Origin of the sequence: Candidatus Kaistella beijingensis, from assembly GCF_020084865.1 — a bacterium.
Taxonomy (GTDB): Bacteria; Bacteroidota; Bacteroidia; order Flavobacteriales; family Weeksellaceae; genus Kaistella; species Kaistella beijingensis.
Genome location: NZ_CP071953.1, coordinates 2537543 through 2595213, shown reverse-complemented (window position 1 = coordinate 2595213; position 57671 = coordinate 2537543). Strand labels below are relative to the sequence as shown.

The 57671-nt window shown below is 37.2% G+C and carries 54 protein-coding genes, 1 pseudogene and 1 riboswitch (2 of these 56 running past the window's edge); of the genes and pseudogenes, 25 read left to right on the top strand and 30 right to left on the bottom strand.

From position 1 onward, the window contains the following. The 12 genes from J4771_RS12095 to J4771_RS12040 all read left to right on the top strand — a co-directional run. Positions 1–463, top strand: the 3' portion of a protein-coding gene (locus tag J4771_RS12095) for an NUDIX hydrolase (protein ID WP_224135250.1). The gene continues 167 nt to the left of window position 1, outside the view; only the last 463 of its 630 coding nucleotides appear in the window; its start codon lies beyond the left edge, outside the window; it ends in the stop codon at positions 461–463. Positions 464–489: 26 nt separating this feature from the next. Continuing rightward, a complete protein-coding gene (locus J4771_RS12090; RefSeq protein WP_224135249.1) occupies positions 490–1290 on the top strand; it encodes a lysophospholipid acyltransferase family protein in 801 nt (266 codons plus the stop codon). A 19-nt stretch (positions 1291–1309) separates the two neighbouring features. Continuing rightward, a complete protein-coding gene (locus J4771_RS12085; protein WP_224135248.1) occupies positions 1310–1747 on the top strand; it encodes a hypothetical protein in 438 nt (145 codons plus the stop codon). Between the two features lie 4 nt (positions 1748–1751). Further along, entirely contained in the window at positions 1752–2294 is a 543-nt protein-coding gene (locus J4771_RS12080; protein ID WP_224135247.1) for a hypothetical protein, read from the top strand. Between the two features lie 100 nt (positions 2295–2394). Next, positions 2395–3582 (top strand): homogentisate 1,2-dioxygenase, encoded by a 1188-nt coding sequence (locus tag J4771_RS12075; protein ID WP_224135246.1) that lies wholly within the window; start codon positions 2395–2397, stop codon positions 3580–3582. 287 nt (positions 3583–3869) lie between these two features. Beyond that, a complete protein-coding gene (locus J4771_RS12070; RefSeq protein ID WP_224135245.1) occupies positions 3870–5150 on the top strand; it encodes an acetyl-CoA hydrolase/transferase family protein in 1281 nt (426 codons plus the stop codon). A gap of 108 nt (positions 5151–5258) precedes the next feature. Then, complete coding sequence (locus tag J4771_RS12065) at positions 5259–5840, top strand: Crp/Fnr family transcriptional regulator (protein ID WP_224135244.1); 582 nt, start codon at positions 5259–5261, stop codon at positions 5838–5840. A gap of 224 nt (positions 5841–6064) precedes the next feature. Beyond that, the gene (gene hppD / locus J4771_RS12060) at positions 6065–7195 is read left to right on the top strand and encodes a 4-hydroxyphenylpyruvate dioxygenase (protein ID WP_224135243.1); all 1131 of its coding nucleotides are present in this window, start codon (positions 6065–6067) and stop codon (positions 7193–7195) included. Between the two features lie 78 nt (positions 7196–7273). Then, the gene (locus tag J4771_RS12055) at positions 7274–7735 is read left to right on the top strand and encodes a hypothetical protein (RefSeq protein ID WP_224135242.1); all 462 of its coding nucleotides are present in this window, start codon (positions 7274–7276) and stop codon (positions 7733–7735) included. A gap of 80 nt (positions 7736–7815) precedes the next feature. After that, positions 7816–9063, top strand: coding sequence for a fumarylacetoacetase (gene fahA, locus J4771_RS12050; protein ID WP_224135241.1), 1248 nt, complete (start codon positions 7816–7818; stop codon positions 9061–9063). 142 nt (positions 9064–9205) lie between these two features. Next, complete coding sequence (locus J4771_RS12045) at positions 9206–10030, top strand: flavin reductase family protein (RefSeq protein ID WP_224135240.1); 825 nt, start codon at positions 9206–9208, stop codon at positions 10028–10030. 2 nt (positions 10031–10032) lie between these two features. Further along, positions 10033–10689, top strand: coding sequence for a hypothetical protein (locus J4771_RS12040; RefSeq protein WP_224135239.1), 657 nt, complete (start codon positions 10033–10035; stop codon positions 10687–10689). Positions 10690–10722: 33 nt separating this feature from the next. Here J4771_RS12040 and J4771_RS12035 read toward each other — a convergent pair whose 3' ends face one another. Both J4771_RS12035 and J4771_RS12030 read right to left on the bottom strand, forming a co-directional pair. Continuing rightward, positions 10723–11574 (bottom strand): alpha/beta hydrolase family protein, encoded by an 852-nt coding sequence (locus J4771_RS12035; protein ID WP_224135238.1) that lies wholly within the window; start codon positions 11572–11574, stop codon positions 10723–10725. 36 nt (positions 11575–11610) lie between these two features. Then, positions 11611–12642 (bottom strand): TlpA disulfide reductase family protein, encoded by a 1032-nt coding sequence (locus tag J4771_RS12030; protein WP_224135237.1) that lies wholly within the window; start codon positions 12640–12642, stop codon positions 11611–11613. Between the two features lie 129 nt (positions 12643–12771). On the opposite strand from J4771_RS12030, the pseudogene J4771_RS13335 reads away from it, so the two are divergent. Continuing rightward, positions 12772–14123: pseudogene (locus J4771_RS13335) on the top strand (IS3 family transposase). Between the two features lie 47 nt (positions 14124–14170). On the opposite strand, the gene J4771_RS12015 reads toward J4771_RS13335, so the two are convergent. From J4771_RS12015 to J4771_RS11970, 10 genes are all read right to left on the bottom strand, one after another. Then, positions 14171–16249, bottom strand: coding sequence for a M13 family metallopeptidase (locus J4771_RS12015; RefSeq protein ID WP_224135236.1), 2079 nt, complete (start codon positions 16247–16249; stop codon positions 14171–14173). 110 nt (positions 16250–16359) lie between these two features. Then, a complete protein-coding gene (locus J4771_RS12010; RefSeq protein ID WP_224135235.1) occupies positions 16360–18450 on the bottom strand; it encodes a M13 family metallopeptidase in 2091 nt (696 codons plus the stop codon). 92 nt (positions 18451–18542) lie between these two features. Then, entirely contained in the window at positions 18543–19205 is a 663-nt protein-coding gene (locus tag J4771_RS12005; RefSeq protein WP_224135234.1) for a head GIN domain-containing protein, read from the bottom strand. 54 nt (positions 19206–19259) lie between these two features. Beyond that, positions 19260–20510 carry a CinA family nicotinamide mononucleotide deamidase-related protein gene (locus J4771_RS12000; protein ID WP_224135233.1) on the bottom strand — a complete coding sequence of 417 codons (1251 nt, stop codon included), beginning with the start codon at positions 20508–20510 and terminating at the stop codon, positions 19260–19262. Positions 20511–20676: 166 nt separating this feature from the next. After that, positions 20677–21216 carry a lipocalin family protein gene (locus J4771_RS11995; protein ID WP_224135232.1) on the bottom strand — a complete coding sequence of 180 codons (540 nt, stop codon included), beginning with the start codon at positions 21214–21216 and terminating at the stop codon, positions 20677–20679. Between the two features lie 15 nt (positions 21217–21231). Further along, entirely contained in the window at positions 21232–21876 is a 645-nt protein-coding gene (gene pdeM / locus J4771_RS11990) for a ligase-associated DNA damage response endonuclease PdeM (protein ID WP_224135231.1), read from the bottom strand. A gap of 575 nt (positions 21877–22451) precedes the next feature. After that, positions 22452–24908, bottom strand: coding sequence for a ligase-associated DNA damage response DEXH box helicase (locus tag J4771_RS11985; protein WP_224135230.1), 2457 nt, complete (start codon positions 24906–24908; stop codon positions 22452–22454). Positions 24909–25034: 126 nt separating this feature from the next. Next, the gene (locus tag J4771_RS11980; RefSeq protein WP_224135229.1) at positions 25035–26615 is read right to left on the bottom strand and encodes an ATP-dependent DNA ligase; all 1581 of its coding nucleotides are present in this window, start codon (positions 26613–26615) and stop codon (positions 25035–25037) included. Positions 26616–26683: 68 nt separating this feature from the next. Continuing rightward, the gene (locus J4771_RS11975) at positions 26684–27700 is read right to left on the bottom strand and encodes a ligase-associated DNA damage response exonuclease (RefSeq protein WP_224135228.1); all 1017 of its coding nucleotides are present in this window, start codon (positions 27698–27700) and stop codon (positions 26684–26686) included. A 2-nt stretch (positions 27701–27702) separates the two neighbouring features. Beyond that, positions 27703–28908 (bottom strand): NAD(P)/FAD-dependent oxidoreductase, encoded by a 1206-nt coding sequence (locus J4771_RS11970; RefSeq protein WP_224135227.1) that lies wholly within the window; start codon positions 28906–28908, stop codon positions 27703–27705. A gap of 330 nt (positions 28909–29238) precedes the next feature. Between J4771_RS11970 and J4771_RS11965 the strand changes: the two genes are divergently transcribed. Further along, positions 29239–29748, top strand: a complete 510-nt coding sequence (locus J4771_RS11965) for a pyridoxamine 5'-phosphate oxidase family protein (protein ID WP_224135226.1) — start codon at positions 29239–29241, stop codon at positions 29746–29748. Between the two features lie 100 nt (positions 29749–29848). After that, positions 29849–30328: a Dps family protein gene (locus J4771_RS11960; RefSeq protein WP_224135225.1), complete on the top strand. Its 480-nt coding sequence runs from the start codon at positions 29849–29851 to the stop codon at positions 30326–30328. A gap of 94 nt (positions 30329–30422) precedes the next feature. On the opposite strand, the gene J4771_RS11955 is transcribed toward J4771_RS11960, so the two are convergent. Beyond that, entirely contained in the window at positions 30423–31253 is an 831-nt protein-coding gene (locus J4771_RS11955) for a dienelactone hydrolase family protein (protein WP_224135224.1), read from the bottom strand. Between the two features lie 58 nt (positions 31254–31311). Here J4771_RS11955 and J4771_RS11950 point away from each other — a divergent pair, with 58 nt between their 5' ends. Further along, a complete protein-coding gene (locus tag J4771_RS11950; RefSeq protein WP_224135223.1) occupies positions 31312–31506 on the top strand; it encodes a hypothetical protein in 195 nt (64 codons plus the stop codon). Between the two features lie 21 nt (positions 31507–31527). Here J4771_RS11950 and lipA read toward each other — a convergent pair whose 3' ends face one another. After that, positions 31528–32394, bottom strand: coding sequence for a lipoyl synthase (gene lipA / locus J4771_RS11945; RefSeq protein WP_224135222.1), 867 nt, complete (start codon positions 32392–32394; stop codon positions 31528–31530). 132 nt (positions 32395–32526) lie between these two features. After that, complete coding sequence (locus J4771_RS11940; protein ID WP_224135221.1) at positions 32527–33084, bottom strand: RNA polymerase sigma factor; 558 nt, start codon at positions 33082–33084, stop codon at positions 32527–32529. A gap of 127 nt (positions 33085–33211) precedes the next feature. Here J4771_RS11940 and J4771_RS11935 point away from each other — a divergent pair, with 127 nt between their 5' ends. Further along, positions 33212–33508, top strand: coding sequence for a hypothetical protein (locus tag J4771_RS11935; RefSeq protein WP_224135220.1), 297 nt, complete (start codon positions 33212–33214; stop codon positions 33506–33508). Between the two features lie 78 nt (positions 33509–33586). Here the strand turns inward: J4771_RS11935 and J4771_RS11930 are convergent, their stop codons facing one another. The 11 genes from J4771_RS11930 to J4771_RS11885 all read right to left on the bottom strand — a co-directional run bounded on the left by J4771_RS11930 (position 33587) and on the right by J4771_RS11885 (position 43212). Beyond that, complete coding sequence (locus J4771_RS11930) at positions 33587–34000, bottom strand: cytochrome C (protein ID WP_224135219.1); 414 nt, start codon at positions 33998–34000, stop codon at positions 33587–33589. Positions 34001–34018: 18 nt separating this feature from the next. After that, positions 34019–34360 (bottom strand): hypothetical protein, encoded by a 342-nt coding sequence (locus J4771_RS11925; protein WP_224135218.1) that lies wholly within the window; start codon positions 34358–34360, stop codon positions 34019–34021. Positions 34361–34441: 81 nt separating this feature from the next. Further along, positions 34442–35431: a cytochrome c gene (locus J4771_RS11920; protein ID WP_224135217.1), complete on the bottom strand. Its 990-nt coding sequence runs from the start codon at positions 35429–35431 to the stop codon at positions 34442–34444. Between the two features lie 8 nt (positions 35432–35439). Then, entirely contained in the window at positions 35440–37191 is a 1752-nt protein-coding gene (locus J4771_RS11915; protein ID WP_224135216.1) for a cbb3-type cytochrome c oxidase subunit I, read from the bottom strand. A 50-nt stretch (positions 37192–37241) separates the two neighbouring features. Next, positions 37242–37676, bottom strand: coding sequence for an RrF2 family transcriptional regulator (locus J4771_RS11910; protein WP_224135215.1), 435 nt, complete (start codon positions 37674–37676; stop codon positions 37242–37244). 115 nt (positions 37677–37791) lie between these two features. Then, positions 37792–38676: a DUF72 domain-containing protein gene (locus tag J4771_RS11905; RefSeq protein ID WP_224135214.1), complete on the bottom strand. Its 885-nt coding sequence runs from the start codon at positions 38674–38676 to the stop codon at positions 37792–37794. A gap of 78 nt (positions 38677–38754) precedes the next feature. Next, positions 38755–39438 carry a hypothetical protein gene (locus tag J4771_RS11900; RefSeq protein ID WP_224135213.1) on the bottom strand — a complete coding sequence of 228 codons (684 nt, stop codon included), beginning with the start codon at positions 39436–39438 and terminating at the stop codon, positions 38755–38757. Between the two features lie 128 nt (positions 39439–39566). Continuing rightward, positions 39567–41222 carry a ribonucleoside-diphosphate reductase subunit alpha gene (locus J4771_RS11895; protein ID WP_224135212.1) on the bottom strand — a complete coding sequence of 552 codons (1656 nt, stop codon included), beginning with the start codon at positions 41220–41222 and terminating at the stop codon, positions 39567–39569. A gap of 476 nt (positions 41223–41698) precedes the next feature. After that, positions 41699–41830 carry a hypothetical protein gene (locus tag J4771_RS13220; RefSeq protein ID WP_262900174.1) on the bottom strand — a complete coding sequence of 44 codons (132 nt, stop codon included), beginning with the start codon at positions 41828–41830 and terminating at the stop codon, positions 41699–41701. A gap of 47 nt (positions 41831–41877) precedes the next feature. Next, positions 41878–42228 (bottom strand): hypothetical protein, encoded by a 351-nt coding sequence (locus J4771_RS11890; protein WP_224135211.1) that lies wholly within the window; start codon positions 42226–42228, stop codon positions 41878–41880. Between the two features lie 9 nt (positions 42229–42237). Then, on the bottom strand, positions 42238–43212 hold the full coding sequence (locus J4771_RS11885; protein WP_224135210.1) for a ribonucleotide-diphosphate reductase subunit beta: 975 nt from the start codon (positions 43210–43212) through the stop codon (positions 42238–42240). Positions 43213–43636: 424 nt separating this feature from the next. Between J4771_RS11885 and J4771_RS11880 the strand changes: the two genes are divergently transcribed. The 4 genes from J4771_RS11880 (at position 43637) to J4771_RS11865 (ending at position 48358) form a co-directional block, all read left to right on the top strand. Continuing rightward, positions 43637–44329, top strand: coding sequence for an ABC transporter ATP-binding protein (locus J4771_RS11880; protein WP_224135209.1), 693 nt, complete (start codon positions 43637–43639; stop codon positions 44327–44329). A gap of 140 nt (positions 44330–44469) precedes the next feature. Beyond that, the gene (locus J4771_RS11875) at positions 44470–45699 is read left to right on the top strand and encodes an ABC transporter permease (RefSeq protein ID WP_224135208.1); all 1230 of its coding nucleotides are present in this window, start codon (positions 44470–44472) and stop codon (positions 45697–45699) included. 120 nt (positions 45700–45819) lie between these two features. Then, positions 45820–47088, top strand: a complete 1269-nt coding sequence (locus J4771_RS11870) for an ABC transporter permease (RefSeq protein ID WP_224135207.1) — start codon at positions 45820–45822, stop codon at positions 47086–47088. A 76-nt stretch (positions 47089–47164) separates the two neighbouring features. Further along, positions 47165–48358, top strand: a complete 1194-nt coding sequence (locus J4771_RS11865) for an efflux RND transporter periplasmic adaptor subunit (RefSeq protein WP_224135206.1) — start codon at positions 47165–47167, stop codon at positions 48356–48358. Positions 48359–48423: 65 nt separating this feature from the next. On the opposite strand, the gene J4771_RS11860 is transcribed toward J4771_RS11865, so the two are convergent. Together J4771_RS11860 and J4771_RS11855 are read right to left on the bottom strand one after the other, a co-directional pair. Beyond that, positions 48424–49098 carry a hypothetical protein gene (locus J4771_RS11860; RefSeq protein WP_224135205.1) on the bottom strand — a complete coding sequence of 225 codons (675 nt, stop codon included), beginning with the start codon at positions 49096–49098 and terminating at the stop codon, positions 48424–48426. Between the two features lie 40 nt (positions 49099–49138). After that, the gene (locus J4771_RS11855) at positions 49139–49783 is read right to left on the bottom strand and encodes an HD domain-containing protein (RefSeq protein ID WP_224135204.1); all 645 of its coding nucleotides are present in this window, start codon (positions 49781–49783) and stop codon (positions 49139–49141) included. Between the two features lie 217 nt (positions 49784–50000). On the opposite strand from J4771_RS11855, the gene J4771_RS11850 reads away from it, so the two are divergent. Next, positions 50001–50555, top strand: a complete 555-nt coding sequence (locus J4771_RS11850; protein ID WP_224135203.1) for a fasciclin domain-containing protein — start codon at positions 50001–50003, stop codon at positions 50553–50555. Positions 50556–50637: 82 nt separating this feature from the next. Here J4771_RS11850 and J4771_RS11845 read toward each other — a convergent pair whose 3' ends face one another. Together J4771_RS11845 and J4771_RS11840 are read right to left on the bottom strand one after the other, a co-directional pair. Next, the gene (locus J4771_RS11845; protein ID WP_224135202.1) at positions 50638–51852 is read right to left on the bottom strand and encodes a hypothetical protein; all 1215 of its coding nucleotides are present in this window, start codon (positions 51850–51852) and stop codon (positions 50638–50640) included. Beyond that, positions 51852–52448, bottom strand: a complete 597-nt coding sequence (locus tag J4771_RS11840) for a Crp/Fnr family transcriptional regulator (RefSeq protein ID WP_224135201.1) — start codon at positions 52446–52448, stop codon at positions 51852–51854. Before J4771_RS11840 ends, J4771_RS11845 begins: the two co-directional genes overlap by 1 nt. Positions 52449–52651: 203 nt before the next feature. Between J4771_RS11840 and ppk1 the strand changes: the two genes are divergently transcribed. The 3 genes from ppk1 to J4771_RS11825 form a co-directional block, all read left to right on the top strand. After that, positions 52652–54715 carry a polyphosphate kinase 1 gene (gene ppk1 / locus J4771_RS11835; RefSeq protein ID WP_224135200.1) on the top strand — a complete coding sequence of 688 codons (2064 nt, stop codon included), beginning with the start codon at positions 52652–52654 and terminating at the stop codon, positions 54713–54715. A 257-nt stretch (positions 54716–54972) separates the two neighbouring features. Next, positions 54973–55175, top strand: a riboswitch (cobalamin riboswitch). A gap of 32 nt (positions 55176–55207) precedes the next feature. Next, a complete protein-coding gene (locus J4771_RS11830) occupies positions 55208–57034 on the top strand; it encodes a TonB-dependent receptor plug domain-containing protein (protein WP_224135199.1) in 1827 nt (608 codons plus the stop codon). 10 nt (positions 57035–57044) lie between these two features. Continuing rightward, a protein-coding gene (locus tag J4771_RS11825; protein WP_224135198.1) for an NHL repeat-containing protein crosses the window boundary here: on the top strand, positions 57045–57671 show its 5' portion. The gene runs 423 nt beyond the window's last position; 627 of the gene's 1050 nt are visible here — the first part of the coding sequence; the start codon lies at positions 57045–57047; its stop codon lies beyond the right edge, outside the window.

The window sequence follows — 57671 nt, the reverse complement described above, 5'->3', positions numbered from 1 at the left end:
GGAAGATCAATGGTGGTTTCCGCTGATAGTGAGAAGTACCAACGAAAACGACCGACACAGCGGACAAATTTCGCTTCCGGGCGGAAAGAAAGAAGAATCCGACCAAGACTTTGCGCAAACCGCAAAACGCGAAACTTCCGAAGAAATGGGAGTTGACGAACATTACGTGAGAATCATCCGTGAAATGTCGCCGATTTATATTCCGCCAAGTAATTTTTATGTTCGTCCGTTCATTTCCTATACGAAGAAAAATCCAAAATTCATTTTACAGGAAACCGAAGCAGTGGAATTAATTGAATTCCCCGTTTCCTCACTTCTGAATATCATTGAAAAACCTGAAATGATGGCACTTCCAAGTTCGAGAGGAGTTGAAGTTCCTGTGATAAATTTCAACAATTATTTAATTTGGGGCGCCACTTCAATGATTTTAAGTGAATTTAGTCAGTTACTGAAAAATTTGTAAATTCGCAGATTATGTTTAATTGATACATGGCGAAGAAAAACATATTTACCGACGCGTTTGGCAATCTTTATTTCCTTAAGAGACTCATTATCTTTATTTTAGGAATTGTTTCTTACCGCAGATTCAACGGTTTTAACAAACTGAAAATCACGGGCTCTGAAAATTTGGTAGATCTTCCCGATTCCAATGTGCTTTTCGTGTCGAATCATCAAACGTATTTTGCAGATGTTGCGGCAATGTATCATGCTTTTTGTGCGATCAACAATGGTTATTTGAACACCATTAAAAATCCAATTTATCTACTGAATCCAAAAGTCGATTTCTATTATGTAGCTGCTGAAGAAACGATGAACAAAGGAATCATGACTAAAATTTTTAAATTGGCAGGAGCAGTTACTGTAAAAAGAACTTGGCGTGCCGAAGGTCAAAACGTGAACAGAATGGTCGATTTAACCGAGGTTGAAAACATCATGAAAGCGCTCGACAATGGTTGGGTAATAACTTTTCCACAGGGAACAACTTCTGCTTTCGCACAGGGACGAAAAGGAACCGCAAAATTGGTGAAAAATCAAAGACCAATTGTTGTTCCTATAAAAATAAACGGTTTTCGAAGAGCTTTCGACAAAAAAGGTTTAAGGGTAAAAGTGACCGGAGTAAAACCAACCATGCACTTCAAAAAACCTTTAGACATTGATTATGACGAAGATAATCCACAAGTGATTTTAGAGAAAATCATGTACGCCATTGAACAAACAGAAGATTTCAACATTCTTCACGAATACGATGAGGAACTAAAAGCCCAAAAATCTGAAGAGAAAACTACCTAAAATCTTTAAAAATTTTACAATGAAAAAACTTTTTGTGCTGTTTATTCTCGCAGTTCTTGCTTCGTGCAACGCCAACAAAAAATATTCGGATTTTGATTACAGTTTCGCTCGTCATGGTGGTTATGCGCCGATTTACGAGAACCTTTGGATTAAGGGAAACACTGCACATTATTCTTTTGAAGGCGAAGGAAAAAAGATGAAAAAGGATTTCAAAGTTTCCGGTGAGGAGTTAAAAAATATCGAGGATGCCTTGACAAAAAACAGTTTCAGAACCATTCGAGAGGATTTGAAAAAGGTTTACGATTATCGTTCAACTTCAATCAATGTGAAGAAAGGTCCCAATTCGGGGAGCAAATCCGACGCTTCTTTTATCATGGAAAACGACCGACCTCGATGGAATAACATCGTCAGCGTTTTTCAGCAAATTATTGATTCCAACGTCGATTCTTCAAAATAATTCAATGTCCGATATTTCAGAGATTTTCGAGTATTCAAAGAATAAAACCAGAGTTCTTGTTTTAAGTTCAATTCCTTCTGTGGCTAAGCTTTTGAAGGAAGTTTTAGATTTTAACAGAAAAGATTTTGATTACTTTTTACATGGCGGAAGTTCATCGACACATGAAAATGATTTTGTTATTTTTGAAACTTCTGATATTGAAAATGCAGCAACTTTTCATCCCAATATTGTTTTAATTACTGATGAAATCCCAACCGAAAATCTTGATGTTTTATTAAAGACTATCGTTTCGGGCGGCGTTTTAATTTATCCGGAAAATTTTGAAGAAACGGCTCAAAACTCTGAAAACTATTTCCGAAAACTTACTTTCGGAAAATCTGAGATTCAAAATCTAAACGGAGCAGTAACTTTAAAGACTGAAATGGGTTCAATTCCTGTGAATTCCACGGACGAAAATTTCTTGAGAAATATAGAAGGAATAAAACTTTTATCGCAGCAGTTTGGTGTGATGGAGGAAGAGTTTTATGAACCGGTGATTGGTTTTTAATGTTCGACAGCACTGTTTTTGTCTTTATCGCAATCTTACAATCTCTTCTTTTCCGAAGTCTGAAAATTTCATTAAATTTACCTAGAGTAAAAATGTAAAAATGAGATACCATCAATCGGGAAAAGTCCCACAGAAACGCCACACCATTTTCAAATCCGAAGACGAGCAATTCTATTACGAGCAACTTTTCGGGACGGAAGGTTTTCATGGAATTTCGTCGCTTCTTTATCACATTCATCGACCTACACAGATCAAATCGATCAGCGAGCCGAAAGATGTAACTCCCAAAATCGCGGTGGAAAAAAATGTGACGCCGCGAATGTTCAAAGGAATGAACGTTATTGCTGAAGACGATTTTCTCGACAGCCGAAAAGTTCTCATGTTGAACAACGACCTGAAAATGGGACTCGCAAAACCAAGAAAATCCTCCGAATATTTTTACAAAAACGCAGAGTGCGACGAACTCCTCTTCATCCACGAAGGTAACGGAACGTTGAAAACTTTTGTCGGAAATCTGGATTTTTCTGTTGGAGATTATTTAATCATTCCACGCGGAACAATTTATCACATTGATTTTAAAGACGAAAAAAACGTAATTTTCTTTGTTGAAGCACACTCCCCGATTTATACGCCTAAACGTTACAGAAACGAATTCGGGCAACTTTTGGAGCATTCACCGTTTTGTGAGAGAGACATCATTGCGCCATCTTTTGTGGAACCGAAAGACGAAAGAGGCGAGTTTTTAATTAAAGTAAAAAAGGAAAATCAAATTTGGGATTTCATTTACGCAACCCATCCTTTTGACGTGGTTGGTTGGGACGGATTTTTCTATCCTTACAAATTCAACATCAAAAACTTTGAACCGATTACAGGTCGTGTTCATTTACCGCCGCCAATTCACCAGAATTTTGAGGCTCACAATTTCGTGGTTTGTTCTTTTGTGGCGAGAATGTACGATTATCATCCGCTTGCAATTCCTGCTCCGTACAATCACTCAAACATTGATTCCGACGAGGTTTTGTTCTATACCGAAGGAGATTTCATGAGCAGAAACCATATCGATTTAATGGATTTCACGCTTCATCCAGGTGGAATTGTTCACGGTCCACATCCAGGTGCGATGGAACGAAGCATCGGCAAAAAATTTACGGAGGAATATGCAGTGATGGTCGATCCTTTCCGACCTTTGAAACTGACGGAAGAAGCGATGAAAATAGAAGATCCAAGTTACGCCACTTCATGGTTGGAAACACCTGAAAATCATTTGGGAGACAGAAGTCAGGAATAAGTTGAGGTTAAAATTCCTCGCTTTGCTCGGAATGACTTTTTCGATGTTTATTTTTGGGTGAGGAATTGGGAGCGCCGGCTTCGCCGGCGCTCCCAATTCCCCCGTTTCAAAAAAGATGAGACCGTCATTTCGAACACAAACCAAAGGTTTGCGTACGCAGTTCTGAGAAATTTATTCTTTTGTGAAAATTTAACTTTCCATTGACAAATCTCACCTTTCAAATCTTACTTGAAAATCGTATTTTTGAGAATGTTTTAATAAAGATTTAACTCACAAAAAATAACAGAATGATCAATTATGTAAGCGCCGAAGAAGCCGTTTCCATCATCAAAAGTGGCGACCGAATTTTCGGACATGGAAGTGCATGTACCCCCAATTTATTTTACGAGGAATTAGCAAAACAATCTGCAAGATTGAAGGATGTGGAACTCGTTTCCATCACACAACAAGGGAGCGTAGAAATTGCAAAACCTGAATATAAAGACAGTTTTTTTATCAAATCTTTATTTACCTCAACTCCCGTTCGTGAAGCCGTGAATTGCGAAAGAGGCGATTTTGTTCCCATCTTTTTAAGTGAAATTCCAACACTTTTCAAAAATGGAATTCTGCCACTTGATGTTGCTTTGGTAACGGTTTCCCCGCCCGATCAACATGGTTACTGTACATTGGGAACTTCGGTGGATGTTGCGAGAGGAGCGGTGGATCACGCCAAAAAAATCATCGCGATTGTGAATCCAAAAATGCCAAGAACTCATGGTGACGGAATGATTCACTACAGCCGAATCGACAAAATGGTTTGGAATGATGAGGAATTAATGACTTTAGATTACGGCGCAAAAGTGACCGACATCGAAATGGAAATTGGGAAGAATGTTGCTGAAATTGTGGATGATGAATCCACTTTGCAAATGGGAATCGGAACCATTCCTGATGCGGTTTTGAAATGTTTAAATAACCATAAAAATCTTGGCGTTCACACCGAAATGTTGAGCGACGGTATCGTAGATTTGATTTTGAATGACGTAGTAAACAATAAATTCAAAGGAACTCATTTGAACAGAACGATTACCAGTTTCTGTTTCGGAACTAAAAAATTATACGATTTCGTGGACAACAATCCTTCGATTGCGTTTATGGATGTGCAGCACGTGAATTTCCCGATCAACATTATGAAGAACAAGAAAATGCACGCCATTAATTCCGCAATTGAAATTGATTTAACAGGACAAGTTTGTGCAGATTCCATCGGAACTTATCAGTTTTCGGGAATCGGCGGACAAATGGATTTCATGCGTGGAGCCGCACTTTCAGAAGGCGGAAAACCAATTATGGCGATTTCTTCAAGAACCAACAAAGGAATCCCGAGAATTGTACCGTTCTTGAAACAAGGAGCGGGAGTGGTGACAACGAGAGGTCACATTCATTACGTCTGTACAGAATACGGAACCGTGAATTTATACGGAAAAAGTCTGCGTGAAAGAGCAAAAGCACTCATCGGAATTTCGCATCCCGATGATCGGGAAATGCTTGAGAAAGCGGCTTTTGAAAGATTTAAATGCGAAATCTAAATAAATTTTTATAGAATTAAAATCTCGTTCAATAATAAAGAAAGGGATTTTTTTTTGTCGTTGCGTATTCCGAAATTCATTATCTTTAAACTACAAATTTTTGTTTGAATGTCTGAATTTTTACCTTTTATAAATTTCGTAAAAACTTTTTCCGAATTAAATGATGAAGATGAAACTCTGATTCAAAAATACTTTCAAAAAGAAACTTTCAAAAAGAATGAAATTATCCTCAACGCAGGTGAAATCTGCCAAAAGATTTACTTTGTAAACAAAGGAATTCTGCGAACATTTCACACCAATCAAAACGGTTCAGAGTTTACAAGATTGTTCGCGAAGGAAAATGAATTCTGCACCATTCTCATCAGTTTTTCAGAAAAAGTGGGAAGTCCTGCCAATATTCAGTCTTTAGAAAACTCGGAGGTTTTTAGTATTAAAAAGTCGTATTTCCAGGAATTTATTTCAAAATCTGAAAAAGCAAAAAACATTTACACGAAAATCTTAGAGGATTTCCAGAACTTTCAAATCAAAAGAATTGAATTTTTAACCTCCTTAACGCCTCAGGAAAAAGTAGCTACGTTTCTAAAAGAAAACCCTGAACTGGAAAAAAGACTTACCGACAAAATGATCTCGACCTATCTGCAAATAACACCAGAAACATACTCCCGAACAAAAAATAAACTGTTTCTTTGAATCGGTAAGAAAAAAACGAACCACATTTCTGCGGTTCATTTCCTTGATATCACAATTTTTTTCTCTTTATTTCAGGACAAAACTATTGTATTACGAATAAACATTGGTAACATAACTTAATCTTATCATAATATTAATTTTGAGATTAAAGCAAGATGTGTTAAATTTAAATTCATTCAAATTTTGTAAATTAGCTTACTGAATAAAAGTAAAAAAAGAGAAAGATGTCAACACTTACATTTGCAGAAAAAATTGCAGAGGCAGAGAATTTTTTGCCCATTAACGGAACAGATTACATTGAATTTTATGTAGGTAATGCGAAACAGGCGGCGCATTATTACAAAACCGCATTTGGTTTTCAGTCAGTTGCTTATGCAGGTCCGGAAACGGGAGTACGCGACAGAGCTTCTTATGTTGTTCAACAAGGGAAAATCCGTTTGGTTTTAACGTCTGGTTTAAATTCTGATTCACCGATTTGTGAGCACCAAAAAAAACATGGCGATGGTGTAAAAATTTTAGCACTTTGGGTAGATGACGCTTATTCCGCATTCGAGGAAACGGTAAAACGTGGCGGAAAACCCTATATGGAACCGAAAACCATTACAGACGAGTTCGGTGAAGTTCGCATGTCGGGAATTTACACTTATGGCGAAACAGTGCACATGTTCGTGGAAAGAAAAAATTACGAAGGTCCGTTTATGCCTGGTTACGAAAAATGGGAAAGTGATTACAATCCATCTGATGTTGGACTTTTGTACGTTGACCACTGCGTAGGAAATGTGGGTTGGGACAGAATGTTGCCCGTTGTAAAATGGTACGAAGAAGTGATGGGATTTGTAAATATTTTAAGTTTTGACGACAAGCAAATCAATACGGAATATTCCGCCTTAATGTCGAAGGTAATGAGCAACGGAAACGGTTACGCAAAATTCCCAATTAACGAACCAGCCGAAGGAAAGAAAAAATCGCAGGTTGAAGAATATTTGGATTTTTATGAAGGGGAAGGCGTTCAACACATCGCAGTCGCCACAAAAGACATCATTAAAACCGTTACAGAATTAAAAGCTAGAGGTGTTGAATTTTTATCAGCTCCACCTGAAGCGTACTACGAAATGGTTCCCGAAAGAGTGGGCCATATCGACGAAGATTTGAAAAAACTGGAAGAACTTGGAATTCTAATCGACCACGATGAAGAGGGTTATCTTTTGCAAATTTTCACCAAACCCGTTGAAGACCGCCCTACTCTTTTCTACGAAATCATTGAAAGACACGGTGCACAAAGTTTCGGCGCAGGAAATTTCAAGGCATTGTTTGAAGCTTTGGAAAGAGAGCAAGCGAAAAGAGGAAATCTTTAAGCTGGATGATGGATGATGGAAGCTGGACGTTGGTTTTCGCACCAAAGAGAGTCATTATTTAAAAAAGAAATTTAGTTCATGAAAAAATTCATATTCAGTATTTTATTGGTGATTTCTGCAGCAAGCTTGAAAGCACAATACGCTTCAATTAACGCAATTCTCGACCGACTGGAAGAGCGACGCGGAATCAATCAAAACTTACAAAATGAAAATATAGACGACACTAAATTTGTTTTGATCAAAGATTTTCCCGACCATACCGAAAGAAGCTTTATCATTATTAAAGGCAAAAACGCCACTTTCGTGGAAATGTTTGATGACAAATCTAACGGAAAAAGCTCCTCCAATGTTTTTTCTGGTGATGTAGTCCGAAGTAAGCACAACATTATTTCCATGCGTGCAGACCAACTTGAAGGCAAAAAAATTCCGCTTCCAGTAACCAAAACTTTGCTGATGACGAAGCAGAAAAAAATCCTCTACCTCATCGACGTCAATTCCAAAGAACGGTGGATTGAGGAAAGCGCAATCAACAAAAAGTAAACAACAACAAACAGTCAACAAGGTTCATCGTTTGAAGAAAAAAGCTTTAAACTTTGAACCTTAATCTTAAAAATATCGATATGCGATCATTTGTAAATTATCCTGAAAATTCAGATTTTTCCATCCATAATATTCCGTTTGGTGTAGCGGTTTTCAATAAAGAATACATCGCCTGTTGCACCAGAATCGGAGATTTAGTCATCGATTTGGCGACACTTTACGACTACGGTTTTTTTGATGAAATCGAAGGTTTAAACGATAACGTGTTCGAAGCCTATACTTTAAACGAATTCATCGAGCTTGGAAAACCCGTAACCAATGCAGTCCGTTTAAAAATTCAGGAACTTTTGGATGAAAATTCAAAGTTGGCAAATGACGAAAAAACCATCGAAGAATGTTTTTACGAACTCGACCAAGTGAAAATGATGATGCCGGTTCACGTTCCCAATTATACCGATTTTTACAGCAGCATCGAACATGCAACCAATGTTGGAAAAATGTTCCGTGATCCTGCAAATGCGCTGCTTCCGAACTGGAAACATCTTCCGGTGGGTTATCACGGTCGCGCTTCCTCGATTGTGGTTTCTGGAACGGAAATCATTCGTCCGAAAGGTCAGACAAAACCTGCAGATTTGGATTCACCAATTTTCGGTCCTTCTAAACAACTCGATTTTGAATTGGAAATGGCATTTATCGTGAATAAAAACACTGAAATGGGCGAAAGTATTTCCACTGCTGAAGCGGAGGAGGTGATTTTCGGAATGGTGCTTTTCAACGATTGGTCGGCAAGAGATATTCAAAGTTGGGAATATGTTCCGCTCGGCCCATTTTTGGGGAAAAATTTTGGAAGCTCAATTTCTCCGTGGGTTGTAACTTTGGAAGCTTTAAATCCGTTCAGAACCGAATCTCCAAAGCAAGAACCTGAAGTTTTGGATTATCTAAAATTCAGCGGCGACAAAAATTTCGACATTAATCTAGAAGTTTATATACAGCCAGAAAACGGAACTGAAAGTTTAATTTCCCAAAGCAACTACAAATTTATGTACTGGAATATGACGCAGCAATTGGCGCATCACACAATAAACGGATGTAATGTGGAAGTTGGCGATATGTACGCTTCAGGAACGATTTCGGGTGAAAATCCTAACTCATTCGGCTCGATGTTGGAATTAACTTGGCGCGGACAGAATCCTTTAAAATTAAATGACGGACAAGAAAGAAAATTTATTGAAGACCACGACACGATTATCATGAGAGGTTTTGCAGAGAAGGATGGAATTAGGGTTGGTTTTGGTGAAGTTTCTGGGAAAATTTTGCCTCCAAACTAAACATTTTAGTCACTAATTAATTAAATGCAGTTCACTTTAGAATAAAATCTTCGATTTTTTAACTTAACTCTTCTAAATGTTTTCAAAGTGAAAAACTAATAACTTAAGTACGTAAAGTGTTAAAAAATAACTTTCAATATCAATGAAAACAATCTCACCAAAAGATTTAAACAACCTTCAGCTTCAAACGCTTTTGCAGACAGCGATTGCGCCTCGTCCCATTGCGTTGGCTTCCACTATAGACAAAGACGGAAACATCAATTTAAGCCCATTCAGTTTTTTCAATATGTTCAGCTCGAATCCGCCGGTTGTGATTTTTTCACCTGCGAGAAGAGTTCGAGATAATACGACGAAACACACTTTGGAAAACGTTTTGGAAATTCCTGAAGTGGTGATTGGAATCGTGAATTTCAAAATCGTACAACAAATTTCTCTAGCTTCAACCGAATATGAAAAAGGCGTGAATGAATTTGTAAAATCTGGATTAACAATGAAAGATTCCGATGTAGTCCGACCAAAATTAATTGACGATTGTCCCGTAAACTTAGAATGCAAAGTTTTAGAAATCAAACATTTGGGAACGGAAGGCGGTGCAGGAAATTTAGTGATTTGCGAAATCCTTAAAATTCATGTTCGTGAAGAATATTTGAACGAGGAAGGAAATCTAGACCAAATGAAATTGGATTTGGTTGCGAGATTGGGCGGGAATTGGTATTCCAGAAATAATGAAAATAATTTGTTCGAAGTTCCAAAACCATTAGTCACAAAAGGAATCGGTTTTGATTTGCTGCCCAATGAAATTAAATACAGCATAGTATTTACTGGTAACGATTTAGGAATGCTCGCAAACGTGGAAAAATTGCCGAATGGGGATTTTCATTCTGATGAATCGAAACATTTAGATGCTCAAAAATTACTTTTAGAAAATAAAATTGCGGAAGCGTGGAACCTCTTGATTCAAAAATAAATATGAAAAAAATAAGTTTTTATTTAATCCTAATCTTCGTCCTACAAAGTTGTCATGTTCCTGTTAACAGGGATTATAACGGCTTAAGCGGCGCTTTGGTTTTTACGCAAAATAAAAAATGGCTGATTAATAACATTTATTCTGACTTGAATTCTGTGGAACGTGAGAAAATGAATGTCCAAATTCTAAACAGCTTTAATTCTTTAAGTAAAGGAAATGCAGTTTCTATTGACGAAGCTATAACCAAAAACCTTTTGCCTGCAAAAATTTCATTAAACCCCGACTTGGAGCAGTTGGAAAGCTTAAAAAACAACTCCGATTTCGATTATCTCGTGAACGTAAGAACCAAAAAAGTGGCCGACCAAATTGCTTCCTTAGAATTGAGTCAACCTTATCAATTCAGCAAAAATGAAGCGTTTGCAATCTTGGAAGTGTACGACTTAAAGACCTCCAAAAAAATCTATTCGCAAAAGGCATCATCGGAAACTTCCATGGAAGGTAAAAAAACCTATCCGGAATATTCCGCAGAACAGCTGAACGCAGAACGTGCAAACGGAAAAACACCAAAAGGTCCATTCTTCAGTTATTCCGCCGACGCACTTTCTAAAAAAAACCTGAGCCAGATTTTGAAAGACATTCAAAAGAAAGCCGTAAAATAAAAATTGAATGAAAATTTTCAGTCTTTTTTTCGCTTAATCTCTATCAAAATTATTCTTCAGAAAATTAATCATTTTTTCAACAGCAATATCCAAATCTTTTGGCATAAAATCTTCTGTCCATGGTTCTTTAGCACCAAAAACATGATTGGCATTTTCCATGAGGAAAAGTTCGGAAGTTTTGCACCATTCGTTTAGTAGAAACGCTTCTTTATCTTTCACCGCTTCATCATTTGTTCCCTGAATAATTAAAAACGGTTTTGTGAGATTTTGTGCGCAACGCTGAACACTAAATCGGTCTTCATTATTTTTATAATCCTCAAAAAATTGGTAATAATGTGGCATCTGTTGTTTGGTTCGTGCGTTTTCAGAAAACATGACGCCGTTATTTTTCCATTCTTCCAATCTTTCGCCGGACGGAAAACGATACCCGAAATGACTGACTCCCGCCAATGAAATCAAAGCTTTCACTCGCTCATCTTCAAACGCTTTAATCACCGAAATTCCGCCGCCGCGACTGTGACCGATGATGGCGATTTTGGATTGGTCAATTATTGGATGGTCATAAAAATAATTTAAAACCGCATCATAATCCGACATTTCCTTGGTGAAATTATTATTACCGAAGGCTTCCAAATCTGCAAAATCTTTCGGGTTTTCAATCGTCGTTCCGTTGTGCGAAAAGTTGAATTTTACAAAGAAAAAACCTGCCTCAGCAAATTTCTCCGCCATGAAATTCCAAGCGCCCCAATCTTTGTAACCTTTGTAGCCGTGTGCAAAAATCACGAGTGGAAGTTTTTCGGAAGTTTCGGGATAAAAAGCGTCGGCAAGAAAGTTCTTGGTTTCAGGATTTTGGATGAGGATGTTTTTTTCTTTGAGCATTTTCAAATTTATAAAAAAGAAACAGATATTTTATCTATAAATTTACTTATTTAAAATCTCTTCCAAATCTTTCTTCAGATTTTCAAAAGGTTCATTTACATCATCATAGCGATGTATAATTACCCCCGATCTGTCAATCAAAAATTGAGTCGGAATAAAATTTACCACATAATGATCGTTGATTGAATTATCATTTAATTGTGGCCAAATTTCAATTTTATCTTTTAAAATTACCTTTCTCCATTTATCTTGAAATTCCATGTCATCGGCAATTCCAATGATTAAAAATCCATCTTTCTTATATCTATTATATAGTTCTATAAGATGTGGATTTTTTTCACGACACGGTTTACACCAACTTGCCCAAAAATCCACAAGAACATAATTCCCTTCAAAATTGGCTAATTCAATATTTTCATTATTAAAACCTTTACCTGAAAAATTATAAGCTTTTTTGCCAGGAATTGCTAATTCTAATTTTTTGAGGGTTTCAAATATTAACTTTCCGTATTCACTTTTTGCATTTTCAACACTCAGATTTTCGTAGAAGTTTTTAATTTGTGCATACGGGAAAATGTCAAAATTATTTTTCAGCAAATACATTCCTACATAAGTATTCTCGTTTTTGGCCACATAATCTTTCACTACCTTTTCGTAATTGTCTTTGTTTTGCTTAACTAAATTTTGAAATCTGCTAAAATCATTTTGTGATTTAGAACCCTCTACTTTTGCTTTATGAAAATTCTTTGAATCTAATTGTATTTTTATGGAGGAATTGGGATCAATAAAAAAACGATCGCTCAATTTCAGATTATTTAAATCATTTACTCGATTGTTTTTTAATATGGTCAAGAAACCATTTTTGCTCTCATTGATATGACCTTCAAAATAGAACTTATTATTTTTAATTTTCACGCTGTCCCATTTTCTATTTTCTCTTACACCATCATAACTTAAATATATGAAAGTATTGTTTAATCCATCAATTTTTCCGAAAATTTTGAAGTTTGTACTTTTCTGTGAAAATGAAAAATTAGAGTTCAGAAATAAAATTAGAAAAAATAAATTTTTCATCCATAGTGTTTTTTAACGCTGACAATAAAAATCAAATATAATAAATTACAGTGTTTCAAAATCAAAAAAAATCCTCCCGAAACTGGACTGCCCCCAAAAAGTTAGACACTTTTTAGGGGCATTTTTATTATGGGAGAATCAAAGTATAGTTTAGAATTTAAGGTGAGTTGTGTGGAGAAGATTAAGAAAAATGATCTGTCGATCCACTCTTTGGCACAGGAAGTAGGTTTGGATGCGACGGTTGTTCGCAAATGGAAAAGGTTTTATGATTTGTACGGAATTGAAGGACTGCAACGCAGAAGCAATCGCCGTTATGACGTAAAATTTAAGTTAAGAGTTTTGGAAACGATCAAGGCACAAGACTTATCTCTAAAGCAAGCTGCTGCACGGTTTAATATCGCTGCAGAATCCAGCATCACCAATTGGCGGAGCGCTTACGAAAAAAGTGGTATTTTAGGGTTACAGAATAAACCCAAAGGAAGACCAGCAATTATGAGCGATTACCAACGTAAAAAGAAAAAGTCTGGCAAACCATTGACCAGGGAAGAAGAATTGTTACTGGAAAATGAAAGACTGCGAGCCGAAATCGATTTTCTAAAAAAGTTAGACGCCTTAACTCTCAAAAAGAACAAGCAAAAGCCATCGAAGAGTTAAGGCCTAAATACAATCTGTCCGTATTATTGGATTGTACCGGGATGGCGAGAAGCAGTTTCTATTATCATCAAAACAAGGCTCAAACCGACAAATATTCGGACGTAAAAACAATGATAAAACAGATTTATCATCAACACAAAGGAAGGTTTGGATACCGGCGTATTACTTTGACAATGAGAGATAAAGGAATTATTATCAATCATAAAACAGTATTGAGATTAATGAAATCGCTAGGACTGAAAAGCATTATACGGGTAAAGAAATACAAATCTTACCGTGGAGAACAAGGAAAAATAGCACCCAATATTTTGAAAAGAAATTTCAAAGCCGACCAGCCGAACACGAAGTGGGCAACCGATGTAACGGAATTTAATGTCTCGGGAAATAAGCTCTATTTATCTCCGATAATCGATTTATTCAACGGTGAAATCATCAGCTATAATCTCTCAGAAAGGCCTGTCTTTGCACAGATTACAGATATGCTGAAAAAGGGTTTAAAGAAAATTAAAAATACAGAAAACATCATTTTACATTCAGACCAAGGTTGGCAATATCAAATGAAAGCTTATCAAAATATATTAAAAGAAAAAGGAATTGTTCAAAGTATGTCCCGAAAAGGGAACTGTCTGGACAATGCCATAATCGAAAATTTCTTCGGAACATTGAAGTCTGAAATGTTTTATACCAAAAAGTTTGGTTCTATCGACGAACTCAGGAAAGAAATAAAAGAATACATTGATTATTACAACAACGACAGAATAAGGCTTAATTTAAAAGGAAAGAGCCCGGTACAGTACCGAACTCTTTCCTTTAATAATATTGTTTAATTTTGTCTAAACTTTTGGGTGCAGTCTAAACCGAGAGGAAATTTTTTCTACCAAATCTTAATTCTTTCGTTTGGCGCTTTATACAATTTATCACCTGGTTTTACATCGAATGCTTTGTAAAACGCATCCTGATTCACCAATGGTCCGAACGCACGATAATATCCCGGAGAATGCGGATCGGTTTTCACTTGGTTCACGGTGTATTGTTCGGTTGCTTTGGTTCGCCAAACGGTTGCCCAACTCATGAAAAATCTTTGATCCTGCGTGAAACCGCTGATTAACCCTGGATTTCCGTGGTCTTTCAAATACATTTGAAGCGCAGTATAAGCCACCGCTACTCCACCCAAATCTCCGATGTTTTCACCGCTGGTGAATTTTCCGTTCACGAAACTTCCTTTTACGGGTTCATATTTATCGTATTGGGCGGCAAGTTGACCTACTTTTGCGTCGAAATTTTTTCGGTCTGCATCCGTCCACCAATTATTCAAGTTTCCATAGCCGTCAAAACGGGAACCGGAATCATCGAAACCGTGAGAAATCTCGTGCCCAATTACCGCACCAATTCCACCAAAATTTACGGCAGGATCTGCTTTAAAATTGAAAAACGGCGGCTGAAGAATTGCAGCAGGGAAAACGATTTCGTTGTTTGAACCGCTGTAATAAGCATTCACAGTTTGTGGCGACATTCCCCATTCGGTTTTGTCAACTGGTTTTCCAACTTTTTCTAAATTTCTGTTGTAGAACCATTCTGTGATTTTTTGGCGGTTTCCGTAATAGGTTCCACCATTTTTGGGAGAAACCAGTTGCAGTTTAGAGTAATCTCTCCACTTGTCGGGATAAGCGATTTTCACTCCGAATTTTGAAAGTTTTTCTTGCGCTTTCACTTTCGTCGCATCCGACATCCAATCCAAATTGGCAATGTGTTCTTTAAAGGATTTTTTCAGGTAAGAAATATAGGTTTCCATCTGGGCTTTCGCTTCCGCTGGGAAATATTTCTCGACATACAGTTTTCCGAAAGCCTCACCCAAAGTTCCGTTAACCACGCTCAAACCACGTTTATCCATTGCTCTTTGCTCTTTCTGACCTTGAAGCGTTTTGTTGTAAAAATCAAAATTGATGTCATCCAATCTTTTATCAAGATTATCCGCATTGGAAGAAATCATTCTCGCCTTCATATAATCTTTCAGCAAAGGAAGCGTTCTTTCGTTCATCCACGAATCCATATTTTGGTAATATTTCAGTTCGCTTACAATCACTTTATCGGTTTTTACCCCTACGTTAGAAAGATAATTGGGCAAATCGATGTGCGTTGTTAAAGTCGAAAGTTCTTTAATTGTTTTGGGGTTGTAACGTTTGTTGGAGTCACGGTTTTCCTCGTTGGTCAACAAATAATTAGCGAGTTGCTTTTCGAATGTCACAACTCTTTGCGCAGTTTGGTCAGCATTTTTTTCACCCAAAACATCAAACAGTTTTGCTAGGTAATTTTTGTATTCTCCCAAAGTTTTCGTGTTGGCTTCGTTCTCTTTTTGGTAATAATCTCTTCCCAAACCAAGACTCGGACCACCAAGATAAACCGCATTCATTACAGAGTTTTTCATGTCTGCACTTACGCGCCACATATAGAAGGGATTGTCGCCCGTTTTTGTAGCTTCCAACATATATTTCTGCAAATCTGCGATGGATTTTATCTGGTCAATTTTTGCCAAATCAGCTTGGATGGGCCTGATTCCGTCTGCATTTCTTTTATCCCAATCCATGAAAGTTCCGTAGAGATTTTGGATTTTTTCACCTTCAGAATTGGCTGAAAATTTATCGTTTAAGATTTTATGCAGAATTTCAAGCGAGGCAACATCGGTTTCTTCACGCAATTTGTCGAAACTTCCCCATCTGGTTTTGTCTGAAGGAATTTCTGTGGTTTTCATCCAGTTTCCGTTCACATAACTAAAGAAGTCATCTTGTGGACGAATATTGTTGTCCATGTAAGAAAGATTAATTCCGTAATCTACGTCTTTTGCAGGTTTTACAGGGGTTTGTTCGGTATTGGTTTCCGCTGTTTTTGCTGTACCGCAGGAATTCATCAAAATAATTCCAGAGAATGCGAGTACGGAAATCGTCAATTTTTTCATATCTAATTTTTATAATGATCGAGAATTCTCAAAGATAACAATTTATGTTGCACTAAAAAAAGTTAACAGGATTTTAAAACCCTGTCAACTTACTGAAATGATTATATTTTTTACCAGATCCTAATTCTGTCTTCTGGTTTTTTATAATGTTTGTCTCCTTCTTTCACCTCAAAAGCTTTATAGAAAGCATCGGTGTTTACGAGCGGACCAAATGCTCTGTACAAACCAGGTGAATGTTCGTTGGTTTTAATTTGGTTGATCAACGCGGCTTCTTTCTGCAAAGTTCTCCAAACCGTTGCCCAACTTAGGAAAAATCTTTGATCTTGGGTGTAACCGCTGATTAATCCTGGATTTCCATGATCTTTGAGATACATTTGAAGTGCGTCGTAGGAAATATTCACGCCCCCTAAATCGGCAATATTTTCACCGTTGGTAAATTCACCATTCACGAAAGTTCCTTTCACTGGTTCATAAGCACTGTATTGTGCTGCGAGAGATTTTGTCGCTTTTTCGAAATTGGCTTTGTCTTCTTTTGTCCACCAATCAACTAAGTTTCCATCTGCGTCAAATTGAGCTCCAGAATCGTCGAAACCGTGTGTCATTTCGTGACCGATTACCGCACCGATTCCACCAAAATTAATCGCTGCATCTGCTTTTGGATTGAAGAATGGCGGTTGCAGAATTGCGGCAGGAAACACGATTTCGTTGTTGACAGGATTATAGTAAGCATTCACGGTTTGCGGCGTCATTCCCCATTCCGTTCTGTCAACAGGTTTGCCGATTTTTTCTAAACTTTTTTGGTATTGCCAAGCGGTAACATTTTGCAGGTTTTTATACAAAGTTCCTCCGTTTGCTTCTGAAGCAATAGTCAATTTTGAATAGTCCTTCCATTTATCAGGATAAGCGACTTTCACAGTAAATTTATTGAGTTTGGTTAAAGCTTTTTCCTTTGTAGCAGGCGACATCCACGCTAAATCGTTGATGTGGGAAGCAAAACTTTTCTTTAAATAACCAATCAATTCCACCATTTGTGCTTTTGCTTCTGCAGGGAAATATTTATCCACATACAATTTCCCGAAAGCTTCACCCAAAGTTCCGTTGATGAGTTCGAAGGCACGTTTGTTTTGAGCTCTTTGTTCCTGTTGACCGCGAAGATATTTTCCGTAGAAAGCGAATTTTTTCTCATCCAAATCTTTGGAAAGATAATTTGCACTTCCTGAAAGAAGGTGATATTTCATGTAATCCTTAATCAAAGGAATATTTTTGGCAGTGAGAAACTTGTCTAGATTTTGGTAATATTTCAGTTCACCAACAATTACTTTATCCGTATTCACACCAACAGAAGTTAAATATTTCGGTAGATCAACACTTTTCACCAAATTCTTCAATTGCGGCATAGTTTGCGGATTGTACTGCAAAGTCGCATCGCGAATCTGCTCATTCGTCAATAAAGTTTGCGCCATCGTTTTCTCGAAATTCACAATATTTTGAGCAGCAGTTGTTGAGTTTTTATAACCCAAAACATCCAACATCGAAGCGACATACTTTGTGTATTCAGCAAGAGCTTCCGTATTTTTTGGATTTACTTTTTGAAAATAATCACGTCCCATTCCCAAAGAAGCGTCGCCCATGTAAACCGCATTCATTTTAGAGTCCTTCAAATCAGAAAAAACACCCCACGAATAAAAAGGATTTTCCCCGTTTTTGGTCGCTTCAATTAAATAATTCTGTAAATCTGCAACTGATTTTATGGCGTCGATTTTGGCGAGGTCAGATTTAATTGGAGCAACACCGTCTGCATTTCGCTTGTCCGTATTCATGTAAGTTGCATACAAATCCTGGATTTTTTTGCCTTCACTTCCTTCTGCAAATTTATCGCTCAACAAAGAATTGAGAATCGTCATTGAGTTGTTATCGGTATCTTCTGCCAATTTGTTGAAGCTTCCCCACGTTGATTTATCGGCAGGAATTTTCGCCGTCTTCATCCAACTTCCGTTCACATAGTTGTAGAAATCATCTTGCGGACGAACCGATTTGTCGAACGTGGATAAATCGAGTCCATTTTCAGGATTTTCGGTCTTGGTAACCATTGGAGTTTGTGGTGTTTCAGGAGTTGGAGGTGGCGTTGGAACTTTCGTTGCACAAGAGTTTAGTGCAATGATTCCAGCAAAAGCAAGAATACCGATATTGAGGTTTTTCATAAAAAAGCTGTTTATTATTTAGTAGAATATTTTTCTCCAACGTTACAGTTACGAAAAAATAAAACCATTCTTTTGAATGGTTTGTTTCGATTTTATTTAAAATTAATTTTTCCGCCAATTACATTTTTCACGTTACGTTCATCAGGATCTCCGTAAACATCGATGATTCCTCCTGCTCTTGTTGTTGCATTTACCGCATCAGAAACATTCACTTCTGCGAATCCACCCGCATTGGTTGTAACTGTCGCATTTTGCGACTGCAGATTTTCAGCCAAATATTTCCCGCCTGAATTTACCACCACATCTTGTTGGGTTGCATTGCCAGAAAGCTGCATAATTCCGCCTGAATTGATTTTTATATTTAAATTTTCTGTCTCCAGTTTGAGATTGATTTTTGAACCTTCATTGGAAGTAAGATTAAGCGAATTCGACTCTACAATTTGTGCAGATGAAACAGAGGAACCTTGACTTGCCTGAATATCATTCAGATTCTCGTAAAAAACCTTCACCGTGGTGCTGCTTCCTTGCAGAATTTTTTGTGGAATCATTCTAATTTTCAACTCTCCGTTTTTATTAACAATTTCCACTTCCGATTCGGATTGATCAATTTGTATTCTGCTTTCATCGGATGGAATCAGCGTCACACTAATTTTGTCGTAAACTTTCAGGGAAGAAAAATCGCCCATGTTTTTCACGGTTTGAGCAAATATTAACTGCATCGTAAAAAACAAAAAAACTGCAATACTCTTTTTCATTGTTAAATTTTTGGTTCGATTCTTAAACGTTTTGAATGGAGATTTATTTCAAAATCATTCCATTTTAATTAAAACCTCCACCAAATCCTGTAGAATCCTTTGTGAAACAAAATTGGCAAAATCATTTCTTTCCAGATGCGGAAGAAATAGACGGTTGGTTCTTTCAAAATCTTTCACCCGAATCGAATAAAACACTGTTCCAATTTCATTATTAAAATCATCGGAATTCGGCCCGGAAACTCCCGTTGTAGAAAGTGAAATATCGGTTTTAAATAATTTTTGGCAACCCAAACTCATTTCCTGTGCAACTTCTTCGGAAACCACCGTTTTGTCTAAAATTGTTCTTTCCGAAACTCCTAAAATTTCTATTTTTTTATGATAATCATATGCTATAATTCCGCCCAAAAAATATTTCGAGCTGCCTGAAACTGATGTAATTAATCGCGACAATTCTCCACCCGTACAACTTTCCGCCGTGGAAACGGTGAGATTTCTTTCCGTTAATACTTCCTTCAAAATTTCCTGAATTTCGTTGCCGTCCCAGGAAATTACTTTTTCAGAGATATAAGGTTTTAGTTTTTCAATTGCCGCATCTAATTGATTTTGAATTTCTTGTAAATCATTTCCAGTTGAAGTCAATCGCAATTTAATTCGCGTTCCAATCGGCAAATAAGAAAGTGAAATATTTTCGGGGAGAGAAAGTTCCCAATCTTCAATGGTTGCAGAAAGCAAACTCTCAGGAAAATCGACGACAGAAATAATTTTTGTTACGATATGATTTAATGAAAATCTCTCTTTTAAATAAGGAATGATTTGATTCTTAATCAAAGGTTTCACCTCGAAAGGAACACCGGGAAGCGAAAAAACGAGTTTCCCATTTTCTTCGATCATTTGACAGGGTGCGGTTCCGTTTTCGTTTTGAAAAATTTTCGCTTTGGATAAAACAATCGCCTGACTTTTATTGATGTCGAGAAGATGTTCCCGTTTTCTTTTAATTAAAAGCTGTTGTAGATGTTCGAAAGTTTCGTCATCCAAAACCAATTTATCATTGAAGAATTCGGCGAAAGCAGTTCTGGTCTTGTCATCTTTTGTAGGTCCGATTCCGCCTGTTGTTATGACGATTTCCGAAATTTGCGTGGCGGATTTCAATCCATTTTTGATTGTTTCGATTTGATCCGGCACAGTAAAAATTCTTGAAACTGAAATTCCGATATTTTTTAATTCCGAAGCGATAAAGTTGGAATTGGTGTCTAAAGTATTTCCCGAAAGTATCTCGTCGCCGATGATGAGGATGGACGCGTTCATAGAATGTTTTCTACAAATTTCGCTTATTTTTTTACAAATGAAGCATAGAAAAGGACACAAAACTGAAAATCTTCAGATTTTCATCTTTTGCGAATTATTTTATAAGTAATAAAATTTTAGAGTTGAGCCACAACAATTTCTTATGTGCCTTTTGTGGTTTAAGTAACTAATCATGTTTTACCCAAATGAGGTTTTCCGTTTTGTAGCCGATTTTTTTTGCTTTTTCCAAAAATCTTTGTTTAAAACTTTCAGGGATTGTTTTTTCACGGGAAAGAATCCACAAATAATCCAAATTGTTTCCTGCAACCAAAGCGTATTTATAATTTTCGTCCAAATCGATCACGTTGTAACCCGCCCAAATTGGTTTGAAAAAAGAAACCTTCAAACGAGCTTCTGTCGGTTCATTTACGAATTTCGCCTCGCCGATACTTTCTTTCCATTCGTTTTTTACGTAATCAAATCCTTTGTTGTCCACCTTAATATTTCCGTTATCTTTTAGGGAATAAGTCGCCGTGACGTTGTTCATATTTCTCTCAAAACGATAATCGAAACGGGCGATTTCATACCATTTTCCGAGATACTTTTTGGAATCGAAATTCTGAATCGCTTTTGCACCTTTCGGAATTCCGACCGAACATGAATTGAAAATAAACAGACCTAAAATCCCCAGAGCAACGGGAACTGCAATTTTTGTGAAGTTTTTCATAAAATTATTTTCCTGCTAAACTTCAAAAATAGTGCCTTTTGTAAATGCAATAAATTTGAAATTTTGATGAAGCGGTTTGGTGTAAAGCCCGGTAAATTTGCTGAACGCGGGCAAAATAATTTGATTTTCGGAAATCGCAAAACAAGGAAGTTTTATCGCCTGTTTCGCTTTTCCATAAAGAATAATTCCAGGATGAATATGACCAGAAATAGAGAATTTTTCGGAATGATTATTGGGTTCGTGAATAAAAGTAAACGGTTCAATATCTATTAAATCTTCAACAATCTCAATACAATTTTCTTCGTAAAATTTGGCTTGAATTCGGTCGTGATTTCCTTTAACCAAAATAATTTTTAAAGAAGAATATTTGTTTCGCCATTCGCAGAAAATGTTGAGGTCGCTGTTCATTCCCGCATGAAATAAATCGCCAACAATAATGAGTTTTTCGGCTTGAAAATACTCAATTAGATTTTCCAAAACCTTCAAATCATCCAGAAGAATTTCGGAAGAAACAGCAATTCCACTTTTTCTAAAATGCGCAGATTTTCCGACGTGCAAATCGCTGATAATTACGGTTTTTTCACGTTCCCAAAAGATGGCTTTTTGGTTGGTGAACATCAAGGTTTCGTTTTGGATATTTTTTGAAAGGGTTTGAATCATAATTTGTAAGTGCAAAAATCGATAAAAACAAATTATGTGAAAAGTAATTTAACCACAAAAGTCCCAAAAGAATATGTTGATGCAATCTAAATCTTAAAAACCCAATTTAGCGCACAAAAGTTTGAAAATCTTCGATTTTCAATTTTGTGTTCTTATAGGTTATTAATTTAAAAAGGTCAAAAATAGATTTATCACTTTTGTGACTTTTGTGGTTTATTTGAACGCATTTTTAAAGGTTTCGTTTTGGATATTTTTTGAAAGGGTTTGAATCATAATTTGTAACTGCAAAAATCGATAAAAACAAATTATGTGAAAAGTAATTTAACCACAAAAGTCCCAAAAGAATATGTTGATGCAATCTAAATCTTAAAAACCCAATTTAGCGCACAAAAGTTTGAAAATCTTCGATTTTCAATTTTGTGTTCTTATAGGTTATTAATTTAAAAAGGTCAAAAATAGATTTATCACTTTTGTGACTTTTGTGGTTTGTTTGGACGCATTTTTAAAGGTTTCGTTTTGAATATTTTTTGATTGCGCAATTCTTGCTGTGACACGCGATAAATCGCGTCTCTACATTATCGTTTTTTGTTTTTTTTCATCGACTCATTTTGCAACCGCAAAATTCTTGCGTCTAAATCTTCGCTCGACAAACTTTGTCTTAGGCTATCGACTTTTATCGGGAAACTTAACGGTGTGAACGCATTCGCAAATTTCAGAATAATTTTAGAATTCTCGATTCTTTTAAACGCTTCCATCAAACGGTGTTCGTCGATTTGTTGGTTGAAAACTTCGGTATAGGCTTGCTTCAGCAATAAATTTTCAGGATTGTAATCTTCCAAAACATTGAAAATCAAACCCGAACTTGCCTGCAAACTTTTATTGTTTTTTTGCAAACCGGGATAATTCTGAACCACCATTCCTGAAATGACGGCGATATCCCGAAATTTCCGTCGCGCCATTTCGGTTGCGTTTACACTGCTCAAAACATCTTGAATCAGGTTTTCCTTGGAAAGGATTTTCTTCAAATTCTCTTGATTGATGGGAATTTCCTGCGAACTCAACAATTCAAAACCGTAATCGTTCATCGCCATGGAAAACGAAATCGGCGTAATTTTAGAAATCCTAAAAGCAATTAAAGCCGACATGACTTCATGGATTAATCTCCCCTCAAACGGATACATGAAAAGGTGGTGTCCATCGCGGGTTTCAATCATTTCCACCAAAAACTCGTCATCTTTCGGAATATGTGAATTTTCCTCTTGATTTACCAAAAGCGGATGCAGAAATTTCAACTCTTTTTCAAAAGATTTCGCCTGCAAAGAATCAGATAATTTCAATCGCAAAAACTGACTCAAATAAGAGGTCAAAGGCAATCGTCCTCCCAAATAACTCGGAATTTGCGCTTTACCTTTTGCATTTCTCACATAAACCGTCATTTCTTTGATGTGGGAAATTTCCAAAACTCTCCCCGCCAAAATAAATTTGTCTTCAGGTTTTAAGCGAGTGATGAAATATTCCTCAATCATTCCGATGTAACCGCCGCTAACGAATTTTACCTTCATCATCGCATCGCTTACAATAACGCCGACGTTCATCCGATGAAGCATGGCAATTCTGCGGTTCGTGACTTTATAAATTCCGTTTTCGATGACGACTTTATGATATTCCTGATAATTTTTCAGTGCGCCGCCTCCAATTGTGATAAACTGTAATAAACTCATCCATTCTTCTTCCGAAATTTCTCGGAAAGCGAAAGTGTTTTTGATTTGCTTAAATAATTTTTTCTCCTCAAAACCATCTCCAACCGCCAAAGTCATGAGAAACTGAACCAACACATCGAAAGTCATCACTTGCGGAATTCTTGGCTCGATGACTTTTTGTTTCACGGCTTCTTTCAAGGCGGAAACCTCGATTAATTCTAAGGAATGAGTGGGAACAAAATAAATTTTCGAAGTTTCAAATGGGGAATGTCCGCTTCTTCCCGCTCGTTGTAAAAATCGCGCGACACCTTTGCTGGAACCGATTTGAATGACGGTATCAACTGGTTTGAAATCGACTCCCAAATCCAATGAGGAAGTTGAAATCGCCGCTTTCAAATAACCCGAACTTAAATTTTCCTCGATCCAAATTCTCAATTCTCGATCGATGGAACTGTGATGAATCGCGATTTGACCTGCAAAATCGGGATATTCTTTCAACAGCATTTGATACCACATTTCCGCCTGACTTCGAGTGTTCGTGAAAACCAAAGTCGTTTTGCTTTCCAAAATAATGGGAACCACTTTATCGACGAGTTTTCCGCCTAGATGTCCTGCCCAAGGAAGAATTTCAACCTCGTCAGGAAAAACCGGAAGAATGTCGATTTTCTTTTTTTCTTTGGCAACGACTTTTGTTTTTTTGATTTTGTAGGGAATCAAAACTTCCATTGCTTCATCGAGATTACCGATGGTTGCGGTGATTCCCCAAATTTTGATATTTTTTTGATACGATAAAATTTGCGACAAAGCCAACTCCACCAAAACACCGCGTTTCGAGCCTAAAAGTTCATGCCACTCGTCAACCGCAACACATTTTAGACTTTTGAAAAATCTTTGATTATTTTTTTGAGCCAAAAGAAGTTGCAAACTTTCGGGCGTGATGATTAAAATTTCGGGCATTTTTTTGGTCTGTGAAACCCTTTCCGATTGTGGCGTATCTCCGTTTCGAACGGCTACGTTCCAATCGAGACCTATTTCGTCGATGGCTTCTGTCATTGCTTTTGCGATGTCTTTTGCCAATGCACGAAGCGGCGTAATCCACAGTAACTTTAAACCGTCTTTATAATTTTCCGGATGATTTAGAAAGTCAATGATCACCGCTAAAAAAACAGAGAATGTTTTTCCAAATCCAGTCGGTGCGATGACCATTCCGCTGTAATTTTTCCCAAATTTCTCCCAAGTTTCCATTTGAAATCCGAAAGGCACGAAATCTTTTTCGTTCAACCATTTTTGAACGATTTTGTAGCCTTCGGAAGATTGGAATTTTTCGGGCATTTAATTAAAATTGTTTTGGAATTTTTGTCTAAAAGCATCCTTTCCTTCGACGAGCTCAGGATAAACTTTACCTCAGGATGACAAAGTCTTTAATTGAAAATTGTTATTACAAAAATTTCTCTCTAATTATCTAATGAGTTTTTTCACCTCTTCAATATCGTCAATTTCATCTACTTTTTTATCGCGTCGCCAACGAACAATTCTTGGAAAACGCAATGCAACACCACTTTTATGGCGATTGCTATAACCAATTCCTTCAAATGCTATTTCGAAAACCAATTCTGGTTTTACGGTTCGGACAGGTCCGAATTTTTCTAATGAATTCTTTGTAACAAACTTGCTGACTTCCATAATTTCTTTGTCGGTTAACCCGGAATACGCTTTTGCAATCGTGACCAATTGATCCTCTTTTTTCACGGCGAAAGTATAATCGGTGTAATAACCGCTTCTTCTTCCGCTTCCTTTTTGGGCGTAAATCAAAACGGCGTCAATCGTTAAAGCATCGACTTTCCATTTCCACCAATCGCCTTTTTTTCTTCCGGAATGATAGTGGGAATTTTTCTGTTTCAGCATCAAACCTTCGCTGTTGTTTTCTCTTGAATTGGAACGAATTTCGGTTAATTCTTCCCAATTTTTATATTGTATTATTTCAGAAAGTTTGATGTTTTCGTGAGGATTTTCATTGATGAGTTTTTCAAGTATTGCTCTTCTTTCCGATAATGGTTTTTCCCGCAAATCTTCGCCATTAAACTCCAAAATATCGTAAACAAAGGATTTAACCGGAATTTCCTTCAACATTTTTGCGGTGATTGTTTTTCGGTTTAAACGTTTTTGAAGCTCGTTAAAATTCAAAACCTGATTGTCAACTACTGCTAAAATTTCGCCATCCAAAACAAAGTCACCTTCCATCTTTTCTAAAGCAGAAACGAGTTCGGGAAATTGCGGTGTGACCAATTCTTCTCCTCGCGACCAAAGAAAAATTTCATTGTTTCGTTTGATTAATTGTCCGCGAATTCCGTCCCACTTGTATTCCGCTTGCCAATCTTCGGGATTTCCGAGTTCGTGAATTTCTTTCTCGATCGGATAAGCGAGACAAAACGGGTAAGGTTTTGAATTGTCTGGATTGATATTGGTTCCGGAAATTAAATCCTCAAAATTCGTTTCTTCCACATTCCATTTTCCCATAATGCTGTGCATCAACTGACTTGAATCAATTTCAGAATATTTCGACAAAGCATTGATTAACAATTTTTTGGAAACTCCAATTCGAAAACTTCCGCCAATTAACTTGTTGAAAATAAATCGTTCAGTGTAATTTAAACCGTTCCAACTTTCGATCACATATATCCTTTTCTCTTCTTCGGTTTTGTCTTTTAAATCAATCAATTCCGACATCCATTGTGAAAGTGACTTGTCGATTTCATTTACTGGAGGTGGCAAAATAAGCGATAAAGTTTCTCCCAAATCACCGACTGAAGAATAACTTTCCAAAAAAAGCCATTCCGGAAGTTGGGTAATTTCTAAAGCCCATAATTTTAAAAGATTTGTATTGACAGGTCTTTTCGGACGTTTTCCGGTGAACAATGCAAGAAACCAAAGTTTGTCATTTTCGGGAGCGGTTTGTAGGTAATGAACCATCGCATCGATTTTTGCGTTGGTTTTGTTGGTGCTTTCCAAAGAGGTTATGAGTTGGGCGAAGGTTTTCATTTGCAAGGAACGAGTTACGAGCTTCGTATTTCGGGATATGAGATTTTGAAATATTTTTGGTTTTAGTGTTATTTATTTCCTTCAAGGATTTCTTTTTCTTCCGTTTCTTCGTCGCCGTAATTTGTTTTCACTTCATCGGCATCGATTCCGAGTTCGTTTAAATATTTTGAAAAAACTGCGGTTTGTCCGTGTGTAACATGAACTTTTTCGGCGCCGGTTGCTTTTACCGTTTCTAAAAGTCCGTTCCAATCAGCGTGATCGGAAATGGCAAAACCGGCATCAGCAGAGCGCCATCTTCTCGAACCTCGAACCTGCATCCAACCGGAACAAATTCCTGTTGCTCGATTTGGAATTTTTCGGATTAAGTTGGAATCGAGCAAAGCAGGTGGCAGAATGACGATTTCCTGATTCACTTTTTTTAAATCATCATTAAAATAAACGGTTTCATATTCAGGGATTTGAATTCCTGAAGATTCGATGGCTTCATTAATTTTTCCTATGGAATGATGGACGAAAATCTTGCCGTAACCTTCAAGCGACTTCATAATTCGTTGCGCTTTTCCTAAAGAGTAGCCGATGAAAACAGAGGTTTTTCCCTGTTCGCGGTTTTTTTCCACCCAAGTTTTCATCTGCTCGGAATATTGTTCGGGAGAAAGCCAATTGTAAATCGGCAAACCAAAAGTGCTTTCTGTAATGAATTCGTTGCATTTCACCAATTCAAAAGGAGTTGAAAGTCCGTCATCCTGAACTTTGTAATCGCCGGAAAAGACTGTGACAAAACCTTTATATTCCATTCGGATTTGGGCGGAACCGACGATATGTCCTGCCGGAAAAAAAGAAACTTTTACGCCATTGATGTTGATTTCTTCGCCGTATTCTACGCCTTGAACTTCGATGTCTTTACCGATTCTGTGTTTGAGAATGGGTTTTGTGAAATGGTGACACAAATATTTTTTCATTCCCCATCTTGCATGATCGCCGTGTCCGTGTGAAATTATCGCCAAATCGACAGGTTTCCAAGGATCGATGTAGAATTTTCCGGGGATGCAGTAAATGCCTTTGTTGGTGAATTCGACGAGTTTCATAATTATCTACCGAATTTAAAAAATTCCGTTAAAGCATGTTTCTTGTTTTTCATAAAATTGGAAGCCATTTCCATTCCAGTGACGGAGAAAGTGATGCCGTTTCCGCCAAAACCTAAAACGAAATAGGAATTCTTGAAATTTTTGTGTGTTCCGATGTAAGGAAGTCCATCTTTGGTTTCGCCGAAAGTTCCTGCCCAAGTAAAATCGGTGTAAAATTGATATTCTGGAAGGATTTTCTTTAGGGTTTTTAAAATTTCCTTTTCTTTCTGCGAAAGCATCGCGTCGCGTTTTTCTGGATCGCGAAAATCTTCGTCGCCACCACCAATTAAAAGTCTTCCATCATCGTTTGTACGCATATAAATGTAAGGATCATCGGTGTTCCAGAAAAGCGTGTTTCCAAATTTCTCCAGCTTTTTTTCGTCAATTTCTGAAACGACTGCAAAAGTACTTTTCAGTTTCACAAAATCTTCATTGATTAAACTTTTGCTCTCGTAGCCGATGCAGTAAATGATTTTCTTCGCCTTGATTCTGTGATTTTCGGTGGTGAGAACCTCATTGAAAGTTTTGTGATATTTCACGGATTTCATTTCGGTTTTGTCGAAAATTTTTAAGCCTTTTTTGACGTTGAAATCTAAAAGTTCGTGAGCGAATTTAAAAGCGTCGATACTTGCGCCTTGTTCGGAAAGAATTCCGCCGAAGGTTTTTTGCAATCCGAATTTTTTGGAAATTTGTTCGGGTTCCAACCATTTCACCTTGAAACCTGCTTTTTTGCGTGCTTCGAATTCTTTTTGAAGCCACGAAACATCTTTCTTTTTCGAGGCGAAATACAAAGAATCCTTTTTTTCAAAACCTGCATTGGATTTGATTTCTTTAGAGATTTTTGCCAAATCATCTATCGATTTTGAACATGCTTCATAACTTTCCACCGCACCTTTTTCGCCGATTTTTTCGATGAGTTCGTAAAGAGGAATATCGATTTCATATTGAAGCATTGAAGTTGTAGCGGAACTGCTTCCGTTGGCAATCTCTCGCTTGTCGATGAGGATCGTTTTGTGGCCGTCTTTGACCATTTGATGGGCAATTAAGCTTCCTGTGATTCCACCACCTATGATGAGCACATCACAACTCTCGTCATTTTTTAAAGAGGGATAAGAAGAAATAATTCCGTTTTTTACGAGCCAAAATGGTTCGTTTGATTTGAGGTCCATACGTTTATTTTTGTGCTGTTTATCAAAAATCGAGCCCTAAAATATTACTTCAATAATTAAAGTTCATTGATTTTATCAATTTAAACGTTTTAAGATTTATTTAACAAATTAAAATCAAAATATTTGTGGTATGGTTTAATTGTTGTTTAGAAGATTTTGTTCTTGTCGAAAAATAACCGACAGAATTTTCTAGCCCCGATTGTAATGGAAATCCTTTTTTGCGGCGGCTTCGCCGCCGCAAAAAAGATTGAAATGGAAAGCGGGACCGAACTTTAATAGAAGCGAAAATCTTCTTGCTCCTAAAAAAACCAACACTAAAAAATATAAATTATGTCAACAGAAAATTTAAGTCAAAAAGAAGCGATTGCGAAGTTGAAGAAACTTTCGGAAAGCGCGAGAATGTGCATGTTTTGCACGAATTTGGAAACTCTGCCGATTGCGGCGCGACCGATGAGTTTGCGGGAAACCGACGAGGAAGGAAACCTGTGGTTTTTGAGCAGTTCGGAAAGCAACAAGAATTTTGAAATCTTGGAAGATAACCGAGTGCAACTGCTTTTCATGAATAATGGAAGTTCGGAATATCTTTCTGTTTACGGGAAAGCATATATTTATCGGGACAAGAACACGATTGAAGAAAAATGGACACCACTTGCAAGTGCGTGGTTTGAGGAAGGAAAAGACGACCCGAAAGTTTCGGTGATTCGTGTGACGCCCGATGAGACGTATTATTGGGACACAAAAGCGGGAAAATTGGTTTCGTTTTTAACTTTTGCTACGGCTGCAATTACGGGAAAAAAGACCGACAACAGCGACGGTGTAGAAGGAAATTTACATATTTAAAAGGAAAAAATTCATCGAAATTAATTTCCCCAAACCCTAAGTTGTAATTTCCATGAATTTTTAAAAAAGAACTAAATTTTAACTTAAACAAAATACTATTATGAAACCCGATTTAGGAATTACACAGAAAAATTTGAACTCCGTGAACGATTTGCTGAACAAAGTTTTGGCAGACGGAAATGTTATTTACATTAAATTGAGAAAATTCCACTGGAATCTTTCTGGTGATAATTTTATGGAGCTTCACCAACTATTTGAAGCTCAATATGATGCAATTGCAGAAGCCATTGACGAGGTTGCAGAAAGAATCTCTACACTTGGCGGAACAGCCATCGGAACCACTTCTGAATTTGCAAAATTATCTCAACTGAAGGAAACCCCTGGAAAAGTTCCAGACAACCAAGGAATGTTGAAAGAATTGGTTTCAGACCACGAAACCATCGTCAAAGCATTAAGAAAATTTATCGACGAATGCGACACCAAATATGGTGATGTTGGAACCGCAGACTTCTTAACAGGACTTATTCAAGAGCACGAAAAAATGGCTTGGAAGTTGAGAAAATATTTTAAGACAGCTTAAAATGATTTCCATATAAAAAAATTCGGGCGCAACAAAGTTGCGCCCGAATTTTTGAATGCGCCTTTATGGCGCGTTCCTACGTTTGTTGAAAATTCTATTTGAAAATATCGGCGAGAAATTTTTTCATGTCGTTCCATGATTTTTCGTCGGCTTCTTTGTTGTAGGCGATTTTCATGTTGAATTTTTTGCCGACTTCCGTAGAGGCGGGATTGGTAAAGGAATGCAGCGAGTTTGGATAATCGATAAAAGTGTAATTGATTTTGGCGGAATCCATTTCTTTTTTGAAGGCTGCAATTTCTTCCGGAGAAACAAAAGTGTCGTTTGCTCCGTTGCAGACGAGGATTTTTACTTTGTTGTTTTTTGGTTTTACACCAGTCATCAGATTTCCGTGGAAGGAAACAGCACCTTTCAGATCACTTTCCTGTCGCGCCATATTCAAAGCTTGCGCACCTCCGAAACAGTAACCAATTACTGCAATTTTAGAATGGTCTGCATTGGGATAAGTCACCACTCTAGCTTTTGCGGCATCGAAAATCATTTTTGCATTGATGGGAATTTGGTAAAACGGTTGCGCTAATTGGCCCGCTTCTTCAGGATTATCCACCACCTTTCCTTCACCATAAAAATCAACCGCCATTGCGAAATAACCCAATTCTGCGAGTTGTTTTGCCCGACTTTTTGCATAGTCATTTAAACCCCACCATTCGGGAATCACCATCACAACTGGTTTTGGTTGATCCGAGTCTGTTGTAAATGCAGCAAAAGATTTATAATTTATTCCTCGAATATTGTAAACCACGTCTTCCGTTTTAATATTTTTTGAAACGGCTGTCTCCGTTTTATTTGGATTGGTACTTTTGTTTTCCTTGCAGGAAATTGCAAATAATGAAAAGAAAGCGATAATGGATAATTTTAGGAATTTCATGACAAATAATTTGGGATTTGATTTTAAAGATAAACAATTTTATGATGTTGGGCCAAAATTGTTATTTTTAAGATTCCTCACTTCGTTCGGAATGACGCTTCTCACTTTATTTTATGATTGGAAAAGATTCGGCGCGACTTCGTCGCGCCGAATCTTTTCTTCTAACGTTTACATCAAGAATATTTTCATTCCGAACACAGTGAGGAATATTTTGGCTTTAAAAATTTCAATTTTTCTTACTCAAATCTCCTAGGTCAAGAAATTTTACAGGAAATTAATGAATATGCTTTTCTGCGTGATAAGAACTTCTCACCAACGGTGAACTTTCCACATGTCGGAAACCTAAATTTCTTGCAAAATCTCCAAACTCGTTGAATTCTTCAGGAGTGATGAATTTTTTTACGGGTAAATGTTTTTTGGTGGGTTGAAGATATTGTCCAATCGTGATTACATCCACATTCGCATTTCTGATGTCTTCAATCGTTTGGAAAACCTCATCTTTTTCTTCACCTAAACCAAGCATTAATCCTGTCTTTGTGCGATTTTGTCCGGCTTCTTTCATGTATCGCAAAACTTCAAGACTTCGTTCGTATTTTGCCTGAATGCGAACTTCGCGCGTCAATCTTTTCACGGTTTCCATATTGTGGGAAATGACTTCGGGAGCCACTTCCAAAATTCTGTCAATATGTTTGGTAATTCCCTGGAAATCGGGAATCAAAGTCTCCATCGTTGTTCCGGGAGAAATTCTGCGAACTGCATTCACGGTTTCTGCCCACAAAATAGAACCCATGTCTTTCAAATCATCTCGGTCAACAGAAGTGAGAACCGCGTGTTTGATTTTCATCAACTTGATGGAACGCGCCACTTTTTCGGGCTCATCCCAATTAACGTCGAGTGGTTTTCCAGTTTTTACGCCACAGAATCCGCAACTTCTGGTACAAATATTTCCGAGAATCATGAAAGTTGCCGTTCCTTCTCCCCAACATTCGCCCATGTTCGGACAACTTCCGCTTTGGCAAATGGTGTTGAGTTTATATTTATCGACCAAAGTTCTGAGTTCGCGGTAATTTTTCCCGGTTGGAAGTTTTACCCGAATCCATTTTGGTTTTTGAATGGTGTTATTGGTAACTGTTTCGCTCATTATTAATAAATGTGATGCAATATTTTTACCGCAAAAGTTACAAAAGTTTTTATCTGATACAGTTGCGCAAAAGTGTGCAAAAATTGACTTAAAAATTAATTTCCAAATTTACGAATTTAGAATTTGGTTTGGTTAATCGTCGAACTCGTTGTTTTTCAGTAATTCTGCGAGAACTTTTTTGGCGCGCATGATTCTCACTTTCGTGTTGGCAATGGTGAGATTTAATTCTTCCGCAATTTCTTTGATACTTTTTTCCTCAAAAAATCTAAGTCGGATGATGTCCTGATAATTGGAATCCAAGCTTTCGATCACGGAAATAATTTGTTTCTGTTCTTCTTCGGAAATTAAAAGTTCTTCGGGTGACCGTGCAAACTGATTTTTAATATTGTCGAAGTTGTCGGTTGAGTCTTCATTTTCACGAGATTTCTTACGCCAATAATCGATGACGGAATTTTGCGCGATGGTGAGAATCCAAGTCTTGAACTGAAAATTGGGGTCATACATTTCAAGTTTAGACAAAACTTTTGAAAAAACGGAAACCGTAATTTCATCCGCCACATTTTCATCCTGAACTTTCTTCATCACAAAACTGAAAACATCCACCCAAAACAAATTAATGAGTTTGGTTTGCGCTTTTTGGTCCTTGTTTTTGGCAAGAGCGATAAGTGAAAGAAGTTCGTTTTTCGGCATGGTGAACAAAGATAGGGATTTTGGGTTATGTTCGAGGAAAATTGGTTAACTTTGAAACCCGTTTCGAGATTCGAGATTCGAGATTGGGAGTTGGGAATTTATATAAAAAAAATTAAGATTAAATATTATGGGCGCGAAGAAAAAATATAAAAAACAAGTTTTAAGAACGTTGAAAAACCTCGCGTTTTCTGAACATCATTTGTTGGAAACGATGACCAACATGATGCTTTTGAAGGAAGCCAAGAAAAACAAGATCGAATTTAAAAAAGGAGACACATTTTCTTTTGAAGACAATATTTTCGATTACAGCGAAGATAAGAACATTAGGAAATTGGCACAATTACGCAAGAAAATGCTGAAAACCATGAACAAACTGGTTGACAAAAACGATTTCAAGGACAAAGAGATTGAATTTTTGGCGTAGATTTTCGTGCAATATTTTCAAAATATAAAAGCGGCTTCAAAAAAATTTGAAGCCGCTTTCTCAATATATCAATAAAAACTAATATGGAAATCCTGTAAAATAAGTAATCCCGTAATATGCTCCCCAAGCTGCGATAACGAGGATGAGAATCCACATCCAAACGGGAACAGTTTGCGGAGTTTCGCTGCCTTCAATCACGAAACTTTTTTGGTTTCCTTTGTCGTACGCGTTGATCATTAAAGGAAAAGTTCCATCAACAATATCGTTTTCCTTTAAACCTTCGATGCTGATTGCGGGTCCGTTTTTCACCATAAACTTAATGAGTCGAATTCCTTCCCTTCCTGTGGGAGATTTGCTGACGATTTTCAAGGTATGTTCACCGTCCGTCAATTTCGTGGTGTCGAAATCGAAAACAATTGGTGTTTCCAGATCTGCAATGGGTTGCGGATCATCATCGATGAAAAGTACGACGCTCGTTTTATCTTTGGTCATTTCTTTAAACTTTAGAAATTAATTTAAAATGGAATATTTAATGTGGTTTTTGTCTTTTTCGCCCGGTTTCACAATATATTTAATGGAATAAATTAAAGTGTAAACGGTGATTACAGCGATGATTGCAACGATTAACCAATCCCACTTGCTTTCAGGTCCTGTTCCGTGCGTAAATCCCTGGGTGACTTTCGGTTGCTGAAGTTTGCAGGCATCACATGCGAAAGCAAAATTCACGATGAACAGGAAAATTAAGGTGATGTTATTCTTTAGATTTTTCATTTTGTTGGTTTCAATTTTATGATAAATTTTCATTTTATAAAATCTATAAATTTTGGCTAAAGCCAAAGGAATTTTCTCCATTTTTTGAACGGGCTAAAGCCCGTTCCTATTGATTTCGTAACTACTATTAACAATTCTAAACTTTAATAAACCGATGACCTCTTATTTAATTTCATCCATAATTTTCTTCACATCCTCCAATTTTACAGGTGCTGCTGTATTTCCCCAACTTGACCTTTCGTGATTGATTAATGCAGTGACCATTTCGGGCGTAAAATTTGCGGCAGTTCCCACATTCGGCATTGTTGCCCACTGCGGACGCGGGTCGTAACCTTTCATAATAATCGTTACGTACAATTTTAAATCGTCACCCAAAACAATCGGACTTCCTTTCAAAGGAGGAAATGCTCCCGGTAAACCTTCGCCGTTTGCTTGGTGACATGCGACGCAATTTCCGTTGTAGATTTCTCCACCATCGGGTAATGCAGTTCCACCTCCTGTTGCAGCGGCTTTTTCTTTTTGTTTGTATAAAAATTCAGGCGGCTTTGTTCCGTCGGGAAGTTTTAATTGTTTTAATGATAGTAAATAGGCAACCAAATTCATGGCGTCTTTTGTTGCGACTACTTTTTTGAATTTATTTTGTAAGAATTTTTCAGGAACTTTTACTTCTATATCTCCTTTTTCCAAATAATCTTTCTCTTTAAAAAGCCATTGATAAGCAGGCATTACCGACTGTTCCACCACTGCTCTCGGTTGATAAAGGTGCAGCAATTGCCAATCCACACTGGGTTGTCTTTCGCCAATGTTGGTTAAGTCAGGACCCGTTCTTTCTGAACCCAACAAATTTGCGGTGTTTCTCCAAACATCCATTCTTTGATTCATGGCATAATCTGCGGGAATATTTGGTCGGCTTCCGAAAGGTTTGTCTTGGTCAATTCCTCGAACTTGTTGAGTGTGACATGCGATACAGCCATTTGCAACGTATAAATCTTTTCCTGCTTGTTCTGCTTTAGTTAAAGGTTTTGCGTCGGGAAGCGGTTGATAAACCTGTTGATTTTGAATGGCGGGTAAAATCGCAATCTGCAGTGTCAGAAACAGGAAAAATACCAATGCTGACCAAAATAACAATTTATGATTACTATAAAATTCCATGTTCGATACTATTTTGTTGGGATGAATTCAGTGTTTTGAAGTTGTTTTTTGGCTTCCAAAATTTCGGCGGGCGTTCTTGGAATGACAACTTCCTGTTTTTTATTCACCATTTTATAAAAATTATAGGCAAAAACGAAGTGCGAAATCCACATCATCGTTCCTCCGATTGCACGCCACAACCAATAAGGAGCCATTAAAACCACACTTTCGATGAATGGTTTTTTCGCCATCCACATCAAACCTTTTTCTGTGGAACCTATCATTAATGAAACAATGTAAAACATTAAACCAATCAGGGCGAGCCAAAAATGAATTCCCACCCAAAATTTTGGCGGTTCTTTTCCTGTAAGTCGTGGAACGAGCGTGTAAATAAACGCCCACAACATGAAGGTGATGATTCCGTACATCGTCATGTGTGAATGCGCGACCGTGAAATCGGTGAAGTGCCAAATTAAATTGGTAAATCTGAAAGCTTCCGCTGTTCCTTGAAGTGAACCTGAAAAGTAAAACAGAATTCCAATCAAATAAAAAGGAAGGGTGTAACTTGTTTTCAATTGATACCAAGCTCCGTTGAATGTGAGTAAAAAGTTGGTCGTTCCTGCAACCACGGGAATCACCATTCCAACGCTTGCGACGATGGCAACAGTCTGCATCCACCACGGAATTGCGCTGAAAATAAAATGATGACTACCGATTAAAGTATAGAATAGAATTTGTGTCCAAAAAGCTAAAATTCCCAAACTGTAAGAATAAATCGGCTTGTTGAGCTGTTGCGGAAGGAAATAATACATTAAACCGAGCGTTAAAAACATAAACCACATTCCCACTCCTTGATGCATATAATAACCTTGAATAATCGTTTCCGCTAAACCGTGTTGCCAAAATGGAAGATACGCAACCAACAGAATCACAATCACATACATCACCGCCGAAACAATGTACCAATTAGAAACGTAGATTTCCTTGGTTTTCCGCATGGCAATGGTTTTCAAAAAATTATATAAAGTCAATGCTATTCCCGCTGCAAAAAGCGCCATGACTGGCCAAATGTATTCTCGGTATTCTCCACCTGCATTATTGATTCCCGCCATTAAAGAAATCGTTCCTAAAATCACGGCGGCATTCATTAAAATTAAGGCATACCATCCGAGTTTCAAACTGAAAATCCCCACATTACTCACTCTTGGAATAACATAATACGCTAAACCGACCATCGCAAAAGAAGCCCATCCCCAAAAAACCAAATTGGTGTGAACAGGACGAAGCCGCCCAAAACTCAGCCAACTGACGTGGTCTGCATCGGGAGCGACGAATTTTATTCCTAAATATTCCCCAACCGAAGTTCCTACGAGCAGCCACATAACAGAAAAACTCAAAAAATAAAGAATGAGTTCTGCCAATTGTGGCGAAACATAATTTTGTGGAACCGCGCTTTTCTTATGTGGAATTACTCTGATTTCCTCTACTGAATTGATGTTGCTGATAATTCCTTTTTCGTCTGAAGGAGCGAGATTTCCTGAAAGTTCGTTTTCGGGAACTTGGTATTCCATCTGCTTTTTCCGATACTCGTATTGTTGGATTTCTTCTGGGGAAAGCGTTTTAATTTTCTTTTCAAGGTCCAGAAGTTCGCGGCGACTTTTCAGGTTTTTGTAAGTGGAATACGTTTTTAAGATTGCGATAAGCAAACCTGCCAAAATCGGAATCAGGACCAAAACAAGGGTAATCTGAATCCCCGACTCACCAATTAATGAATTGTTCATAAAAAAAGAAATTAGAGGACAAAAAAGTCCTTTATTAGAATAAAAAAATTTTATCTCTTAAGATAAGCGGCACCTATTGAAACTTCTTCAGCCAAAGATTTCAAAGTCGTTTTTTCGAGCGTCTCCCGAATTTCAGCTCTAATTTTCACAAATTTGTGATGAAGTGGACATGGTTTTTGTGCATTGCATTTCCGCAAGCCCAAACTGCAGTCTTCAAACAAGCTGTTTCCGTCAATAGCAAAAACGATGTTCCAAAGTTTTACTCTTTCCAAATCACCTGTTTCAACGAAAAAGCCACCATTTGGACCTTTTGCGGAACGAATGACATTTGTTTTGGTGAGCTTCTGCAAAATTTTCGCGGTGAAAGCTTCGGGTGAGTCGATTGCTTTTGCAATTTCCTTCTGCCCTACTTTTCTTTCTTTCACCGACTGTTTTGCGACATAAATCGAGGCTCTAATGCCGTATTCACAGGATTTTGAAAACATCTTTTTCTGCTTTTGCTAATTTATTGAAGATTATTATAATTAAGGATGTTCTTATCTTTTATTCTATCTATAAAATTTATTAATGAAATGAATAATGCGATTAGACTGCATCTTACTAAAATAAAGTTTTCGCATCCGCCATTACCGGAACATGAATTTCGGTTCCCCAATCCTTGTTCATTTGTTCAATGAAGTGTGCGGAAAGCAAAGGTGAAGCTTTTTCAAGATTTTGATGAACAAAGAAGTATAGATTTTTTAATCCGAGTTTTTTCCAATCGGTTAATCTTTGCAACCAATCATCTAATCTTGCATAATCGCTTTCTGCATTGGCTCCAACATAACGGATAAAAGCACTTGTCGTCGTCAATCTCATGTGAAGCATATCTCGTCTTCCTGCAGTATCGACGATGATGTTGGTGATAGTGTTTTCCTCAAAAAGTTTCATCGTTTTTTCAAAAACTTCCTCGTCTGAAAACCATTCGTTATTGCGAAGTTCTATTGCGAGAGGAATTTCTTTAGGCCAATCTTTTATAAATTTTTCTAAGCGCTCGTAATCTTTCGGCTTAAAGTTATCATGAAGCTGCAGGAAAACCATTCCCAACTTTTCATCAAAATTCAAAACCGCCGTTGCAAATTGTGTCACGACATCCGTAATATTCAAAAGTCTTCTGAAATGAGAAACGGTGTTCGTAATTTTTGGAAAAAATTTAAAATCTTTTGGGGTCTTTTCTTTCCAGGTCTGCACCTGTTCCGCAGAAGGCATTCCGTAGAAAGTCGCGTTCAACTCAATGGAATTAAACTGTGTCGCGTAATACGTCAACTCATCTTTCGTTCCTTTTGGATAGAAGCCTTTCAAATCGGTTTTGTTCCACTTGGCGCAACCGATGGAAATATCTTCAAGACCTTTCGTATTCTTTTTCAGAATTTCTGCAGTTCTTGGATGGTCTTTTGGAAGGGTAAAATCTATTTGCGACGGGTCATCAACTTGTCCGAATTTCATAATTTAAATTTTGAGGATTTAAAGTTAAGGATTTACATTTAATCTCTAGATCCACAAGAGAACCAATTGCAGATGAAACTAAAATAAACCACAATCAATGGTGAAATTAAGGTTTTGAAAATCATCATTATTTGTATTTACCTGCTTGTCAATAAAATGTATCTGATTATTTAAAAAATAGTAAAAACGAAGAACCATATTCCAAGACGGCTTTGCCATCAATTCTATATCTTGTTCCCCATTTCCGTTTACGGCGGTATTATTGAATGTTCCGCTTTCTGTTGTTAAATGTGTCGCAATATAAAGTGGTGGATTATTATTGTTCAATATAGAAAGATGAATTTTTAACCTTACCACCGCCCAAGCATTAATGTTAACGGTGTTATTATTGCCTGGATTTATTGTCGTTGTTTGTAGATTTTCTGCGATATGATTAGAATAGTTCTCAACCTTTATTACATAACCATAATTTTTTTTTGTTAAATCTTTAATGTAATTGAAGTTAATGATATAGTTCCCGTTTTGATCTGAGTATGCCGTAGCAATTTCCTCGTTCCTAATGCAAGACATATACCCACAAAAATCACTATACTGTCTAAATAATTTTACGGGAAAATTTGATACAGGGATATTCCTTTGATAATCATAAACTTTTCCCGAAACTGAACTTTTTACAATGTCTTGTGTCGAAGAATCGTTCGAACCAGTTTCTCTGCACTCAACCAATAAAAAGGTTATTAATAACAATATTATATTTTTCATACGGTGAGCTTTAAAACAAATCTACAATTATTTTAAATGCAAAAACTTGATTTAAATCAATAAAAAACCGCAGAAAAATTTTCCGCGGCCTTATCTTTATTCTTTTCTCCTTGTTATTTTTCTGAATTTTACGCTTCACAACTCGAGCACGTTACAAAATTCACCATCAACTCCTTCGAAACCGAAGAGCTTCTCTGGTAATACAGCGTTTTCACACCTTTTTTCCACGCTTCGATATAAAGATAATTCACATCTTTCACCGGCATTGTTGAAGGAATCTGCAAATTCAAAGATTGCGCTTGGTCAATATATTGCTGTCTTTGCGCGGCTTGAGAAATAATCTCCATCGGTGAGATTTCACGGAAGGTTTTGAAAACCGCTTTTTCCTCATCACTCAATTCATTCAAATGTTGAACAGAACCGTGATTCAGCATAATGGTTCTCCAGGTTTCCTCGTTGTCGAGACCTTTTTCCTGCAATAATTTTGCAAGGTATTTGTTTTTACGCATAAAGTTTCCTTTCGCCAAACCTGCTTTGTAATAATTCGATGCAAAAGGTTCGATTCCCGGAGAAGTTTGTCCCAAAATCGCGGAAGAAGAAGTAGTCGGAGCAATCGCCATCAACGTCGTGTTGCGCATTCCGTAACCTTTCAACATTTCAGGTTCGCCGTAAATATTCGCCAATTCTTGCGACGCTTGAAGCGACTGTTCTTTGATATGTCTGAAAGCACGAGCATTAAACTGCGTCGCCTCGAAACTTTCAAACGGAATCATATTTTTCTGCAAATAAGAATGATATCCCAAAACTCCCAAACCAAGCGCTCTGTGACGCATTGCGAAGTTTCTTGCTCCGGTTAGATAATAATTTCCTTCCGTTTTTTCAATGAATTCAGACAAAACAGCATCGAGGAAATAAATCGCCAATTTTACGGCGTTCGTGTCTTTCCACTCGTCGTACAATTCAAGGTTCATCGAGGAAAGACAGCAAATAAACGATTCTTCCGCACTTGAAGGCAACATGATTTCCGAACACAAATTACTTGCATTCACCATCATTCCGCGGTCTTTGTAAACTTGTGGTTTGTTGCGGTTTACGTTGTCGGTAAAGAAAATATATGGCAAACCTTTTTGTTGGCGGCTCTCTAAAACTCGTGCCCAAATTTTACGTTTGTCCATATCGCCGTCAATCATATCCTGCATCCAATAATCCGGAACACAAACTCCCGTAAACAAGTTCTGAATCGGACTTCCAATATCTTTAATCGACAAAAATTCCTCAATATCACCATGATCAATATCCAAATACGCCGCAAAAGCACCACGACGAACACCACCTTGTGAAACCACGTCCATCGCGGTATCATACAATTTCATAAACGAAACTGCGCCCGAAGATTTCCCATTGTCGGTCACCGCAGTTCCACGATTTCTCAGCTCGCCGAAATAACCGGAAGTTCCACCCCCGATTTTTGTCTGCATGATCACTTCGCCCAATTTATGCGTAATTCCCTCAATATTATCCGGAATATGTACGTTGAAACACGAAATCGGAAGTCCACGCTGAGTTCCCATATTCGCCCAAACGGGCGACGAAAAAGAAATCCAACCCTTCGTAATCATCTCCTCGAAAGCCGGCTGCAATTCAGGTTTATAAAGTCGTTTCGCGGCAGCGGTTGTAATTCTTTCAATCGCGCCCTGTACGGTTTCGCCTTTCAAAAGGTAGCCACGATTCAGCATTTGTTCGCTTTCTTCGTTCAGCCACCAAATATTTGTATTTTCTTCCATAACGGTATTTTTTTAAAGTCTGAGGTATCAATTTCCTCAAAAATATAATTATTCTCTGTCATTGCGAGCAAAGCGAAGCTATCTCATAAGCTTGGTTTTGCAGGAGCAAGAAAGTTTTTGCTTTTATTTAAATTCGGTCCCGCTTTCCGCTGTATCTTTTGCTGCACTTCGTTTCGCAAAAGGATGCCGCTGCAATCGGGGCTATAAAGACGGGTGGTTTGTCATTGCGAGGGACGAAGCAATCTCTCCATTAAAAGTAATTTCGCACCTTCGGCGCTCCCTCAATAATTCCTCACATTTTTCCGGGCGCCCCGCACCCAACTGTTGATGTTTCGCACCTTCGGCGCTCCACAAAAACTCGTCAAATTTTCTCTACCAAACATGTCGCACCTTCGGGGCTCCTAATAAATAAGCATAACAATTCCCAACCAACATGTCGCACCTTCGGTGCTTCTTAAGAACTACTCAACCTTTTTCTACCCACATTTCGCGGCTTCGCCGCTCCCCAAATATTTATTCAAGCCTTTTCCTACAAAACTTAACGTATCCTCCGCTTCAAAAAATTTCAATAAATTTTGGATAAAGCCAAAAGAACTTTCATTCTTCATAAAAACGGGTTAAAACCCGTTCCTATTGATAAATCTAATTTATAAACTCATTGACGCTCACTTCGCTCGCGCCAAAATGAGTTTAATCTTTCCAACATTAAATTTTTATCTCTTTCAAAATTGAATCCTAATCTTATATCTGAAAAATTGGAAGGACTAGTTTTGCCTATCAATTTTTCGGATTGATAACTTGCAATCCAAAAATCGAAACCTTCTTTGTCAATTGATTTATATTCTTTACCAAAATGATTCAAAATAAGATAATTAGAATCACTAATTTTTTTATAATACAAATCATAATTTGTACAATATGTTCCTATCTTATCAACTGTTCTCTTAAATCCTTCTGCTCTCAAAAAATTCAAAACCGTCGAAATATTTTCACCATTTGTATTCATTAGCATAAATTAAAACAAATCATTCTCCGTAATACTCTTATCATGCTTCGTATAATCTACCGGTCTTTTTGCAAAGAAATCATCCAATGAATTGGCGAAAACTTCTTCCTCGAACCAAACCATTGGTCGGTATTGTTCCGGAGTTACGTTGTAGCGTGTCTTCATGCCGATTTTTTTCAAACTGTCATCAACACGGTATTTCATGAAGTTCAGCAAATCTTCTTTCGAGAAGTTATCCAATTCGCCCAACTCGAAAATCCAATCCAAGATTTCTTCTTCTACAGTGATGGAATGGTCCACCAAAGTGTAGATGTCTTCTATATCAGAATCGGTCAACAATTCCGGTTGCTCTTCACGAATTTTGTTGATTAAATAAATTCCTGCATTGGCGTGGATTTGCTCATCAACGGAAGTCCACGCAATAATGTTGGACACGTTCTTCATATAACCTTTAAATCTCGTGAACGATAAAATAATCGCAAATTGAGAGAACAAAGAAACATTTTCAATCAAAATACTGAACAAGAGAAGCGACGAAACATATTCTTTCGGTGTCGCAGAATTGGCGTGCTTTAATACATTAGAAAGAAAATCGATTCTCTTTTTAATGGCGGGAATTTCTACCACTCTTGTAAACTCATCGTTGTAGCCCAAAACTTCCAACAATCTTGAATACGCTTCAGAATGGCGAAACTCACATTCCGCGAAAGTTGCGCCCAATCCGTTCAGTTCCGGTTTCGGCATGTGGTTGTAAAGATTCCCCCAAAAAGTTTTTACAGAAACCTCGATTTGAGCGATGGCCAAGAGAGCGTGTTTTACCGCCACTTTTTCGTGCGGTTCAAGTTGCGAGTGAAAATCCTGTACATCCGCAGTGAAATCTACTTCGGAATGTACCCAAAATGATTTGTTAATCGCTTCCACGAACTGCAAAATTTCCGGATATTCAAACGGCTTGTAACTTACTCTTTTGTCAAAAATTCCCATGTCTTAATTGGTTTTAAAAAAAATATTATTGACTCCTGTGGAAAAACTTTGCACTTCACATAACTCTCTGATTTAAAATAATTTAAATTAAAAAATTATCCACAAAAATTGATTGATTTTCCTTATAGGAGGCGAAAACAAAAATAGAGAATAAGGTTCTATTAAAAAAATGGAAATAGTCAAAACACTGAGTTTTAACATCAAAAGTTTTCCACAATGACACGTAACTTGCGTCCCTATTGCTTTTATCAAAAATCTTATCCCAAATTGCCTGAAAGCAAACTTTAGACATTAAACAAACATAAAAAAAGGCTTTTAATAACGGAATAAATCGTTAAACAATTATTATTGTAAAATCTAGAAACTCGCGATTGTAACAAACAAATATTTTTTTCTACTAATATTTTTAAATAAATGTCACTTAATGTTAGTAATTAAGGATCTGCACAAATCTTATGACACCGGGAAAAGCAAACTTCATGTCTTGAAGGGAATCGATCTTGTCATCAACGAAGGCGAATTTGTTTCCATTATGGGAAGTTCCGGTTCCGGAAAATCAACTTTACTCAATATCATCGGGATTTTGGATGAAAAAGATGAGGGAATTTATGAACTCGACGGAATCCCCATCGAACATTTATCCGAAGTAAAAGCCGCAGAATATCGCAGTAAATTTTTGGGATTTATTTTTCAAAGTTTCAACCTTATCGGTTACAAAACGGCTTTGGAAAATGTGGCACTACCGCTTTATTATCAAAATGTTTCAAGAAAAGAACGAAATCTAAAAGCTTTGGAATATCTTGACAAGGTAGGTTTAAAAGCTTGGGCAGATCATTTACCGAACGAACTTTCCGGCGGACAAAAACAAAGAGTTGCGATTGCAAGAGCTTTAATTACAGATCCAAAAGTAATTCTTGCCGATGAACCAACCGGAGCTTTGGATTCCAAAACAACGTACGACATTATGAAACTTCTGCAGGAAATCAACCGCGAAGGTAAAACCATCATCGTCGTAACGCACGAACCGGATGTCGCTGCAGAAACGAAAAGAAACGTCATTTTAAAAGACGGCGTGATTGAGAGTGATGAGTTTATTGAACAGAGAGTTTTAGCTTAAGAGCCAGGTAAAAAGAGCCAAGAGCCAAGTTCAGAATAATAATTGAAAAATAAAGTACTTAAAATAAATCAAAGTCAAGGCAACAGTATTAAAGCGTAAAACATGACTCTTTTTACTTGTTACTTGGCTCTTCCAAAAATATGTTTGATTTAGACCGATGGCAAGAAATTTTCAGCTCAATCCGCAGTAATGTATTGCGGACGGTACTTTCCGGCTTTACCGTTGCGCTTGGTCTTTATATTTTCATCGTGCTTTTTGGGATCGGAAATGGTTTGCAGAATGCTTTTCAGGAAGGTTTTACAAGAGATGCACAAAATTTAATCAGTATTTCCACAGGAAGAACCACCATCGCTTTTGATGGTTTACAATCCGACCGGGAAGTGACTTTAAATAATGAAGATTACGACGCCATCATCAATTCCGATCCTGAAAAAGTGCAATATTCGACACCAAGATATTCCACCAATTTAATGGTAAAATACGGCAAAGAAAGTGGAACTTATCAAATCAGCGGTGCAAATCAGGACGAAGTGAAAATTGAAAACCGTAAACTTTTGAACGGACGATTTATTTCTCCCGGAGATATTGACAGAAAGCAAAATGTTGCCGTAATCGGAAGGATGGTTCAGCGTGATTTAATTAAAAACGGCGATCCTGTCGGAAAAGATTTAGATATTAATGGAAGTTTTTTCAAAGTGATTGGTGTTTTCGCTGACGACGGTGGAGATTGGGATGAACGAATGATCAGCGTTCCGATTTCGACTTTGCAGCAGATGAAAAAAGGTTCCGATACGGTGAGTACCGTTTTCATCGCCTATTCTGAAAATATGAAACCCGAAGAAGCCATTAAATATGGTGAAAAACTTAAAAAAGAAGTCAAGGCAAGGAAAAAAGTTTCTCCTGATGACGAAAATGCGGTGTATGTAAACAATCGTGCAGAAGGTTTGAAAGATTCATTTCTGTTTCTTTTCGTCATTACTTTAATTGTAGGTTTTATTGGATTGGGAACTCTTCTGGCGGGAATTATCGGCATAAGTAATATCATGGTTTATATCGTGAAAGAACGAACTCAAGAAATTGGCGTAAGAAAAGCAATCGGCGCAAAACCAAAGAGTATCGTCGCCTTAATCATGCAGGAAAGTATCGTCATCACGGTAATTTCAGGATTAATCGGAGTCGGATTAGGAGTTTTAACGCTTTCACTAATTGGCGACAGCTTAGAAAAATATTTCATCAAAGATCCAAGTGTTGGATGGGGATTAATTATCGCCGCATTTATGAGTCTCGTTATTTCAGGACTGATTGCAGGATTTGTTCCCGCGTATCGAGCAAGTAAGATTAAACCGATTGAAGCGTTGCGTGCCGAATAAAAGAGCTAATCCGACTTCATCGAGATTCCTCGTTCCTCGGAATGACAGAGCCAAGTGAAAGTCAAACAAAATCAAATAACATCAAACAATTTCAAACTTTAAACCTTAAACCATAAAGCCGTGAACATCATCTTCAAACTCGACACATGGCAGGAAATTTATCATTCACTAAAGAATAATAAACTCCGCACTTTTCTCACCATGATTGGCGTGGGTTGGGGAATGTTCTTGTTTGTGAGTTTACTCGGTGCAGCGAAAGGAATGGAAAATGGTTTTGATAAATTATTTTCAGGTTTTGCGACGAACTCTATTTTTATGTGGGCGCAAAATACTTCGATTCCTTATGACGGTTTTCCCAAAGGCAGAAAGACCGAACTTCGACTTCCCGATATCGACCTTCTCGAACGAAAAATTCCTGAAATCGACTATATTTCTCCACAAAACTCAAGAGGGAATTTCGGAAGTCCACCCGAACAAATGTCGCGCGGTGGAAAAACTGCCTCCTATACTTTGACCGGCGATTATCCGATTGGGAACAAGATTTCAGAGAAAAAACTCATTTACGGAAGATACATTAACGATGCCGATGTTTCTGCCAATAAAAATGTGGCGGTAATTGGTGAAGAAGTTTATAAAAATTTCTTCGATGCTAAAAAGAATGAAAATCCGCTCGGAAAATCGTTCAATATTAAAGGAATATTCTTCAACGTCATCGGTGTTTTTAAAGTGAAAGGAAATGGTGGAATGAACAATGACAAAACAGTTTTCATCCCACTTTCAACTTATACAAAAATGTATAATGATGGTGATAAAGTCGGTTTCTTTGCCATCGTAAGTAAACCTGATGCAGATTTGAACATCGTGGAAAATGAAGCCAAAAGTGTTTTGAAAGAAAAATACAACGTTTCACCCGACGACACGAATGCTTTCGGAAGTTTCAACCTCGGAAAAGAATTCGGAAAACTCACAGGATTTTTAACGGGAATGCAGCTTTTAACAATTATCGTGGGAACTTTAACCATTTTAGCGGGAGTGATTGCGATTTCAAACATCCTTTTAATTACCGTAAAGGAACGAACCAAAGAAATCGGAATTCGCCGTGCTTTAGGAGCGAAACCTTCGGAAGTTCGAAATCAAATCCTCTTGGAAAGTGTGGTGATTACGCTGACTTCGGGAATTTTGGGATTTATTTTTGGGATTTTACTTTTAATGGTGGTGAGTGTTTTCACTAAAGATCAGGATTCGTTTCCATTTTATAATCCGACGGTAAATTACGGACAGGTTTTCGCAGCAATGGCGATTATGGTGGTTCTCGGATTGGTGATCGGAATGATTCCTGCGCAAAGAGCAGTGAAAATTCGCCCTATTGAAGCGCTTCGATCTGAATAAGTAATGAGCAATGAACAATAAGTTATAAGTAATAAAAATAAATTCAAATTTGAAACTTGAAACAAAAATAGACTATATGAAAAAGAAGTTCACCCTTAAAAAAGCACTTTATATCTTTCTCGGATTGATTTTTGCGATTGCACTTTTTGCGGGAATCAGTTACCTTATAAAATCCAATTCCAAGGAAAGCGAATCCTTTTTGACCAAAAAACCTGAAGTCAAAAATATGGACGATAAAGTGATGGCAACCGGAAAAATTGTTCCACGGGAGGAAATCGAAATTAAACCGAACATGTCCGGAATTATCGACAAAGTTTTGGTGAGCGAAGGTGACAACGTTTCCGCAGGTCAATTGGTGGCGACATTGCGAATTGTTCCGAGTGTGCAAAATGTGAATGCGGCGCAACAGGAAATCAATAATGCCAATTTGCAAATCAGCAACGCAAGAATGAATGTGGATAATCAGCAGAAACAATTTGCGATGCAGCAAAGATTGTACAGTCAAGGTGTCATTTCAAAGCAAGAATTCTTGAATGCGCAACAGCAATTACATTCTACGCAACAAAGTTTGAGAAATGCGCAACAGCAACTTCAAACTGCACAAAAAAATCTACAGATTGCAAGAACAGGTGCAACTCCGGAATTGGCAGGTTTAGCAACGACGCAAATTCGTTCCAAAGCCAACGGAACTGTTCTGGATGTTCCCGTGAAAGTCGGAAGTCAAGTGATTGAAGCCAACTCTTTTAATGCGGGAACCACGATTTGCTCGATTGCAGATTTGAATTCATTAATTTTCCAAGGAACAATTGATGAAGCTCAAGCTGGAAAACTGAAGGAAGGAATGAACATGAACGTGTTGATTGGAGCCCTTCAAAACAAATCTTTTCCGGGACGTGTAACGATGATTGCACCAAAAGGAAAAGAAGAAAACGGAACCATCAAATTCCCAATCGAAGGAGATGTTTTCAATAAAACTCAAGAATATATTCGTGCAGGATTTTCTGCAAACGGCGAAATTATTTTGAGCTCACAAAAAAATGCCTTGCTTCTGGATGAATCTTTAATTCAATATGAAAAAGTAAACGGAAAAGATTCGCCATTCGTGGAAGTAAAACAACCGGATGGAAAATTCAAAAAAGTGAATGTAAAACTTGGCGCGAGTGATGGAATCAACGTTCAGATTTTATCGGGATTAACCAAAGATTCTGAAGTAAAGGTTTGGAATCCGAGCGATAAAGATAAAGAGGCGCTGAAAGAAAAGAAAAAGTAACGACTTTTAAAGAATCGATAGATTCAAAAGTTTGCTTCACTTCGTGCGCAATGACAGTCCCGAAATTAACTCGGGATTTTTTTTGTTTTTGCTCTTCGGAAAAGGAGTGCGAAATTGAGGTACAAAAGCAGCAAATCTAGCGTAATCCAAACCGAGGTTTTGATGTTTTCCAATTTCATTTCGTCAATCAAGGTTTTTGCTTTTGAAGAAAGTTTTGCACTTTGGATGATGTAGTTGTTCACCTCAATAATCTGATCCATATTTTTGTTGGGAACTGAATGCTGCGAAAAATAGGCAAGATTTTTCTTTCCCATATAACCTGCAACCCAAAACTCATCAGAATGATCCATATCTAAATATTCGATCCGGTAAAAATTGCTTCGGATGCTCCCTAAATGTTGGGTTTTATACTGATTGTCATCGGTCACTTTTACAATATAAAAATCAAGCGGAAAAGGTAATTTATTAACGAGTTGAACCGTTAACGAATCCTCCAAAAAATTGCTTAAGCTCTTTGTGATAAAATAGTAAGTGAAAACTCCTGTTGTCACTATAACCACGGCAATTCTGAAAATTTTTGCCCAGTTCTTAAATGCTCCGCTCTTCATTACCGAAAAAAGCAGGGCAAAACAGAGCAGGATAAACAGCAGAAAAAACAGATAAAACATGAGGTAAAGATAAGGATTTTGCGGGAAGATGGATGTTGGTAGATGAAAGTTAGATGAAGCTTCGATTTTCAATGAAAGTAAAGTTAATTACTCATTGCTAAATACTCACTGCTCATGTCACGTTCCATTCTTTGTAGAATTCATCGAGGAATTTTTGCATAAAGTCGTGTCGTTCCTGTGCAAGTTCTTTTCCTTTTTCGGTATTCATCAAATCTTTCAGCAACAACAATTTTTCATAAAAATGATTAATAGTTGTTCCCTCATTTTTTTTGTATTCTTCTTTAGTCATATTGAGTTTTGGTGGAATTTCAGGATGATACATCAAATTATTTTTAAAGCCGCCGAAATTAAAAGTTCGCGCAATTCCTATTGCTCCAATCGCATCGAGGCGGTCTGCATCCTGAACGATTTTTAATTCAATTGGCAAATCTTTTGGCGCTTCTCCCCTATTTTTAAAGGAAATATTTTGGATGATGAATAAAACCTGTTCAATGATTGCATTAGAAACATTTTGATTCTCGAGAAAATCCTGTGAAATTTTTAAAGCCAAAGTTTCGTTACCTCCATGAAATTTTGGGTCTGCAATATCGTGCAGTAGAGCAGAAAGTTCCACCACTTCTAAATTACAGTTTTCAGTTTCCGCAATTTTTTTGGAAAGTTTCCACACTCTTTCAATGTGAAACCAATCGTGACCGGCTTCTGCTCCGTGGAGTTTTTCTTTCACGAAATCTATGGTGCAGCTTATCAAATGATTCATGCTAAAAGTAATATTTGCCGCAAAAATAGTCTTTTTAAAAATTGGTAAAACTTTCCTGACATGATCATCTTACGAAATGACAAATATCACATTTACAAGCTTCTATATATGACTGCGGTCATATCAAATCACTCGCGAATCTCTCTAATTTTATATCAAAATAAAAGCAGGTGAAATGATTTCATCTGTTCAAAAAAAAAAACAAAAAATTAAACAGATGAAAAAGTCAATTCTTATTTTAAGCATGGTTGGTTTTGCGCTTGTTTCCTGCAAAAAGAATGAGGCAACCGCAACCACGGATTCCGCAACGACTACAGAATCGGTAGGTCAAGGACAAGAAGGTGTTCAAGACGATGTTTCCAATCCAAACATCGTTCAGTTAGCTGTAAAAAATCCTGATTTATCAACTTTGGTAAAAGCTGTTCAAACGGCAGGTTTAGCTACTTCTTTGAGTAACGCAGGTCCTTTCACCGTTTTTGCGCCGTTAAATTCCGCGTTCGACAAACTTCCAAAAGGAACAGTTGAAGATTTACTAAAGCCCGAAAACAACGGCAAACTGACCGATATTTTAGGACACCACACGTATGTTGGCGTAATTAAAGAAGATCAAATGAGCGATGGACAAACCTTAGGAATGGTGGATGGAAAAAATATCACCATCAAAATGGTCGACGGTAAACCAACCATCAACGGAAAAGCAAAAATTGTTGCGACAGTTCCCGCTTCCAACGGAATAGTTTACGCGGTGGATGAAGTGATTTTACCTGAATAAAGGAATTCTTAGTTTATTAAATTTAATGTTGAACGGCTTTCAGTTTTTGCTGAAAGCCGTTTTTTTCAGATTAATTAAAAAATCAGTCAGATTGCCTGTCTTTCAAATTCAAGAAAATAATGAGCAGGGAAACCATCATCAAAACCGAAAACAGCAGCAGAAAATGATTTGCAAATGGAATCGCGATATATTTAATGGAGAAAATCCCCATTAAACCCAACATGGCTTCATTTAGGAAAATCCCCAAAAGCAGAAGTTTTAAACCAAACAAAAGCGGTTTGGTAATATTGAAAAAATTCGTCGCTAAAATTTGATTAACCAAAAAAGTCGCAATACACATCAGCAAAACCAAATGCAGATACGCAATCACAATATTTCTGAAGCCAAACGCAAACTGATTCACCGCGGGAATATTGGAACCCAGCTGTAAAGCAATTTTTACGGCAAATGCAAATCCCGCAAAAATCAAAACGAAACGCTGCATTGGCGACCATTTCAACACCAAATTCGTCCAACTTTTTTTCACAAAATCATACAACATCACCGCTCCGAAAGTTTGCGCTAGAGTCGCAATCACAATCACAACGAAAACATAAATCGGCATCTTCATCCACAACACAGAAAGTCCGTAACCAATCAAACAGCCGAAAAACATCAGCCAAAAAAGCAGTTTATTTTTCTTTTCGGAAATCCCAGAACCTGCTTCCTTCAAAGAAAACAACAACAAACCGATGCAGGAAAAAATGAAGAAACCGTTGTACTGGTAATGAAGATAATAATATTCAGAAGCCAAAAACTTGTCCATTGTCATGCTATTCGTAGATTTCATGTATCCCAAATTGATAACGCCGACTGAAGAAATCACCGCAAAAAACAATCCACCCAAAAACCAGATTTTTGATGCATCATGAATTTTTTTAGAATCCTGAATAAAGAAAAAGAAAAATACAAAACTGCCCAGTAATGCAATGGCAGACGCTAAGATCGATCCCCAAAAATAACTTCCATACATAAAAGTTACAAGCATAGCGAAAGACGCAAGCAGATTGACGACAATTAAAGCTTCATATTTTTTCAAATTAATTTCAGGATTTACTTTTCTTAAATAATAAGCGATCAAAACATAAATTGCATTGGTAATCCAACCATAAAACGCAAAATGCGAATGTGCTTGCTGCAAATGTTTCTGATCCAAAAAAGGAAATGAATACGCGATTTTATAACGCATAATAACGCCGAGAAGCGCTACCAAAAAGAAATTAAAAATAGAAAATTTCAGCCAAAAGGTTCTTTGCATTAAAAATAAATTTTATGATTGATAAGTTCAATTTTTTCCTCGCGTTCCATCTTTTTCACTGTGCGAATCACGGTTTCTATCGCTAATCCTGTAGAATTAGCCATCTCCTTTCGGGTGACATCGATCATGGTTTTTTCACAAGGTTCGATACCGAGACTCCGCTTGTAATGCTTAAGGAAATTGATGATTCGTTCGTTAGGATTTTGATGAACGATGGACTTCATCTTCATCGTTTTGTTGTAGGCTTTTTTGGCAATTTCTTTCGTAAAATCAAACAAAGATTCTGGATTATCGAGCATGAATTTTTTAAAATTCTCTTCGCTAAATCTAAAAATCTCCGCAGTATCACTTGCAATTACAGCGTTTGCGGGATATCTTTCGCCCAACAGAAAAGGCGGTTCGCCGAGGAAATGATGAGAAGATACTTTTTCAATCAAAAATTCCTTTCCCTCCGAATCGGTGTTGTAGATTTTGATTTCACCTTCTGCTAAGTAAAAAAGATTCGCAGCCTTTTCATCCTCGCGGAAAAGGGTGTCCTTTTTTTTCAGGTGCAAAACAGCAACCTTATTTTTCAACAGAATTTCGCGTGAAAACATACTTTTAGTTTCACCAAAGTTAACGAAATTTAAGATGTGCGCCTATGACTGTAATCATACTTTCTTGAGGAGAAATGAGCAATGAGTAATGAGCAATAGTTGAAACTCGTATCTCGCAACTCTTACCAATATTAAATTTTTCAGAGGCTGTTTGACTTTGTCGGCAAATTCTCTATTTTTGAGAAATCTAATAAAAATCGAAAATGCCGAATCAGTTTAATCCGAGAGATATTACGTGGCTTGCCTTTAATGAGAGGGTTTTACAGGAAGCAATGGACGAAAATGTGCCGCTCCATTTGAGAATACGTTTTTTGGGAATTTTCTCCAATAATTTGGATGAGTTTTTTCGAGTTCGTGTTGCAGGTTTGAAGCGTGCGATGGATTTTAAGGATAAATTTATTACCGAATCTTTTTATCAGCCTCCGACAAAGATTTTGCAGAATATTAATGAAATCGTCATAAAACAACAGCAGAATTTCGACAAGACTTGGAGGAAAATCCAAATTGAAATGGCGGAACAAAAGGTTTTCATTAAAACTTCCAAAAACCTTACTCCTGAACAAAAAATTTTCGTCCGAAAATATTTTGACGAAGTGGTGGAAAGCAATGTGATTCCTATCCTTCTCCACGAAAATGTTCCGATGCCTTATTTGAGGGACAAATCGCTCTATCTCGGAATTGCAATGCGAAAAAAAAAATGGCAATACGAAAGTAAATTTGCAATTATTGAAATTCCTTCCCGAATTGTCGGAAGATTCGTTTTGCTTCCTTCCGAAGATAAAGACGAAAAAAATGTGATGCTTTTGGAAGATGTAATTACATTTAATCTTCCGCATATTTTTTCGTATTTCGGTTACGACGATTTCGAGGCAAATTGCTTTAAAGTCACTAAAGATGCAGAATTCGATTTAGATAACGACATCAAAACCACACTTGCCGAAAAAATTGAAAAAGGCATCAAATCCCGAAGAAAAGGGAAACCGACACGATTTGTTTTCGATAAGGAAATGGATAAAGCGCTTTTAGAATTTCTCATTAGAAAACTGAATTTAACCAAAAAAGACAGCATTATTCCTGGTGGAAAAATTCATAATTTTCGCCATTTCATGGATTTTCCCGATGTTTTTAAAGCCTATAAAAAACCCGAAGAACGAACCTCTTTCGACCATCCCGAATTTGTGGGAAAAAGAATAACCGACGTTATTCTGAAACATGATGTTCTGCTCACTTTTCCTTACCATACTTATACACCCGTTATCGATTTGATGCGTGAAGCAGCGATGGATCCCGAAGTGAAATCCATTCAGATTACAGCATATCGATTGGCAAGCAATTCCAAAATTGTGAATGCTTTGATCAACGCAGCAAGAAACGGAAAAGAAGTTACGGTGATGCTCGAATTGCGTGCAAGATTCGATGAAGAAAGCAATTTGGAATGGAAAGAAATTTTGGAACAGGAAGGCGTAAAAGTTTTGATGGGAATTCCCAACAAAAAAGTTCATGCAAAATTGTGTGTCATCAAGAAAAGAGTTCACAACAAAACGATTCAGTACGGATTTGTAAGTACGGGAAATTTCAATGAGAAGACAGCGAAAATTTACGGCGACCATTTGTTGATGACTTCGGACAGAGCAATTATGGCAGATATCAATAAAGTTTTCAATGTGTTGAGAAAACCGAAAGACGATATTATTCCGGTCTTGAAAACTTGTAAAAATCTGTTGGTTTGTCCACAGTTTATGCGTGAAAAAATCATCCACCACATCGACAAAGAAATCGAAGAGGCAAAAGCAGGAAGAAAAGCGGAAATGATTATTAAAGCCAATTCATTGAGTGACAGGAATTTAATTACCAAACTTTACGAGGCCGCAAAAGCAGGAGTAGTCATTAAAATGATTATCCGCGGAATTTATTGTGCCGTAAATCAGAAGGAATTTAAAGAGAAAATTCAGGCAATCAGTATTGTTGACGAGTATTTGGAACATGCAAGAGTAATGTATTTTTATAACAAAGGAAGCGAAGACCTTTACATTTCTTCCGCCGACTGGATGACTAGAAACCTCGATTATCGAATTGAAGCTGCCGCAAAAATCACCCAAAAAAATCTGAAAAAAGAAATCAAAGATATTTTAGAAATTCAGTTAAGCGACAATGTGAAAGCGAGAATTCTCGACAAAAAACTTAGGAACGAATACGTGGAAACGGGCAAAAAACCCATCCGTTCGCAGATTGAGACGTATCATTATTTGAAAAGTAAAAGTTCGTAGGTGCAATTGGTCATCATGCAGATTTTTGGAAGTGAGGGATTTTTTAGGGGAACTTGGAGCGGCGGCTTCGCCGCCGCTCCAGGTTCCCCACTACACTGATAAAAAAGTCATTCCGAGCAAAGCGAGGAATCTCTTATCACAAAACACTTTCTGCAACTAGAAAACTTTTTTTTAAATAAGTATTTCAAAATCTCAGAAGCCGAAACTCGCATCTCGAACCTCGTACCACTTTTTGTAATTTCCATTTCGTAATTCGTACTTTAAATCCTATCTTTGTACCACTTTCGGAAAAGGGAATCGCGTGAAATCCGCGAACTGTCCCCGCAACTGTAAATCACGAGAAGTCTGAAGTCCGAAGACCGAAGACGGAATTAAAATTTTCAACAAACAATCCATTGCGAAAAGCGAGAAGGAGTTGAAAAGTGAAAGTCAGGAGACCTTGCTGAAAGTTAACTTTAAATTAAAAAAACTTTCGGAGGAAAAGTTCTGACAATGACTAAAACTGACCTTTTTTCGGCGGCCTTTCTGCTTTTTTCTTTTTGGGGTTTTGCTCAAGAGAAAACGATTGACACGGTTTACATTTTCGACAATCAGTTAAATAGCTCCAAAAAAGTTCAAAAAATATCAAAATTAGAGCAGGCAGATTTATTAAAAAATTCGACGAATCTTTCAGAAGTTCTGCGCTTTCAATCACCGATTTATATTAAAGAAAACGGTCGTGGAATGGTTTCCTCACCTTCTTTCCGTGGAACTACGGCGCAACAAACCGCATTTATTTGGAACGGAATTAATGTGAATTCACAATTTTTAGGACAAGGCGATATTAATAATTTGAACCTTCTTGGTTATGACAATCTGCAAGTAAAATCAGGCGGCGGAAGTGTAATTTACGGCAGCTCTGCAATCGGCGGAACGATTCACTTAAATAATGAGTTGACTTTTAATAAAGGTTTTCATAACAGTTTATTTGCAGAATATGGTTCCTTTAAAACTTTAAATACATTTTTAAAATCCTCTTACAGCGACGAAAAAATCAGCGTGAAAGTTTCAGGAAATTACGTGGAAAGCGAAAACGACTATGAAGTTCCCGAAAAAAACTACATCAATCTGAACGGACAATACAGCAACAAAACTTTCAACCTGGGTTTCGGCTACAAAATCAATCAGAAAAACACCTTTTCTTGGCAAACGCAATTGTACAGCGGAATTCAACATTACCCTATTTTTTCTGAATATGCCACAAAAACGAAATATTTAACCAACAATTTCAGGAGTTTGGCGAGTTGGGATTTTAAATCTATGAAAGTGCAGAACATTTTGCGGCTCGCTTTTCTTGAGGAAGAATTTCAGTATTTTGCCTACATTGACCGACCAAAAAGCACCGGCGGAACAGGAAAAAGTTACATTGCGAAAAATGATTTCAATTATTTATTCAACGACAAAATTGCCTTAAACCTCATCGCTGAATATCAGTTAAACAAAGCGGAAGGTTACCAATCGGGAATCAAAGACGTGAGTAGAAATGCAGGTTCGTTTGCGGGTTTGCTCCGTTGGATTCCGAATCAAAAATTCTATTTTGAAATAGGTGCAAAAAAAGATTTTGTGGAGAAAATTGAAAGTCCGTTTATTTATTCTTTTTCGGGAAAATTTAAAGCAACTGATTGGTATTCTGCTGTTTTCAACTTTTCTAAAAATTTCAGGTATCCCAGTTTCAACGATTTGTATTGGAAACCGGGCGGAAATTTAAACTTGAAATCTGAAGTTTCGCATCAAGCAGAATTAGGAAATAATTTTGCACATAAAGGTTTCAAGCTCAACCTCACTCCTTATTATATGAGGATTGAAAATATGATTCGTTGGTTACCGAATTCGGTGGGAATTGCGTCACCGATCAACACCAGCAAAGTTGAAAGTTACGGTTTAGAATCTCAACTCGATTTTGAAAAAAGTTTTGGAAAAAACAAAGCAAAAATTTCAGCGGGATATGTTTTCACGCATTCAAAAGATTTGGAAACCCATCAATTTCTCACTTACGTCCCGAAATATAAAATCTTTGGAAATTCTTCCTACGGTTATGATTTCGCGGAAATATTTTTACAGGGAATGTATAATGGACTGACTTTCACCACTTCCGATGAAAAATTGAGCAGTGCTATTCAACCCTATTTTGTGATGAATGCAGGATTAAATTTCACGGTTCTAAAAATCTATCGTTTAGGTTTTAAGGTAAATAATGTGTTTGACGAAATCTACGAAACAACCGCTTATTTTCCTCTGCCAAAAAGAAATTACAGCGCTAACTTGTTCATTAACTTTTAAATATATAAAAATGAAAATTTCAAAAATTTTAACTCTTGTTCTTGCGGGAACCTTACTCTTCAACATTTCTTGTAGAAACGACGACCCAGTTCCTGCTCCAACTCCAAAAGGTGCATACGAAAACGGAATTTTGATTGCGAACGAGGGCGGATTTTTAACTCCTACAGCTTCGGTAAGCTTTATCTCAAACGATTTATCGAAATTGGAAAACAATATTTTTAGCACCAACAACAGTAATGCTGTTTTGGGAAATGTGTTTCAATCCGTTGGATTTAAAGGTGATAATGCCTTTTTGGTAACAAACGTTCCTAATAAAATTGAAATTGTTAACAGATACACTTTCAAAAAAACGGGAACAATCACGGCAAACCTGAACGAAGCACGATATATCGCATTTTCAGGAAACAACACTTATGTTACCAACAACAACTTCTTTGATGTAAGAAAAGTGAATATTTACGATAATTCCAATGCCTTTGTAAAGAGCATCAATTTTGACCGTTATGCAGAAAAAATCGTTTCTGCTGATGGATTTGTTTATGTGCAAACCGACGGTGTAACTTATGATGCGAATTATAATGAGCTTCCTACAGGCCACACGATTTCTAGAATTAATCCTGCCACAAACAATGTGGAT

What these genes read in the sequence shown, in the direction of transcription:
- J4771_RS12090 (WP_224135249.1), top strand. Translation starts at nt 490, where the DNA reads ATGGCGAAGAAAAACATATTTACCGACGCGTTTGGCAATCTTTATTTC.
- J4771_RS12085 (WP_224135248.1), top strand. Translation starts at nt 1,310, where the DNA reads ATGAAAAAACTTTTTGTGCTGTTTATTCTCGCAGTTCTTGCTTCGTGC.
- J4771_RS12080 (WP_224135247.1), top strand. Translation starts at nt 1,752, where the DNA reads ATGTCCGATATTTCAGAGATTTTCGAGTATTCAAAGAATAAAACCAGA.
- J4771_RS12075 (WP_224135246.1), top strand. Translation starts at nt 2,395, where the DNA reads ATGAGATACCATCAATCGGGAAAAGTCCCACAGAAACGCCACACCATT.
- J4771_RS12070 (WP_224135245.1), top strand. Translation starts at nt 3,870, where the DNA reads ATGATCAATTATGTAAGCGCCGAAGAAGCCGTTTCCATCATCAAAAGT.
- J4771_RS12065 (WP_224135244.1), top strand. Translation starts at nt 5,259, where the DNA reads ATGTCTGAATTTTTACCTTTTATAAATTTCGTAAAAACTTTTTCCGAA.
- hppD (WP_224135243.1), top strand. Translation starts at nt 6,065, where the DNA reads ATGTCAACACTTACATTTGCAGAAAAAATTGCAGAGGCAGAGAATTTT.
- J4771_RS12055 (WP_224135242.1), top strand. Translation starts at nt 7,274, where the DNA reads ATGAAAAAATTCATATTCAGTATTTTATTGGTGATTTCTGCAGCAAGC.
- fahA (WP_224135241.1), top strand. Translation starts at nt 7,816, where the DNA reads ATGCGATCATTTGTAAATTATCCTGAAAATTCAGATTTTTCCATCCAT.
- J4771_RS12045 (WP_224135240.1), top strand. Translation starts at nt 9,206, where the DNA reads ATGAAAACAATCTCACCAAAAGATTTAAACAACCTTCAGCTTCAAACG.
- J4771_RS12040 (WP_224135239.1), top strand. Translation starts at nt 10,033, where the DNA reads ATGAAAAAAATAAGTTTTTATTTAATCCTAATCTTCGTCCTACAAAGT.
- J4771_RS12030 (WP_224135237.1), bottom strand. Translation starts at nt 12,642, where the DNA reads ATGAAAAATTTATTTTTTCTAATTTTATTTCTGAACTCTAATTTTTCA.
- J4771_RS12015 (WP_224135236.1), bottom strand. Translation starts at nt 16,249, where the DNA reads ATGAAAAAATTGACGATTTCCGTACTCGCATTCTCTGGAATTATTTTG.
- J4771_RS12010 (WP_224135235.1), bottom strand. Translation starts at nt 18,450, where the DNA reads ATGAAAAACCTCAATATCGGTATTCTTGCTTTTGCTGGAATCATTGCA.
- J4771_RS12005 (WP_224135234.1), bottom strand. Translation starts at nt 19,205, where the DNA reads ATGAAAAAGAGTATTGCAGTTTTTTTGTTTTTTACGATGCAGTTAATA.
- J4771_RS12000 (WP_224135233.1), bottom strand. Translation starts at nt 20,510, where the DNA reads ATGAACGCGTCCATCCTCATCATCGGCGACGAGATACTTTCGGGAAAT.
- J4771_RS11995 (WP_224135232.1), bottom strand. Translation starts at nt 21,216, where the DNA reads ATGAAAAACTTCACAAAAATTGCAGTTCCCGTTGCTCTGGGGATTTTA.
- pdeM (WP_224135231.1), bottom strand. Translation starts at nt 21,876, where the DNA reads ATGATTCAAACCCTTTCAAAAAATATCCAAAACGAAACCTTGATGTTC.
- J4771_RS11985 (WP_224135230.1), bottom strand. Translation starts at nt 24,908, where the DNA reads ATGCCCGAAAAATTCCAATCTTCCGAAGGCTACAAAATCGTTCAAAAA.
- J4771_RS11980 (WP_224135229.1), bottom strand. Translation starts at nt 26,615, where the DNA reads ATGAAAACCTTCGCCCAACTCATAACCTCTTTGGAAAGCACCAACAAA.
- J4771_RS11975 (WP_224135228.1), bottom strand. Translation starts at nt 27,700, where the DNA reads ATGAAACTCGTCGAATTCACCAACAAAGGCATTTACTGCATCCCCGGA.
- J4771_RS11970 (WP_224135227.1), bottom strand. Translation starts at nt 28,908, where the DNA reads ATGGACCTCAAATCAAACGAACCATTTTGGCTCGTAAAAAACGGAATT.
- J4771_RS11965 (WP_224135226.1), top strand. Translation starts at nt 29,239, where the DNA reads ATGTCAACAGAAAATTTAAGTCAAAAAGAAGCGATTGCGAAGTTGAAG.
- J4771_RS11960 (WP_224135225.1), top strand. Translation starts at nt 29,849, where the DNA reads ATGAAACCCGATTTAGGAATTACACAGAAAAATTTGAACTCCGTGAAC.
- J4771_RS11955 (WP_224135224.1), bottom strand. Translation starts at nt 31,253, where the DNA reads ATGAAATTCCTAAAATTATCCATTATCGCTTTCTTTTCATTATTTGCA.
- lipA (WP_224135222.1), bottom strand. Translation starts at nt 32,394, where the DNA reads ATGAGCGAAACAGTTACCAATAACACCATTCAAAAACCAAAATGGATT.
- J4771_RS11940 (WP_224135221.1), bottom strand. Translation starts at nt 33,084, where the DNA reads ATGCCGAAAAACGAACTTCTTTCACTTATCGCTCTTGCCAAAAACAAG.
- J4771_RS11935 (WP_224135220.1), top strand. Translation starts at nt 33,212, where the DNA reads ATGGGCGCGAAGAAAAAATATAAAAAACAAGTTTTAAGAACGTTGAAA.
- J4771_RS11930 (WP_224135219.1), bottom strand. Translation starts at nt 34,000, where the DNA reads ATGACCAAAGATAAAACGAGCGTCGTACTTTTCATCGATGATGATCCG.
- J4771_RS11925 (WP_224135218.1), bottom strand. Translation starts at nt 34,360, where the DNA reads ATGGAGAAAATTCCTTTGGCTTTAGCCAAAATTTATAGATTTTATAAA.
- J4771_RS11920 (WP_224135217.1), bottom strand. Translation starts at nt 35,431, where the DNA reads ATGGAATTTTATAGTAATCATAAATTGTTATTTTGGTCAGCATTGGTA.
- J4771_RS11915 (WP_224135216.1), bottom strand. Translation starts at nt 37,191, where the DNA reads ATGAACAATTCATTAATTGGTGAGTCGGGGATTCAGATTACCCTTGTT.
- J4771_RS11910 (WP_224135215.1), bottom strand. Translation starts at nt 37,676, where the DNA reads ATGTTTTCAAAATCCTGTGAATACGGCATTAGAGCCTCGATTTATGTC.
- J4771_RS11905 (WP_224135214.1), bottom strand. Translation starts at nt 38,676, where the DNA reads ATGAAATTCGGACAAGTTGATGACCCGTCGCAAATAGATTTTACCCTT.
- J4771_RS11900 (WP_224135213.1), bottom strand. Translation starts at nt 39,438, where the DNA reads ATGAAAAATATAATATTGTTATTAATAACCTTTTTATTGGTTGAGTGC.
- J4771_RS11895 (WP_224135212.1), bottom strand. Translation starts at nt 41,222, where the DNA reads ATGGAAGAAAATACAAATATTTGGTGGCTGAACGAAGAAAGCGAACAA.
- J4771_RS13220 (WP_262900174.1), bottom strand. Translation starts at nt 41,830, where the DNA reads ATGAAGAATGAAAGTTCTTTTGGCTTTATCCAAAATTTATTGAAATTT.
- J4771_RS11890 (WP_224135211.1), bottom strand. Translation starts at nt 42,228, where the DNA reads ATGAATACAAATGGTGAAAATATTTCGACGGTTTTGAATTTTTTGAGA.
- J4771_RS11885 (WP_224135210.1), bottom strand. Translation starts at nt 43,212, where the DNA reads ATGGGAATTTTTGACAAAAGAGTAAGTTACAAGCCGTTTGAATATCCG.
- J4771_RS11880 (WP_224135209.1), top strand. Translation starts at nt 43,637, where the DNA reads ATGTTAGTAATTAAGGATCTGCACAAATCTTATGACACCGGGAAAAGC.
- J4771_RS11875 (WP_224135208.1), top strand. Translation starts at nt 44,470, where the DNA reads ATGTTTGATTTAGACCGATGGCAAGAAATTTTCAGCTCAATCCGCAGT.
- J4771_RS11865 (WP_224135206.1), top strand. Translation starts at nt 47,165, where the DNA reads ATGAAAAAGAAGTTCACCCTTAAAAAAGCACTTTATATCTTTCTCGGA.
- J4771_RS11855 (WP_224135204.1), bottom strand. Translation starts at nt 49,783, where the DNA reads ATGAATCATTTGATAAGCTGCACCATAGATTTCGTGAAAGAAAAACTC.
- J4771_RS11850 (WP_224135203.1), top strand. Translation starts at nt 50,001, where the DNA reads ATGAAAAAGTCAATTCTTATTTTAAGCATGGTTGGTTTTGCGCTTGTT.
- J4771_RS11845 (WP_224135202.1), bottom strand. Translation starts at nt 51,852, where the DNA reads ATGCAAAGAACCTTTTGGCTGAAATTTTCTATTTTTAATTTCTTTTTG.
- J4771_RS11840 (WP_224135201.1), bottom strand. Translation starts at nt 52,448, where the DNA reads ATGTTTTCACGCGAAATTCTGTTGAAAAATAAGGTTGCTGTTTTGCAC.
- ppk1 (WP_224135200.1), top strand. Translation starts at nt 52,652, where the DNA reads ATGCCGAATCAGTTTAATCCGAGAGATATTACGTGGCTTGCCTTTAAT.
- J4771_RS11830 (WP_224135199.1), top strand. Translation starts at nt 55,208, where the DNA reads ATGACTAAAACTGACCTTTTTTCGGCGGCCTTTCTGCTTTTTTCTTTT.